This is a genomic window from Clostridium pabulibutyricum, from assembly GCF_058242705.1.
Map to the genome: position 1 here is coordinate 230,687 of NZ_JBZAYZ010000003.1, position 50,390 is coordinate 281,076.

At 35.9% G+C, this 50,390-nt stretch carries 45 protein-coding genes, 1 tRNA gene, 2 rRNA genes, 1 pseudogene and 1 riboswitch (1 of these 50 cut by a window edge); of the genes and pseudogenes, 9 read left to right on the forward strand and 40 right to left on the reverse strand.

The genetic code is table 11. The features are described from left to right. Positions 1-1,354: the 3' portion of a BglG family transcription antiterminator gene (locus tag AC4CVH_RS06215; protein ID WP_490786882.1), read on the forward strand. The gene continues 653 nt to the left of window position 1, outside the view; only the last 1,354 of its 2,007 coding nucleotides appear in the window; its start codon lies off the left edge, out of view; its stop codon occupies positions 1,352-1,354. A 57-nt stretch (positions 1,355-1,411) separates the two neighbouring features. Here AC4CVH_RS06215 and AC4CVH_RS06220 read toward each other — a convergent pair whose 3' ends face one another. The 10 genes from AC4CVH_RS06220 to AC4CVH_RS06265 form a co-directional block, all read right to left on the reverse strand. Continuing rightward, positions 1,412-1,732 (reverse strand): PTS fructose-like transporter subunit IIB, encoded by a 321-nt coding sequence (locus AC4CVH_RS06220; protein ID WP_490786883.1) that lies wholly within the window; start codon positions 1,730-1,732, stop codon positions 1,412-1,414. A gap of 27 nt (positions 1,733-1,759) precedes the next feature. Further along, positions 1,760-2,818 carry a PTS fructose transporter subunit EIIC gene (locus AC4CVH_RS06225; protein ID WP_490786884.1) on the reverse strand — a complete coding sequence of 353 codons (1,059 nt, stop codon included), beginning with the start codon at positions 2,816-2,818 and terminating at the stop codon, positions 1,760-1,762. A gap of 24 nt (positions 2,819-2,842) precedes the next feature. Beyond that, positions 2,843-3,304 (reverse strand): PTS sugar transporter subunit IIA, encoded by a 462-nt coding sequence (locus AC4CVH_RS06230; protein WP_490786885.1) that lies wholly within the window; start codon positions 3,302-3,304, stop codon positions 2,843-2,845. A gap of 194 nt (positions 3,305-3,498) precedes the next feature. Beyond that, positions 3,499-4,431 (reverse strand): 1-phosphofructokinase family hexose kinase, encoded by a 933-nt coding sequence (locus tag AC4CVH_RS06235; protein ID WP_490786886.1) that lies wholly within the window; start codon positions 4,429-4,431, stop codon positions 3,499-3,501. Beyond that, positions 4,428-5,282: a tagatose bisphosphate family class II aldolase gene (locus tag AC4CVH_RS06240; RefSeq protein WP_490786887.1), complete on the reverse strand. Its 855-nt coding sequence runs from the start codon at positions 5,280-5,282 to the stop codon at positions 4,428-4,430. Before AC4CVH_RS06240 ends, AC4CVH_RS06235 begins: the two co-directional genes overlap by 4 nt. 42 nt (positions 5,283-5,324) lie before the next feature. Further along, the gene (gene lacB, locus AC4CVH_RS06245; protein ID WP_490786888.1) at positions 5,325-5,846 is read right to left on the reverse strand and encodes a galactose-6-phosphate isomerase subunit LacB; all 522 of its coding nucleotides are present in this window, start codon (positions 5,844-5,846) and stop codon (positions 5,325-5,327) included. Positions 5,847-5,863: 17 nt separating this feature from the next. Beyond that, the gene (gene lacA, locus AC4CVH_RS06250; protein ID WP_490786889.1) at positions 5,864-6,292 is read right to left on the reverse strand and encodes a galactose-6-phosphate isomerase subunit LacA; all 429 of its coding nucleotides are present in this window, start codon (positions 6,290-6,292) and stop codon (positions 5,864-5,866) included. Positions 6,293-6,627: 335 nt separating this feature from the next. Continuing rightward, positions 6,628-8,055 (reverse strand): 6-phospho-beta-galactosidase, encoded by a 1,428-nt coding sequence (lacG, locus tag AC4CVH_RS06255; protein ID WP_490786890.1) that lies wholly within the window; start codon positions 8,053-8,055, stop codon positions 6,628-6,630. 20 nt (positions 8,056-8,075) lie between these two features. Continuing rightward, positions 8,076-9,776, reverse strand: coding sequence for a lactose-specific PTS transporter subunit EIIC (locus tag AC4CVH_RS06260; RefSeq protein ID WP_490786891.1), 1,701 nt, complete (start codon positions 9,774-9,776; stop codon positions 8,076-8,078). Positions 9,777-9,795: 19 nt separating this feature from the next. Next, positions 9,796-10,113, reverse strand: coding sequence for a PTS lactose/cellobiose transporter subunit IIA (locus AC4CVH_RS06265; protein WP_490786892.1), 318 nt, complete (start codon positions 10,111-10,113; stop codon positions 9,796-9,798). Between the two features lie 307 nt (positions 10,114-10,420). Between AC4CVH_RS06265 and AC4CVH_RS06270 the strand changes: the two genes are divergently transcribed. Then, complete coding sequence (locus tag AC4CVH_RS06270) at positions 10,421-11,497, forward strand: glycoside hydrolase family 53 protein (RefSeq protein ID WP_490786893.1); 1,077 nt, start codon at positions 10,421-10,423, stop codon at positions 11,495-11,497. Positions 11,498-11,568: 71 nt separating this feature from the next. On the opposite strand, the gene AC4CVH_RS06275 is transcribed toward AC4CVH_RS06270, so the two are convergent. From AC4CVH_RS06275 to AC4CVH_RS06290, 4 genes are all read right to left on the reverse strand, one after another. After that, positions 11,569-12,330, reverse strand: coding sequence for a DeoR/GlpR family DNA-binding transcription regulator (locus tag AC4CVH_RS06275; protein WP_490786894.1), 762 nt, complete (start codon positions 12,328-12,330; stop codon positions 11,569-11,571). Between the two features lie 128 nt (positions 12,331-12,458). After that, positions 12,459-13,889 carry a PTS galactitol transporter subunit IIC gene (locus AC4CVH_RS06280; RefSeq protein WP_490786895.1) on the reverse strand — a complete coding sequence of 477 codons (1,431 nt, stop codon included), beginning with the start codon at positions 13,887-13,889 and terminating at the stop codon, positions 12,459-12,461. A gap of 28 nt (positions 13,890-13,917) precedes the next feature. Further along, the gene (locus AC4CVH_RS06285; protein WP_490786896.1) at positions 13,918-14,223 is read right to left on the reverse strand and encodes a PTS sugar transporter subunit IIB; all 306 of its coding nucleotides are present in this window, start codon (positions 14,221-14,223) and stop codon (positions 13,918-13,920) included. A 45-nt stretch (positions 14,224-14,268) separates the two neighbouring features. Beyond that, positions 14,269-14,760, reverse strand: coding sequence for a PTS sugar transporter subunit IIA (locus tag AC4CVH_RS06290; RefSeq protein ID WP_490786897.1), 492 nt, complete (start codon positions 14,758-14,760; stop codon positions 14,269-14,271). A 438-nt stretch (positions 14,761-15,198) separates the two neighbouring features. Between AC4CVH_RS06290 and AC4CVH_RS06295 the strand changes: the two genes are divergently transcribed. After that, a complete protein-coding gene (locus AC4CVH_RS06295) occupies positions 15,199-18,195 on the forward strand; it encodes a vitamin B12-dependent ribonucleotide reductase (protein WP_490786898.1) in 2,997 nt (998 codons plus the stop codon). A gap of 250 nt (positions 18,196-18,445) precedes the next feature. On the opposite strand, the gene AC4CVH_RS06300 is transcribed toward AC4CVH_RS06295, so the two are convergent. The 11 genes and pseudogenes from AC4CVH_RS06300 to AC4CVH_RS06350 form a co-directional block, all read right to left on the reverse strand. Next, positions 18,446-18,799, reverse strand: a complete 354-nt coding sequence (locus AC4CVH_RS06300) for a hypothetical protein (protein WP_490786899.1) — start codon at positions 18,797-18,799, stop codon at positions 18,446-18,448. A gap of 79 nt (positions 18,800-18,878) precedes the next feature. Continuing rightward, entirely contained in the window at positions 18,879-19,325 is a 447-nt protein-coding gene (locus AC4CVH_RS06305; RefSeq protein WP_490786900.1) for a DUF134 domain-containing protein, read from the reverse strand. A 32-nt stretch (positions 19,326-19,357) separates the two neighbouring features. After that, the gene (locus tag AC4CVH_RS06310; RefSeq protein WP_490786901.1) at positions 19,358-19,714 is read right to left on the reverse strand and encodes a C-GCAxxG-C-C family (seleno)protein; all 357 of its coding nucleotides are present in this window, start codon (positions 19,712-19,714) and stop codon (positions 19,358-19,360) included. 45 nt (positions 19,715-19,759) lie between these two features. Continuing rightward, positions 19,760-20,125, reverse strand: coding sequence for a NifB/NifX family molybdenum-iron cluster-binding protein (locus tag AC4CVH_RS06315; protein ID WP_490786902.1), 366 nt, complete (start codon positions 20,123-20,125; stop codon positions 19,760-19,762). Between the two features lie 133 nt (positions 20,126-20,258). Next, on the reverse strand, positions 20,259-21,077 hold the full coding sequence (locus AC4CVH_RS06320; protein WP_490786903.1) for an SDR family oxidoreductase: 819 nt from the start codon (positions 21,075-21,077) through the stop codon (positions 20,259-20,261). Positions 21,078-21,150: 73 nt separating this feature from the next. Next, positions 21,151-21,519 (reverse strand): PTS glucitol/sorbitol transporter subunit IIA, encoded by a 369-nt coding sequence (locus AC4CVH_RS06325; RefSeq protein WP_490786904.1) that lies wholly within the window; start codon positions 21,517-21,519, stop codon positions 21,151-21,153. Between the two features lie 34 nt (positions 21,520-21,553). Next, a pseudogene (gene srlE, locus AC4CVH_RS06330) lies at positions 21,554-22,517 on the reverse strand (PTS glucitol/sorbitol transporter subunit IIB). 26 nt (positions 22,518-22,543) lie between these two features. Continuing rightward, positions 22,544-23,110: a PTS glucitol/sorbitol transporter subunit IIC gene (srlA, locus tag AC4CVH_RS06335; RefSeq protein WP_490786930.1), complete on the reverse strand. Its 567-nt coding sequence runs from the start codon at positions 23,108-23,110 to the stop codon at positions 22,544-22,546. Between the two features lie 67 nt (positions 23,111-23,177). Then, positions 23,178-23,573, reverse strand: a complete 396-nt coding sequence (locus tag AC4CVH_RS06340) for a transcriptional regulator GutM (protein ID WP_490786905.1) — start codon at positions 23,571-23,573, stop codon at positions 23,178-23,180. Continuing rightward, on the reverse strand, positions 23,570-25,483 hold the full coding sequence (locus AC4CVH_RS06345; RefSeq protein WP_490786906.1) for a BglG family transcription antiterminator: 1,914 nt from the start codon (positions 25,481-25,483) through the stop codon (positions 23,570-23,572). Before AC4CVH_RS06345 ends, AC4CVH_RS06340 begins: the two co-directional genes overlap by 4 nt. A 398-nt stretch (positions 25,484-25,881) precedes the next feature. After that, positions 25,882-26,781, reverse strand: a complete 900-nt coding sequence (locus AC4CVH_RS06350) for a DMT family transporter (protein ID WP_490786931.1) — start codon at positions 26,779-26,781, stop codon at positions 25,882-25,884. 300 nt (positions 26,782-27,081) lie between these two features. Here AC4CVH_RS06350 and AC4CVH_RS06355 point away from each other — a divergent pair, with 300 nt between their 5' ends. Both AC4CVH_RS06355 and AC4CVH_RS06360 read left to right on the forward strand, forming a co-directional pair. Beyond that, entirely contained in the window at positions 27,082-27,597 is a 516-nt protein-coding gene (locus tag AC4CVH_RS06355) for an Lrp/AsnC ligand binding domain-containing protein (protein ID WP_490786907.1), read from the forward strand. Positions 27,598-27,675: 78 nt separating this feature from the next. Then, complete coding sequence (locus tag AC4CVH_RS06360; protein WP_490786908.1) at positions 27,676-27,882, forward strand: DUF378 domain-containing protein; 207 nt, start codon at positions 27,676-27,678, stop codon at positions 27,880-27,882. A 66-nt stretch (positions 27,883-27,948) separates the two neighbouring features. Here AC4CVH_RS06360 and argH read toward each other — a convergent pair whose 3' ends face one another. The 4 genes from argH to AC4CVH_RS06380 all read right to left on the reverse strand — a co-directional run bounded on the left by argH (position 27,949) and on the right by AC4CVH_RS06380 (position 32,445). Further along, positions 27,949-29,265, reverse strand: coding sequence for an argininosuccinate lyase (gene argH, locus AC4CVH_RS06365; protein ID WP_490786909.1), 1,317 nt, complete (start codon positions 29,263-29,265; stop codon positions 27,949-27,951). 56 nt (positions 29,266-29,321) lie between these two features. Next, on the reverse strand, positions 29,322-30,527 hold the full coding sequence (locus AC4CVH_RS06370; RefSeq protein WP_490786910.1) for an argininosuccinate synthase: 1,206 nt from the start codon (positions 30,525-30,527) through the stop codon (positions 29,322-29,324). A gap of 278 nt (positions 30,528-30,805) precedes the next feature. Then, complete coding sequence (locus tag AC4CVH_RS06375; protein ID WP_490786911.1) at positions 30,806-31,489, reverse strand: beta/alpha barrel domain-containing protein; 684 nt, start codon at positions 31,487-31,489, stop codon at positions 30,806-30,808. Between the two features lie 77 nt (positions 31,490-31,566). Beyond that, positions 31,567-32,445, reverse strand: coding sequence for a homocysteine S-methyltransferase family protein (locus AC4CVH_RS06380; RefSeq protein WP_490786912.1), 879 nt, complete (start codon positions 32,443-32,445; stop codon positions 31,567-31,569). Positions 32,446-32,561: 116 nt separating this feature from the next. After that, positions 32,562-32,669, forward strand: a riboswitch (SAM riboswitch). A 132-nt stretch (positions 32,670-32,801) separates the two neighbouring features. Here AC4CVH_RS06380 and metA point away from each other — a divergent pair. Continuing rightward, on the forward strand, positions 32,802-33,719 hold the full coding sequence (metA, locus tag AC4CVH_RS06385) for a homoserine O-acetyltransferase MetA (protein WP_490786913.1): 918 nt from the start codon (positions 32,802-32,804) through the stop codon (positions 33,717-33,719). Positions 33,720-33,781: 62 nt separating this feature from the next. Here the strand turns inward: metA and AC4CVH_RS06390 are convergent, their stop codons facing one another. From AC4CVH_RS06390 to AC4CVH_RS06400, 3 genes are all read right to left on the reverse strand, one after another. Then, positions 33,782-34,780, reverse strand: a complete 999-nt coding sequence (locus AC4CVH_RS06390) for an isocitrate/isopropylmalate dehydrogenase family protein (RefSeq protein ID WP_490786914.1) — start codon at positions 34,778-34,780, stop codon at positions 33,782-33,784. Between the two features lie 21 nt (positions 34,781-34,801). After that, on the reverse strand, positions 34,802-36,724 hold the full coding sequence (locus AC4CVH_RS06395; protein WP_490786915.1) for an aconitate hydratase: 1,923 nt from the start codon (positions 36,722-36,724) through the stop codon (positions 34,802-34,804). An 81-nt stretch (positions 36,725-36,805) separates the two neighbouring features. After that, on the reverse strand, positions 36,806-38,155 hold the full coding sequence (locus AC4CVH_RS06400; RefSeq protein WP_490786916.1) for a hydroxymethylglutaryl-CoA lyase-like TIM-barrel protein: 1,350 nt from the start codon (positions 38,153-38,155) through the stop codon (positions 36,806-36,808). A gap of 378 nt (positions 38,156-38,533) precedes the next feature. Between AC4CVH_RS06400 and AC4CVH_RS06405 the strand changes: the two genes are divergently transcribed. Both AC4CVH_RS06405 and AC4CVH_RS06410 read left to right on the forward strand, forming a co-directional pair. Next, positions 38,534-39,256 (forward strand): lysophospholipid acyltransferase family protein, encoded by a 723-nt coding sequence (locus AC4CVH_RS06405; RefSeq protein WP_490786917.1) that lies wholly within the window; start codon positions 38,534-38,536, stop codon positions 39,254-39,256. Between the two features lie 23 nt (positions 39,257-39,279). Further along, entirely contained in the window at positions 39,280-40,137 is an 858-nt protein-coding gene (locus AC4CVH_RS06410; protein WP_490786918.1) for a ComEC/Rec2 family competence protein, read from the forward strand. 87 nt (positions 40,138-40,224) lie between these two features. Here the strand turns inward: AC4CVH_RS06410 and AC4CVH_RS06415 are convergent, their stop codons facing one another. The 5 genes from AC4CVH_RS06415 to AC4CVH_RS06435 form a co-directional block, all read right to left on the reverse strand. Further along, complete coding sequence (locus AC4CVH_RS06415; RefSeq protein WP_490786919.1) at positions 40,225-41,523, reverse strand: CitMHS family transporter; 1,299 nt, start codon at positions 41,521-41,523, stop codon at positions 40,225-40,227. A 96-nt stretch (positions 41,524-41,619) separates the two neighbouring features. After that, the gene (locus AC4CVH_RS06420) at positions 41,620-42,801 is read right to left on the reverse strand and encodes a CaiB/BaiF CoA transferase family protein (RefSeq protein WP_490786920.1); all 1,182 of its coding nucleotides are present in this window, start codon (positions 42,799-42,801) and stop codon (positions 41,620-41,622) included. Positions 42,802-42,823: 22 nt separating this feature from the next. Next, a complete protein-coding gene (locus AC4CVH_RS06425; protein ID WP_490786921.1) occupies positions 42,824-43,141 on the reverse strand; it encodes an AtuA-related protein in 318 nt (105 codons plus the stop codon). A gap of 1 nt (position 43,142) precedes the next feature. Beyond that, on the reverse strand, positions 43,143-44,501 hold the full coding sequence (locus AC4CVH_RS06430; protein WP_490786922.1) for an acyclic terpene utilization AtuA family protein: 1,359 nt from the start codon (positions 44,499-44,501) through the stop codon (positions 43,143-43,145). A 146-nt stretch (positions 44,502-44,647) separates the two neighbouring features. Beyond that, the gene (locus tag AC4CVH_RS06435) at positions 44,648-46,060 is read right to left on the reverse strand and encodes a sigma-54 interaction domain-containing protein (RefSeq protein ID WP_490786923.1); all 1,413 of its coding nucleotides are present in this window, start codon (positions 46,058-46,060) and stop codon (positions 44,648-44,650) included. Positions 46,061-46,203: 143 nt separating this feature from the next. Here AC4CVH_RS06435 and AC4CVH_RS06440 point away from each other — a divergent pair, with 143 nt between their 5' ends. Continuing rightward, on the forward strand, positions 46,204-47,103 hold the full coding sequence (locus AC4CVH_RS06440; RefSeq protein WP_490786924.1) for a DMT family transporter: 900 nt from the start codon (positions 46,204-46,206) through the stop codon (positions 47,101-47,103). 59 nt (positions 47,104-47,162) lie between these two features. Here the strand turns inward: AC4CVH_RS06440 and AC4CVH_RS06445 are convergent. From AC4CVH_RS06445 to AC4CVH_RS06455, 3 genes are all read right to left on the reverse strand, one after another. Beyond that, positions 47,163-47,237 (reverse strand) — tRNA-Asn (locus tag AC4CVH_RS06445). A gap of 7 nt (positions 47,238-47,244) precedes the next feature. Continuing rightward, positions 47,245-47,361, reverse strand: a 5S ribosomal RNA gene (gene rrf / locus AC4CVH_RS06450). 62 nt (positions 47,362-47,423) lie between these two features. Beyond that, positions 47,424-50,311: ribosomal RNA gene (locus AC4CVH_RS06455) — 23S ribosomal RNA — on the reverse strand. Positions 50,312-50,390 lie beyond the last annotated feature (79 nt).

A 50,390-nucleotide genomic window follows, 5' to 3' on the forward strand; every position in this document is an offset into this window, starting at 1 on the left:
ATCCGAGGAAAAGCTTGGATATTACTTTACCGATCAAGCTTTCATAAATTTAATAGTTCACATTGCCATAACACTTGAAAGAGCCAAATTCAACAAAAAGATTGATATAGACCACGATTATCTCAAAAATATAGAGATGAACAAAGAATTTAAAATCGCAGTCCTTGTTGTAAACGAATTAAACAAAACGTTCAAATTAAAAATACCAAAAGAAGAAAGTGCATACATATGCCTTCATATGCTCGGTGCAAAAATACAATACAATGTTTATCCATATACCTTAAGCAACATAATAAACTCCAAGAAAGAATTAAATGTTGAAATAGCAAATAAAATTATAAATCTCGTAAGTGATATTTTAAATATAAATCTGAGAAATGACAAATTGCTTCTTGCAAACCTGTCCATACATTTGAGAACAACAATTATACGACTTAAATACGGACTTCAGCTTAGAAATCCAATTCTAAAAAAGATAAAAGAAGAATATCTAAGTATATTTGGAGCTACTTATTCCTGCAGCATAATATTTGAAAACGAACTTGGAATTTCAATAAATGAAGACGAGATAGGCTATATATCACTTCATATCGCCGCTGCAGTTGAGCGCATGAATTCAAAAATAAAGGTTGTGGTAATCTGTTCCAGTGGAATAGGTACATCACAAATAATCGCAACCAGACTATCCAAAAAGTTTCCACAGATAGATATATCTGCGATTCTTCCATTAAGGTACCTTACAGAAGATATAATAAATTCAACAGACCTGATAATAAGTACAGTACCCGTAAATATAAACACAAAAAAAATCGTATATACAAGTACATTTCTTGATGAAAAAGACGAGACAATAATTAGAAAATATCTTGAAAACATCCACTTGGATGCAAATATTGATGCAAAAAATGAATATTTGGACGATATAATATCCAGTAATTATTGTTTTATAGATGATGGATGCGAGCCTTATCTTGAAATAATAAAAAAGTATGCAAATATAATGGAACAAAGCGGCATTGCAAAATCGGGCTTCTATAAAAATGTCATCCAAAGAGAACAAAATTCATCTACAATAATTGGAAAAGGAATAGCAATTCCCCATTCCAATGAACAATTCATATTGCATCCTAAAATAGGAATTGTAAAACTAAACAATCCTGTTGTATGGAAAAATGAATATATAGATCTTATTTTTATACTTGCATTAAAATTTAAAAATATAAACAGCACAAGAACTTTTTTTAAAAAGTTTTACTCACTTCTGGATAATGAAGAGTTAATAAACAAGATTAAAAAATCTGCAACTAAAAGTGAACTAATCTCATTCTTCTCCAATTTAAACAAATATATATAAGAAAACCTTCTATGATTTTCAACTTATCATAGAAGGTTTTTCTAATTCATTTTTAAACTATTTTCCACTCTGAGCCAAATGTTTTTCAAGCTTTTTAACCATGGCATCAGACTTTTTGATGGCATCTCCAGCTGTAACTCTGACAATTGATTTTCCTTTAAATCTTTCCTCACCTTTTATAGTTACATTTTTTGTAAGTATTACAAAATCTGCTTCTTTTATTTCCTGTTCAGTTAATTTATTCTCTACTCCAATGGATCCCTGTGTCTCAACTTTAACCTTGTGTCCCGCTGCCTTAAATGCTTTTTCTATTGCCTCCGCTGCCATATAAGTATGTGCAACACCTGAAGGGCAGGAAGTACATGCAACTACCTTCATTTAAATCACTCCCATTATTATATATTTTTAATCAAAATCTAAATCTATGTCATCATCATCTTGGTCGTCTTTAGCCAGTACATCAACTTCAGTTACAGGCTTTTTCAATATATTTACCATAAGTGCCGTTACCACAACTCCAACTGCAACTGCAAGCAAATATCCCAATCTGTTATCAACTACAGGCAATACTATAAGTCCACCCCATGGTGCATGGTCTGCAGCACCGATTAGAAGAGACATAACTGAAGAAACTGCACCACCTACCATTATAGACGGTATTACTCTGATTGGATCTGATGCTGCAAATGGAATTGCACCTTCTGTTACTCCTACACAGCCCATGATAAGCGCTGCCTTTCCAGCTTCTCTCTCCTCAACACTAAACTTTTTCTTGAATAGAAGAGATGCAAGACCAAGTCCAAGAGGCGGAGTACAAATTGGAACTGCTGCTGCTGCCATCAATTCAGGATGAGTTGGAACCATCGCAATCGAGAAAAAGAAAGCCGTTTTGTTCAAAGGACCTCCCATATCAAAAGTTATCATTGCACCAATTATAATCCCCAATATAACTTTTGAACTTCCCTGCATTCCCTTTAACCATATATTCAATGCCGCCATCAAATCTGCAATAGGCTGTCCTAAAAATAATACTATTATAATTCCGACTACAAAAGTGCCTATAAGCGGAAGTATAAATATAGGCATTACAGATCTCATGGAATTAGGTACTTTTATTTTCTTCAAGTAGTAAACAATTATACCTGAAAGTATTCCAGCTATCATGCCTCCAAGAAAACCTCCACCTTTAAGGTTTGCAAGATACGCACCAATCATTCCTGGAGCCAGACCCGGTTTATCTGCCATTGAATATGCGATAAATCCTCCAAGTATAGGAACAAACAGTGTCAATCCAGCACTACCTATATCTGACATCGACTTCAAAAATCCCGTTTTTGGAACTGCAGCCTGACCTGACAACATTACGGACAACGCAAGCAAAACTCCTCCAGATACTATAAACGGTATCATATATGAAACGCCAGTCATCAAATGTTTTTTGGTGTCTTTTAATAATTCTAACATAACTTTTACCTCCCTGATAAATTTTTATAATTTAGTTTTTTCAAACATATTTGAAAACATTTTTAGTAGCTCTTCCTTATCATTCATATTGAACAACTTTTCTCTGAAAGCTTCATCGAGCAATTTTCGTGACAATGCAGCCAATATCTTTAAATGTCCATCCGAAGCCGACTCCTCGGGAACTGCAAGTAAGAATACAACTTTAATAGGCGTATCATCCAGTGATTCCCATTCAACTTTATTTTTTAATCTTCCAAATGCAATAGCTGGTACTGAGACAGCGCTGCACTTGCCATGTGGAATCGCTATGCCAAATCCGATCCCAGTTGAAGTCATACTTTCTCTCTTTAAGACCTGAGATACATATCCGTTATAATCATTAAGCCTTTTTTCTTTATCTATCAAATCAGATAAACTTTTTATTACATCCTCTTTTTTTGTACATTGAATATTCAATTCTATAAGATTTTTATTTATAAGGTTCATAAAATTCTCCTTTCATTGCAACAACGTTTTTTGAAATGTTTCTATAATAAAATGTTATCATGTAACCGTTTATTCGTATATACATCAATATATCAAAATGTTTACACAACATTGTGGTAATTTTAAATAAATAAAAAAAGCGTATAAAGACCTGTTGCTTAAAAGTCCAAATACGCTTTTTTCAAACTCAGCTGTTATAATTTTATTCTATTTATACTTACCTCTTTCATTATCCTTCGAACCAGCTCCGGTTCTATGTATCCCGTCTTTTCAAGCATGGCATTGGCTGTTCCACATGCTGTACCTAGGGCTATTATATCATCCATAGAATAATCTCTCTCTATTCCAACAGCAAACCCGCCAACTAACGAGTCTCCCGATCCAACAGGATTAACCGCTTTCACACAAGGTACCGTTACTCTGAACATCTTGCCATCAAAATACACAACAGAGCCCTGTGCCCCAAGCGACACAACAATGCACTTGATGTTTTTTCTGCTTAAATCCATTACACATTTTACAACATCTTTTTCATCTGATATTTTTCTTCCTGTAAGTGTTTCAAGTTCCTCTTTATTAGGTTTTATCATAAAAGGCACTGCATCTATACCCAGCCTTAAGAGCTCACCGCTTGTATCCAGCAGGAACTTTCTACCTTTTTTATTTGCCATATTTATAAGATCAGCATATACGCTTTCAGGTACGTTTTTAGGCACGCTTCCAGATGCCGCAACAATACCAGAATCCTCAAGCATACTTTCATACATTTTCATAAAATAGTCTTGTTCTTCTTCCGTTACATAGGGACCAGGTTCCAAAATTTCAGTTTGGACTTCATCATCGGTCATAAAGGCTAAACACTCCCTTGTCGTGCCTTCAATTTTTACAAACTTGCTTTTTATTCCCTCTGCATCAAGTCTGGCCTGTATAAATTCGCCTGTATTACCGCCAATGTATCCTGTTACTAAAGTGTTCTCCCCCAATATATGTGCTATATTAGCCACATGAATGCCTTTTCCTCCAGCCGTATTTTCAACTGATCTGGCCCTCATTACTTTTCCTTTTACTATATTGTCTATATTATACTTCTTGTCTACAGATGCATTTAAATTTACAATAGTAATCAAGCTTTTCCACTACTCCCACACATAATAATCTTGTCATAAACAACCTGTCTCATTGCCTTTTTTCCTGGAGTCATGTAATTTCTTGGATCATTTGCATCTGGATTCTTTTTAAAATATTCTTTAACTGCACTTGAGAAAGGTATTTTTAGGTCTGTAGCTATATTTACCTTGCATATGCCAAGTTCTATAGCCTTTTTCACCAGATGTTCCGGAACATTTGAAGCTCCATGAAGCACCAATGGTATGGATACTTTTTCTCTTATTTCCTGAAGTCTTTCAAAATCTAGCTTCGGTTCTCCTTTATACAAACCATGTGCAGTTCCTATTGCAACTGCAAGTGAATCTATTCCAGTCTTGTCCACAAATTCTCTCGCAGCATCCGGATTAGTATACATTGCATCCTTGTCATCAACAACTATACTTTCCTCTCTTCCACCAAGCATTCCAAGCTCGGCTTCCACAACAGTGCCATTTAAATGGGCATATTCAACAACTTCCCTTGTAGTTCTGATATTATCTTCAAATGACATCCTAGATGCATCTATCATTGCAGACGTAAAACCTACATCTATGCAGTGCTTAATCCTCTCTACATCCTGAAAATGATCCAAATGCATTGCAATTGGTATCTTAGTATATTTTGCAGCTGCAGATTTGGCAATTGCTATCAGGTAATCCTCGCCGCTGTAATCTATAGTTCCAGGTGTCCCTGCAATTATTACAGGAGACTTTAATTCCGCAGCAGTTTCAACAACAACCCTGAAAGTCTCAAGATTGTGTATATTGAATGCCGGCACTGCATAATTTTCCTTTTGAGCTTTTACAAGCAAACCTTTCGTTGTAATCAACATAATGCGATTTCCTTTCCTCAAATTTATTCAAACTAAAACTATCTACTTTGTCGGATAGTAACCATTTTTCCATTTTTCCATAAATTCATCAAAGAAATGCTCATTGCCAAACTGTTTGCTGTCATCCCCTGCCAAGCCATCAATTTCCTTTATTATCTCTTTGTTTTCGGCAGTAGGCTTATACTTAGTTTCAAGAAATACATCGATTATATTTTCAATAAGTCCTATTCCGGTTATTCTTCCTCCAAATGCTATAACATTTGCATTTAAATATTCTTTTGCGTATCTTGCAGAACTTACATCCCTTACAAGTGCAGCTCTTACTCCTTTTACCTTGTTTGCAGAATTCGATATTCCAACTCCAGTTCCACAAAGAACTATTCCAAGTTCAGCCTCTTTTGATACAACCCTCTCAGCTGTCTTTTTACCGAATATAGGATAATGTGTTCTTACAAAGTCATAAGTACCATTGTCTATAACTTCATGACCCTTCGATTTTAAATACTCTGAAATCTTCATTTTAATATCAGGAACTATATGATCACAACCAAGTGAAATTATCATTATTATTACCTCCCCATTTATAACATTTTATTTAGCATGTCCACTCTTATCTGATGTCTTCCTCCGGCATATTTTTCCTTCAAATAAGCATCCACAATTGCTTCAGCCAGTTTATTTCCAACAATTCCTGAACCAATCGTAATCATGTTTGCGGAATTATGCTGACTTGTCATTTTTGCAGAATGTTCATCTGAAACCTCAGCACATATTATTCCCTTGTGTTTGCATCCAACCATGAATGATCCTGCCCCATACAGATCTATTGCCACTCCCCTTTCAACTTCCCCGTCCAAAATTGACTTTGCAACCAATTTTGATGACTGAACAAGATTAAATCCTTTTTCAGGAGTTTTATCAACAACTTCAAATCCTTTACCAAGTAAATATTTTTTCAAATATTCTTTTAATTCAAAACCATCTGTATCAGATCCAATTGCTATCTTCATAAAATCATACCTCCCTGCAGCTTTCATATTTTTGTTAAAACTTTTATATTATCATCCTCTATGGTATAATTTAATTGGTTTATATAATCTAATCCATAGAAGATTATAATCTTCTATAATTTTTTATTTTTTAATCTCTATTCTGGTGATGCGAGATTATTTTTTTTTGCTAATTTTGTTTACAAATATATATTATCACTTTATTGTATCATTTTCAATGCTATTCATGATTTATTTTATACTTTTTATGTTCGATTTTATTGTCAATCCGAAAATGAATAAAACAAGAAGTGGATACTTCAAAAATATACTGCTTTTGCAGCATCCATCATCCTCTAATATATTACTTCATTTTCATTTACAATTTTCTTGCTTTCAGATACACGTTTTAACCAATATGCACTTTTCTTTGGATACCTCTTCTGGTTCTCAAAATCAACATAAAACAATCCGTAACGCTTATTATAACCATTACTCCACGAAAGCAAATCCATAAGCGACCATGAGAAATACCCTTTTACAATGACACCTTCACTCTTGGCTTTTAAAATGGCTTCAAGATGTTTCTTTATATAATCTATCCTTGGAGTATCATCTATCTTTTCATTTTTAAAATCGTCTTTATATCCCATACCATTTTCGGTGATATATATCTTCTTATAATTAGGATACTCATTTTTTATCTTCACCAGCATGTCATGAAGTCCTTCTGGATAAATCGGCCAATCCCAGTCTGTAGTTGGAACTTCAGGATTATTTACGCGCTGTCCTATACCTTTAAGTGCAAAGATACTTGTGCCTTTTTCACCAGTGCCATTATGATGTATTTTGCTTTCACCTTGATATCCCTTTAAAAAGTGACTTGAATAGTAATTCATGCCTAGAAAATCAATTTTTTCGGACGCAGATTTTAAAATATCCAAATCCCCATCATATATTTTAAGCTTTCCTCCGTTTTTATACATGATTTCATTGACTGTATCAATGGTTCCTTTGGGATATTCCCCTTTAAAACACGCATCCAGCATAAATTTATTCGACAAAGTATAATCCAAATAAGCAGCTCTTTTATCCTCCTCGGAATTGCTTATCGGGTATTTTCCCTCAAGAGTATGTACAATGCCAATTTCACCATCCAAATTCATGCTTTTATATAAACTAACTACTTTTCCATGTGCAACCATCATGTTATGCATTGATTGAACTGCTTTTGGTATATCATATTTTTTATTCGGCGGAAAATTTCCTATTATATACCCATTTTGCGCAACAGCCCAGGCTTCATTAAATGTTATCCACTTTTTAACCCTGTCACCAAATTCATTGAAACAAATTTCTGCAAATCTCACGAAATGATCTATATTGTCCCTGTCCAACCAATCACCATTTTTAAACAGCGAAAGCGGCGTGTCAAAATGATGTAGTGTCACAAATGGCTCTATATTATTTTTTATACATTCATTAATAAGATTATTATAAAATTCAATTCCCTTAGAATTAACCTCTCCTGTTCCATTCGGTATAACTCTTGACCATGCAATAGAAATTCGTATGCCATTTATACCAAATTCCCTGGACAACTTCAAATCTTCTTTGTACTTATGATAAAAATCACTTGCCACATCTCCGTTGAACTTGCTTTCAGGTCTAGAAAGATACTCATCCCATACACATGCTCCCTTCCCGTATTCTTTTGCAGCTCCCTCTACCTGATAAGCCGCTGTTGCACCACCAAAAATAAAATCGTTCTCAAACTGCTCCATAATACCCCTCTCCCTTTCAATTATTCTCTTATCTTATCCAATGCAAATTTCAATGCACCAACAGGATCCCTGGTCAGTTTTACATACTCCTTGCCCGAAGTTGTAGCTGATTTTGTGCCCTTTGATTCACAGTCACTTTTCAATTCTTTATACATTGATGCCATTTGAGGTGCCAATACAATCAAATCATAATCCGGTATTACATCCTTATGCTGTCCGTATGCCATAGCTATTGATTCCAAATTTACACCTTCCTGTTTTGCACCTTTTGTTATTGCATTTGCCAGCATACTGCTTGTAGCACCGCTTGCGCAAAGCACAAGTACAAGCTTTTTCTCAGCTGTATCATCCTTTAAGTTAACCTTTTCATCAAGCTTCTCAGCTTCTTTTTCAATTACTTCTTTAACTGATGCCGGATTCTCTTGAGTTGCTGCTACATTTTCATCTCCAATTCTTACGAGTTCCTCTGCAACTAGTTGTTTATCATAAACTTTAAAAAATGGATAATACATGACAAAGTCTATTATCAATAACAGCGGAGCCAATATAAATGACAATTTGGCAAAGCCTGTACCAAGTATCAATCCTATAGGACCTGGCGCTGTCCATGGTATTATATAGATAAATCCGTTCATCCCCAGATTGTCTACAAAAAACTTGAACAACCAGACATTAACTATGGGAGTACAGATAAACGGTACAAAAAATACAGGATTGAGTACAATAGGCGCTCCAAATAAAACAGGTTCATTTACAGCAAACGATACAGGAATTATCGATGTCCTTCCGACTGCTTTCAGCTGTTTTGACCTGGCCATAAAGGCAAACATTACCGTGAGCATCAAAGTAGCACCGGTACCTCCTAAAGTTGCTACAAAATAGGAAGTTCCATGAGTCAACACATATGATGCATGCTGTCCCGATTGGTAAAGTTTCAAATTTGCCCCTACATTTGCGATATAAATAGCCGTTACTGCAGGTTCTACTATGGAAGGTCCATGAATACCAACAAACCAGAACATGGCCATTGCTCCATATATTATAGCCAACCCTATGTATCCATCCGCAGCTGTAAATAACGGTTTCAATACATCCAAAATCCATTGACTGAACACTTCACCGGCTACATTTCTAAATATCAAATCGAATATCCAAAAAAACAAAATAGATGCTGCAAGTGGAAGTAAATCTTCAAAAGTCTGCGCTACATTTCGCGGCACCTCGTCAGGAAGCTTAATTGTTACATTATTTTTTATGAAAACTTTGTATATGTTAGGAACTATAAAAGCTACTACAAATGCAGACAACAATCCTTTGGTTCCCATATACTCACTTGAAAATCCATCCTTAACCGGTTCCACAGCTACCAGCAAAAAACACGCAATAGAAACAATCATCACAGATATACTATTAATTTGTCTGAGTTTTGGCAGTTTATTATTGATATTATCCGTTAAACTCTTGGCGATTGTTGCCACCATTAATGTTGCCAGAATTCCCATTGAATAGTTATATGCTTTCATAATTATATTATTTATATTATCAGGCCAGTAAAATCCCCATATATTAGGCACACAAGCTACGAGTAAAAAAATACTTGAAAATAAAATAATAGGCATACAGCTTAGAAATCCATCCCTAATCGCCCTTAGATATGGATTATTTGAAACCTTTTCAAAAAACGGTTTCATTCTTTCAATCAAAGCAATTAATTTTTTCATAAAAATCTCCCCTAAATTTTTATCGATTTACTTTTTTATATAAGTTTATCAGGCTGTTTACAAGATCTCTTAAAAGCATAACTGTCATTAAATGATCCTGGGCATGTACAATTAAAAAACCAACTTGTATCTTTTCTCCTGATGCCTCCATTTGGATCATCTTGGTTTGGACATTATGTGCTTCTGTTATAAGCTCGTTTCCTTCATTAATTAAATTTTCAGCCTCCTCATAGTCCCCATTATCAGCGGCATTCAAAGCATTTATATACTTAGACCTTGCATCCCCCGAATATGCCACTATCTCCATGGTTGTCAATTCCAATTCTTCATTAGTCATAACATCTTCCTCCTTTTCAGTAATTTTATACTTCCTTTTTTGAACTATTATGTTTGATTATGTTTGAATTTACATTTATATATATAATATATCTTTTCATATTGCTTGTCAATATTATTTATGTGTTATTATTATTCTATTTATGTTTGATATTTTCTTTATTCTTATTATTTATTAACAATAACCGCTTAAAAACATTACATTTATTTTCTTAAAATCGTTTACTTTGTAATTATTTCCTGATATAATTTGTTTGAAGTGTGTTCCACATTAGAATCTATTTTAAATTTAAGGGGGAGATTAAACTATGTTTAAGAAAATCTTTAGCTTGTTTTTGGTTCTATCTACATTTTTATTAATTGGCGGAGCCTTTCCAAATAAAGTTTCAGCCAAGTCAAATTTCGCAAAAGGAGCTGATATCGGATGGCTAAATCAGTTGGAAAACAAAGGCATACAATGGGAAGACACCAATGGAGTAAAAAATGATGCTCTGCAAATTTTGAAGAATCATGGAGTAAATTCAATAAGATTAAGGGTATTTGTAAATCCGCCATCAAGCTTCGAGTGGACTAAAAAAGACGGTACAAAATGTATCTTGGGCTATTCCGATACAAAAGGGGTATTATACATGGCCCAAAGGGCAAAAAAACTCGGAATGAGAATAATGCTAGATTTTCACTACAGCGATCACTTTGCAGACCCCGCTTATCAGGACAAACCAGCTGCATGGAAGAATGACAACTTCTCACAATTGGAGAGTGATGTGTATAATCATACCCACTACTTAATGTCAGCCCTAAAAAATATCGGCATATCACCTGACTGGGTTCAAATCGGCAACGAAACCAATTCAGGCATGCTGTGGCCTGATGGAAGCTCATACAACTATACAAAATGGGCATCTTTAATCAATGATGGCTATAACGCAGTCAAATCGGTGAATTCATCTTCAAAGGTTATAATTCATTTGTCAAACGGTGCCGACAATACTCTTTACAGAAATATATTTGACGGTCTTACAAAAGCAGGTGCAAAGTTTGATGTAATCGGCATGTCCTACTACCCATATTGGGACAAAGTAAACTACACTCAAAACATTGACGCATTGGGATATAACCTGAATGATATGGCAAAACGCTATAATAAAGAAGTTATGATCTGTGAAACCGGAGGTCTTGAAAACGACCCTTCAAACACTTACAGTATAATCAAAGCTGTAATAAATAAAGTAAAATCTGTTCCAAACAACAAAGGACTTGGTGTATTTTATTGGGAACCAGAAGCCAATTCACACGTTTTACCGGATTCATATCCACTTGGAACCTGCAGCACCGTCTCCAACACAACCTTGAAATTCACTTATGCAATAGACGCATTCAAATAAACAAAGTAAAACCAGACTGCCTGCATCCAGGTAATCTGGTTTTACTTTGTTTTTATGAACTACTTGATACTTCAGTTTATTATATCCACATACTTTTGATATTTTTCTTTTACCTTGTCATCTATATCTCCATCTGTTATTATGCCCGTTACATCGTGCAAATTATAAAAACTGAAGAAATCCTCCTTGCCTATCTTTGTACTGTCACAAATTATATATTTCTGCACTGCATTATCAAGTATTATTTTCTGACATACTCCTTCTTCTTCATTTGAAGTTGTTATATTGTCACCACAAATACCATTTGTACCAACAAAGGCCGTCTTCACCCTAATACTCTTTAAAATTTCATTCGTAAAATTGCCGACAAATACATCAGTATGCAGCCTATACCTTCCACCTACAAGTATAATTTCATAACGTTTGTCCTCCCTGAATTTTAGAAAAACTGGCATGGAGTTAGTTATCACCTTGATATAGGAAACATCTAGATAATCATATATTAACTCATTGGTAGTTCCGGGTCCTATATAAATGATGTCATTTTCATGAACTCTTTCACTAGCAAGTCTGGCAATGTACTTCTTCTGTTCTATATTTATCTTTCTCTTCTCATTACTTGAAAGTTCTTTAAATTTCATCTCATTCGATTTTTCAATCTTTTTAGCTCCGCCATAAATTCTTTTAAGCATTCCTCTTTCTTCAAGAACTTTCAAATCTCTTCTAACAGTTATTTCAGTAACTCCAAGTTCATCATTTATATCGGTTATTTTTATTATATTGTTTTTATCAAGCATATCCAATATTTTTTGGAATCTTTCTTCTTTCAACATACTGTAATCCTCCACAAGCGAGCCAACAAATGAGCTAATAAGAATGCTTAATGATATATTATCATTCTTTTATAATGATTTCAATATTGTTTATGATTTATGATATTATTTTTTTGTACTTTTTTAGTCTATTTGAGGCTTGCCTGTTCTGCTGCATTTTTTCCTACCTCATATTCTTTATTTCGTTTTTTCATCTGTTTTGCATACCATACAAACAAGGCTACATATACCAAAAGTGCCAGTACGACATACAAACCTGTAGTTACACTTCCACCACCAAAGAATTTTCCTATAAGTATTGAAATGAATTTTTCTACTGGTCCCTCGCAAGTTGAATGTGATATCATTGTGGATGCTGCAAGTCCATTTGGAAATGCTCCAACCTGTTTTGCTAAATTTGTTACACAAGGTGCCATGGCAGTTCCTGCCCACAAAAATATTGGTATTTCAAGTATTCCTATCAATATCATTCTTATCATTTTACCTCTGGTAACTACAAGAAGTGCAGGTGTTACACCCATTGCTATTATTCCACCAAGTGGCAATATTCTATTTCCTGGAAGGAACAACGAAATTGCAAGTAGTATTGGAGCCAGTATATTTGCTACAGCCCATATTTCAGCTCTGCCTGCTACAAACGGCCAATCAATTCCTATGTTAAATTTTCTATTTGACATTCTTTTACTTAGAAAATTAGTTATACCTTGAGATAACGGTTCCACCGCAGCTATAAACCATGAACCTATTACAGAAAATAATTCCAAACATGTTGCACCTATAAATGCCAATGTAAATATCTTTACAGCACTTTGATGGCCCAATATTCCTACAAACACTCCAAGATAAGCGCCTATTGCAAATTTACTTCCCCAGAATCCTATCTTGTTATTCAACTGTGCTGCATCAAAATCGTACTTGTCAAGAAACGGTAAAAACTTGTCTATCAATTTATCAAATACCATAATTATAGGATTCATCATATAATTAAGATGAGTTGTTGTCGTTGGATTGCTGTCTGGCATATCCAACAAATCATTAAATGTCGGCTTCATAAGATCAGAGTTAATTATTTTCAAGATTCCTATAAATACAACAAATATCGTTGCAACAAGTAAATTTTTTGAGTAGAACATTATAAGAATTCCGCAAAATGCAGGATGCCATACATCAAATATATCAACATCAAGTGTGTTTGTCTTGTTAAGTACAAGCATTACAATGTTGACAATTACAAGTATAAACAGAAAGAAAAGTGTGTACATTGACCCCCATGTTATAGTCGCCACCGGTGCCCATCCTAAATCAGTTATTGAAAGATTTATGCCAGTAGACTTTACAAACGCCTGCAAAGCATCTGAAAAGTTGGTTGTCAAAAGTGAAATTATCTGACCTATTGCTGTTAGTGCAATTGCAAGCTTAAGTCCTCCTTCTATGGCTTTGCTAACCTTTACACGCATTAAAATTGCCAATAAAGTTAAAACTATAAACATCATTGGCGCTGCTCCCAAATTTATCAAAGGTTTAAAAATTGCATTGGCAAACTGAATAATGCCTCCCATATTAATACATCTCCCTTATGTTATAGTATCATTTTGTCTCAAGTTTTTTTATTATATCTTCAAGCTGGTCAAAAACTGGCTGTGCCATCGCAGGAATTCTATATAATATAGGTCCGGCTTCAACTACAGGTATATTGATTTTAAAACCAACTTCAACTTTGGTTATAGGCGTAAAGATATCATACTTTGATATTAATTCTTCAGTTATGTCCTTTACCATGACTGCATCTGCCACAACCTGATGTCCTCTGTTTTTCATTTCCTGTTCTACTGCATCTTTGATTTGATGACTGGAATTTACACCAGCACCACAAGCAGCTAAAATTTTTATCATTTAAATCATCTCCACTTTATTTATTTTTTATTTAAAGGCAGCAATTCAATTATTGCCCACCTTTATTCCAGTTATAAAATCATATAATTCTCCCTCATCATTTATTTTCTCCAGCATGTCCATATTATTTTTATTAGTTATAAAATCCATAATATTTGATAATATATTCGTTTGAGCTTCGTTTTCATTGTTGACAATAATAAATAAATACTTTACTTTCAATTCTTGATCCGGAGATATCATATTTTTAAAACCTATCTCGTTTTTAATCTTCACAAAAACTATACACTTGTCACGGCAGTATTCTATTTCTGTATGCGGTATTGCAACATTATATTTTTGACCTTCAACCACACTCAAATCTATTCCTGTTGGATAATTTTTTTCTCTTTCTATAATTGCATCAACAAAGTTATCCTTTACAATCCTTTTCTGAATCAATTCTTTACCAATTATCTTAAAAAGCATTGTACTGTCCTCTGCATCCTTTATATAGATCAAATCTTTTCTGAACAAACCGGATATTTTATTAATCATCGTACATTACTCCTTTATACATTTATGTAGCATTTATGTTTACATTTATTTCATCTATATCTATATATTATATCCTTTATGTACATTTGTCAATATTTTATGTAATATTTATGTTTAAAATTGTATCATTTATGTTTGCTTATGGTTTATTACATATATTTATATCGATTTGTAATTTATTACATTTTATGATAGATTTACTTAAGAATACAATCTCTAAAACTTTATCAAATTCCAAATAAACCAACTATAACTGCAATTTTTACAGAATATCATACTTAATGTCATCTCCTGCAAATAATTTATATTTGAACAATGCTTATTTATAATTTATAATTAAGAAGTCTTGAAAATTATCAATATATAGTACATACATGTGTGTTCTGAATACTACATATTGTTCGGCTTAAATATTCAAAGATATAAGGAGGAAATCAATTGAACTCTATAAATGATATATTCAAAAGATATTACACAAAAGAGCTTGATAAAGATAAAGGCAAGACAGTGTATGATCTTTTCAAATGGAAAAAAGTTGATGTATTTTTGAAGGATTATAAAACAAACAGAGTACTTGTTGATATGAAGAATCTTGAATTTCCAGAGCACTATTCACAAAATGCCTGTGACATAATAGCCTCAAAATACTTCAGAAAAGCAGGAATTCCTGAAAAGCCCGGTTATGAAAACAGCATGAAGTCTGTTGCAAACAGACTGGTAAACTTCTGGTGCCAGGCTCTAAAAGATGAGGGACTTATAAAATCAGAAGATGCCGCTCAGATTTTCTATGATGAATCAGTATACGCTCTCCTTAAACAAATGTATGCGCCAAATTCGCCTCAATGGTTCAATACAGGACTTAAGCTCTCCTACGGCATAGGCGGTGCAAAACAGGGAACTTATTACTTTGACGAAATCAAAAACAAGGTCGTGGAATGCAGCGATAACTATACAAGAACCCAAGCTTCTGCATGTTTTATATTATCAATAGAAGACAAACTGCTTGGTGAGCATTCCATATCCGACCAATTCGTCACAGAAACAAAGCTCTTCAAGGGAGGTTCCGGTACGGGCAGCAATTTTTCATCCATACGAGCAAAAGGAGAAAAACTATCTGGCGGTGGAGCCTCCTCGGGACTTATGAGCTTTCTTAAAGCACTTGACAGAAATGCTGGTGCCATAAAATCAGGAGGAACAACAAGAAGAGCTGCAAAAATGGTATGTCTTGATGTCGACCATCCCGAAATAATGGATTTCATAATGTGGAAATCAAAAGAAGAAGACAAGGTGAGAGCACTTGGTAAAATGGGATACGACATGGATATGGACGGAGAAGCTTACGAAACTGTTTCAGGGCAAAACAGCAACAATTCAGTGAGATTTTCAGATGCTTTCATGAAAAAAGTCGACAACCTTAATACAAAACCAGATGAAAAAATAGAACTCAAAGGCAGGATCGATCCAAAAATCACAAATACGGAAAATGTAATGGAGATATGGAAAGCTTTCAATACCTCTGCATGGAAATGCGCCGATCCAGCACCACAGTTCTCAGATACCTTCAACGCCTGGCATACTTGCCCTGCTGGAGAAGACGGAAAGCTTGGTGCAGGCTACAATAAAATAAATTCCACAAACCCCTGCGGAGAATATGCCTTTTTAGATGATACCTCCTGCAATCTTGCTTCAATAAATATATACAAATTCTACAATTCGGATACAGGCCATTTTGACCTTGACGGCTATCTTCACATAATACACCTTGTACAGCTTATACTTGAAGCATCTATCCACTGGGGACAATTTCCTACAAAGGACATAGCAAGAAAAACATACTTGTTTAGAACCACCGGCCTCGGAATTTCAAATATAGCTTCTCTTTTAATGATTATGGGATACCCATATGATTCAAAAGAAGCAAGAACACTTGCAGCATCTCTTGTTGGAATACTTACAGGTGAATCCTACTATGTATCATCACTTATGTCAAAGGAGATAGGCCCTTTCAAAAAATTTGAGATGAATAAGCCTTATATGATGCGAGTAATGCGAAACCATCTTCGAGCTGCAGGTATCAATATCGAAAAGCTTACACAGGATGACAAGATCAATTATTCAAATGACTTTGAGAATCTAAACTATACTCCTGTAAAAGTAAACCACAAAATCCTAGCCGGAGAAAATCTCGAATATATAAGCATCCAGCTTAAAAAAAGTTTTTCAAACGCATTAAAAAGCGGAAACCAGTTCGGTTTCAGAAATGCACAAGTTTCAGTGCTTGCACCAACCGGAACAATATCTTTTGCAATGGACTGTGGGGCTACATCAATTGAACCTTTTTTCAGTCACACAGTATACAAGAAACTCTCCGGAGGAGGATTCATGACAATAACAAATCCAGTCATATCCGCCGCCTTGAAAAAACTTGGATACACAAAAGAACAAATAAACGACATAATGGACTATATACTGGAAAAAGAAAATGTAACGGAAGACGGATTTGCCTATGAAAAAATACTTGATGGTAAAATAGAAGGAGCTCCCCATTTAAAAGACAGGGATCTTGCAATATTTGATACATCAAACAAATGCGGAAGCGGAGAAAGATATATAGCACCAATGGGACATGTAAAGATGGTTGCTGCACTGACACCTCTTATATCCGGTGCAATATCAAAAACGGTAAATCTTCCTAAAGACGCCTCAGTAGAAGACTTCAAGAATGTTATCCTCTCATCCTGGAAACTCGGAGTAAAAGGCATAACTTTATATCGTGATTCTTCAAAAGCAGCACAGCCTTTGAACACAAGTCTTTCAGACACAGATAATATAAAACTTGAAGATCTCACTTACAAGCAGCTGTTAGACAAAGTATACAAACTTAAAAAAGGTGTAAAGTACTCAAAAAGAGAAAAACCGCTTGGAATACGCAGAGGAACTACACATCCTGCACAAATAGACGATGTTAAAATCTATACTACTGTAAACAGACGTCCAAATGGTGAAATATCAGAAATATATATAACTACGGACAGAGAAGGCACAATAATAACAGGACTCCTGAATTCACTTTCGAAATCAATCTCCGTAATGCTTCAATATCATGTTCCGCCACAGGATATTTCGAGAATGCTCAGAGGGCAAAAATATGAACCTTATGGATTTGTACAAAAACATCCTTATATAAAATATGTATCTTCAATTTCCGATCTTATAAGCAAAGTAATTGATATAGAACTTGGCGATTTTTCAAGATGCCAGGTAAAACCGGAAAACTACGATAAAAACACCATATCGAATTCTGAACAAAAAAACAAATCAGAAGGCGAAAGAATTTATGGTTCTACATGCCCTACATGCTCAAGTACTAGAATGATAAGAAACGGCACCTGCATGGTTTGCCTTGACTGCGGTTCCACTACAGGATGCAGCTAAAACACGAAAAAGACCATTTTCCAATCTGAAAATGGTCTTTTTTCATAACTTATTGTAAAAAAAAGCCTACATGGGGGAGCATGCGGCCAAATAGGGGATATTATTTAATGAAACTCTGTCTCATTACTAAATCAGAATAACATCAATTCATAAATATGTCAATATGAATTATTAAAAATAATGTTATTTTGCATACAATTTTGTCATATGGCATATAAAATTATATGTTTTTGTGACACAAAAGTAATAATTATTTTTTATTTTTCCTAGCTCTATTAGGTTTTGCCTTAGGTCTTATTTTTATGTCTTTTTTTGCTTTTCTTCCATCATACATATTATCATTATGAAGATCAAGGAACCATAAAAATAAAATAATGAAAATGGCAGTGCCCGTATACTGCAGTACATAAAAACCTATACCTTTCTGCAGTTTAAGTGCCTCACTTGTGACACTCGGCAGGAAAAACGCAATTACGGAAAGTGCAAGAATTATCTTTCTATTTGGATGTAATTTCGAAAGAACTCTTTTTTTAAGAAATCCATATACAAATATAAATATAACTCCTATGAAAATCAACTGAAATATTAAAGTCTTCCAGAACACTAAGATTCCCCCTCAAAAATTATAATTTTACCATTATAATTTTATCCCATTAGTAAAGATTATTCAAATCCAATGCACACTATATGTTTTTCTCCAATTTACACCACTTTCCACAAAGTCCCGCTTTTTTGTTGCAGACAACCCTTGCAGATCCACAATTAGGACATGTTTGTCTGTCCTTTTCTTTCTTTATTTCATATATACTTCCACAATCAAAACACCTGAACTTACAAAATACAGGCCTGTAATTTCCCCCGCTTATCCTTATAGAATTTCCTTCCATCAAAGCAAAAGCTACTTTTTTTCTTGCTGTATCTATGATGTTCTGAAACGTCTGTCTTGAGACCTGCATTTTTCGAGCACATTGTTCCTGGCTCAGGTCTTCTATATCCTTCAATCTCATTGCCTCAAGTTCCTCAAGCTTTAAACCAGTTTCACTCATTTCGCATTTAGGTTTTCCCAAAGGAACAAAACAAGTGTACCTTGGAAAAAATTCCACTCTTCTAAACTTCACCGGTCTGGACACTTTAAATTCCTCCATGTATTCATATAACAAGATTATAAAAATTCTTTTAACATATTGTAACTGTACTCTATTATTTCATTACAAGATACATCTTTTCTCTTAAGCTCCATACATTGAAAAGTTTCATACTTTTCCCTGACTTTATCCATTAGTTCCCTGGTGACTTGTTTAGTGCCATTTACATTTTCGCTGGATTCTCTTCCTTTCAATGCACCTATAGCCATAAGTGCACCTGTAACAGCTCCACAGGTTGATCCAACTGTCATCCCTGATCCAAAAGGACTTGCCATAGAAACTGGAATATCCAGACCCTTTTCCTCATTTAAAGCCTTCAGAATAGATTCTGCACAATTGTATCCTTCTTTATGAAATTCCACTGCTCTGTTCATTTTATATCCACCTCAAACTTTATTTATCATAATAACTCTATTATATCACTTATTGTGACATCCATGTTCATGCTGGTGGCAACACTCACCTGAATCTACAAGATTACCTGCAATCCATTTTTCTGCCACATCTTTTACATCTCCAGAGCACCCTCTAAGAACCTCTATCCCTGAATTATTAAGTACTTGAACTGCACCTTCACCCATATTCCCTGCAAGCATAACCTTCACACCTTTGTCAGCAAGGACGGAGGCAATATTGGACTTACAGCCGCAGCCCTCCGGTGATGCAACAGTTTCCGAGCTAAATATCTTTCCCTCTTTTGAATCCACCTCAAATAAAGTAAAATATTCACAGTTTCCAAAATGATCATCAATTTTATTATTACGTGACGGTAATGCAATCTTCATAAAAAGACCTCCTACAATTCAAATAAAGTAGCATATGTGAAAAATAGTTATTAGCATATGCCCCATATATAATATAATACATATAAATGGCATATGTCAATAACTATTGCATTAATTTAAATTTTTATACTTTCTAGCCTCTTGTTTTTCCACCAGCTATATTATACGTTACACCATGTATATAACTTGCTCTGTCGGATGCCAGATAGCATACAAGATCTGCCACTTCTGAAAGTTTTCCTGATCTTCCAAGTGGTGTAGTTGAAGTTTTGCTATACCCTGCTCTGAGATCTTCTACTGTAATTCCTCTAGTATATGAAAGTGCAGTTTCATATTGTATCGTCCTCAAACCAGTTGCCTCAAGAATACCAGGCGCAACTCCAACAACTCTTATTCCCTTTTTGCCGAGTTCTTTTGACCAGGATCTTGTAAATGAATTTACTGCATTTTTTGTAGCCGCATAAATACTCTGTCCTTCAGAGCCTTCAAGCCCGCTCTCTGAAGACATGTTTATTATAACTCCAGAGCCTGCCTTTAGCATTTCACGTGCAGCTTCCTGTGCGCACAAAAATACGCCTTTTTCATTTACACCGACTACTTTCTCAAAAACAGCCTCATCCAGTTCATACTGGCCATTGGGTTCAGCTGGATCAACCAATAATCTTGGAATGTTGATTCCTGCATTATTAATCAGAATATCTATTTTTCCAAAAGAACTTTTGGCTTTCTGTACCATCTGCTTTACACTTTTCGAACTCGTTACGTCAGTTTGAACATATAATACTTTTCCATTATTGCCTTCAATTTTGAACGCAGGTGTTTTATCACTTACATCTGCGACAACAACATTACTTCCATTCCTTAAAAATTCCTCGCATACAGCCTTTCCTATTCCTGAAGCTCCCCCTGTAACAATTACAGTTTTCCCTTCAAGTTCAAGCCATGACTTCATACTCTTCTGCCTCCAATACAATAATTATAATTGACCATATTTTTGTTTAAGGTTATACTTTTACTATACAAATTTAATTTCTAATTATTTTTATATTTGTGCCTTTTTCAATAGGCACTATTTTTTTATCTTCTAAGAATAATGTTCCCGGAATAGTTGCCTCACAAGCTCCGTTAAACTTAAAAGTTATATGTCCAAGCTGCTTCAGATTCTGACCTACAAGACTTCCCACAGCAGTTACCTTATATGAAGTATTATCTATATATAATACATCTCCTGGTTTTATATCATCTGTCAAATTATTTTCACTATGAACATAGCAGTAATCCGCAAGTTCCAAAGGTACATTTTCTTTAAATACTATAAACATATTATTTTCTAAAAAATCATTTGCTCTACTTCCTATACTAGTTATCTGCGTATTATATACTACTTTCATCATTAAAAATCCTCTCTATTTCCCCTGTATATGCTAACTATTTATTGTAAAGACCAAAACTTGCAAGCCATGCAATAACTACAGTAGGTGCTCCTGTTAAAAATCTTGAATAAAGTACGGATGGCACTCCAACCTGCACCGTTTCCGGCTCTGCTTCCGCAAGTCCAAGTCCTACAGGTATAAAATCGCAGGCTGCCTGGGAATTAATTGCAAATACAGCTGGCAAAGCAAGACTTGGAGCTATATTTCCTTTTCCTATTTCCACTCCTATAAGAACACCGACTATTTGTGCTATTACCGCACCAGGTCCTAAAAATGGCGAAATAAGTGGAAAAGAACATATAAGAGACAATATTACAAGTCCGAATATATTACCTGCAAGTGGTGACAATAGATGTGCAAACCAGTTTCCTATGCCTGATGCATTTATAATTCCTATTAATGCTGCAACAAACGCCATAAAAGGAAGTATTGTATGGATAACTGTATCTATTGTATCTCTTCCTGCTTGGAAAAACATTGATGTTATCTTTCCAATAGCTATTCCAACTTTCGCAAGGATACCTCCACTCTGTTGACTTATTTTCTTATTAACATCATAACCCATTTTACTTTCCCCCATAAATATTGTATTATATCTTTTTTACATTTTTAGATTTAACATCTGATACATATATATCTTCTTTCATAAACTGTGCAAGCGGACCACTCTTGCCCGTTGACATTATATTGACTGTAGGTATTTTCTTTTGAGGATAAATACCACATCTCAGAGTACCTCCACAATTTATAACTACACAGGCAGTTTCACTGTCTCTTACTCCATGGGTAAACCCGTCTATCAATTCACAACCTGTAAGCTTTGCAATTGTTTCAGCCACTTCAGGTTTTGCACCGCCTGTAACATATACTACTTTATTTTTAACATCGTCAGGTGAAACTATTACAGGACCTCCCCATCCCCCTGAACCTCTCGTTATTTTTACTTTGCTATAACTCATTTCCATTACCTCCCAATAATTTAATTCTACATTTCTGCAGCATGATTTATATCAAGTTCTCTTTTAAGCTGTACTCCCTGCTGTTTTTCCACAATTGATGTCGTAAAGTCAGTAATCCATCCTCTAAAAAAGTTTGTAATCAAACCCACTAAAAAGTATCTAACTGCAAGATCCCCTGTTGACAGGCCTAATTTTGTAATTCCATTTGCAATTCCCAAGAACACAAAAAGCTCTGATGGATCGACATGTGGGAAAAGGCCATTCATCGTATGACACGAAAAACTTGCAGCTGCATAATAACTAGGTTTATATTTTTCAGGTAAAAATTTACCCAAAGACAGTGTCATAGGATTTGTGAATATAAACGTACCCACAAACGGTAGTACAAGATATCTCAGAAATGCATTTGAAGAAGACTTTTTTGCAAATCTTTCAACTCTCTCAGTTCCAATAAGCTTTATAATAGCATTCATTACAACCAGTAGTGCTACAAGTAATGGTACTATTCCTGTAACAAAACTTACAAATTGATTTCCTCCAGCTTTAAACAATTCCATAAACCTGTTTGCTAAATCAGAAACAACATTTAAAATCTCCAATTAATAAAACCCTCCATTCAAAATTTTCTTAATTAATATAATATTAAGTCAATTATTTCTATTAAACACCCTCTTTCGCATCACCACCTTTAAATGTATTGTAATTATTAACAGCATCTAAAATTGCATATCTTATATACTTGTTGTAATCTCCTAGAATGTTTTGGGTTATGTCACCTAGATTGATACCTTCAAGTCCATTAAAGCTCTTGAATCTGGCGAATACCGATACCCCGTGCATTTTTACTGAATGGAGTATATTTCCTCTATCATCTATCAAAAACATAACCACCGTTCCTGCCTGTAAATATCCACGTTTCTTTCCTATTGCAACTCTTCCTTTTCTCCGAAGTCTAGAATAATTTTTATTGAAATCTTTAATTTGTATCATTCCAAATATAAAATTAAGTATCCACATTATAATACCGAGAACTATAAGCAATATTACTTCATTCATAAATTTACCTCCTCCAACAAAATTTTTTTGAAGTCTTCATAACTTTTTGACATTGATAGTTTGTCTACTATTTTCCTGTTTTGACCTATTCTTAAAATCTCCTCATAAGCTTTGATCAAAATATCGGAATCTACTTTATCCTTCGGTGGAATTATCAGAAGTATGATTATCTTGACTTTTCTTTTATCATATAAAATAGGCTTATTTAAAACTCCCACAGCCATATATAGTCTGCTTGCCTTCTTATCAACTGCATGAGGCATAGCAATGTAATTTCCTAAAATTGTAGGCGATTTCAATTCTCTCATTATGACAAGTTCCTTGAAACTTTCATCTATATCCGGTGCCTGAGAAATCCCTGTCAGCATGCTGCTCAGACATTCAAAGTAATCGGTATCGTATAGAAGGAAAAAAAATTGCGGTTGTATTATTATGCTTAATATTGACATACTATTCTCAACATATTTAACATTACATTTTTTTAAATTTATTATTTTCTTGAGTTCCTTTTTTAAAATATTCTCGTTAAAAACTGCATTCACTTTTATTACAGGACACCTCGTCACAACATTCAAATTAACAGTTGTGAATATCACATCATAGCTTTCAAGTACACTGTCATTTATATCCGAATCAGAAAATGTATCTATAACTATACTTTTATCAGAAAACATCTTATTTAATTTTATTTTTAGAAGTTGCGCTGTTCCAAGCCCTGTCCCGCAAACAAGTGCAACCTTTTCAATATCACCTGAACTGTTTTCTTTCTGCTCTATATAGCTTTGAAAATACAGAGCTATATAAGCCATTTCATTTTGATCCGCAGTAAGATTGTAATTTTGTTTTATGATCTTTGCAGACAACTTTGCCATCTCATACGAAAGAGGATAATTTCTTTTTATGTCATCCAAAAGTACATTTTTTATTCCTATATTGAAGGTGAGCCTATTCAGCATAAAATTAAGATGGTATTCAAAGTTTTTTACTATTTCGTTTTCAATATCCATATGAAGTCCAAAATTATCATTTACCTCGTATATTATCTGTGATACAAGCTCCTTTATGTTGGATGCCACCTTTAAATTTGTTATATCCACAGGTGCCTCTCTTCCAAGCAAAGGCAAAGTTAGAAAAACAGTTTCATAGGTATTCATCTTATATTGGGAAACTTCCTCGACCACATTGCTAATCTTCTCTGCTATCTTGTATTCTCTACTATTTAGAATATCAAAATACTTTCTATCCACATTATCTATGAATTTGCCCTGACTTATCCTGTAAATAGAAACCAAAACATACATCATACTCTTGTTTACAGTCTCATCTGTAACATTAAAGTGATTTTCATTGAAGATGGAAATTAGTTTATTTTGAATTTCATTATAAAATTCATCGTCATAATTGCTGCAATAACTTTTAATCAAATGGTTCAAAATGAGAAACCTTATGTTTAACTCACTTCCCACAAGCTTTATACCACTATTCTGCCTACCCATTATCTTTATGCTATAAGTCTTCAATATTGATTTTAATTTCTTTAAGTCATTTACAAGAGTTGTTCTGCCTATCCTGATTTTATATGCAATTTCATCTATAGTTATAAAATCCTCACATTTCAAGAGAAATTCCATGATATACAAAATACGATCCTCTGAAGTATTCAGCATTGAAAATTTATAATTTTCTTTTCTATAATTTTTCATAAGACTTTCAAACTGTAACTTGTCTTTAATAATCAGATGATAACCTGCTTTCTTTACTTTTACAATTTCGGCAATATCACCTCCAATTATTTCATTTATACTCTTGACATAATTCTGTATAGTCCTTGTACTTACATTCATAAAACCAGCAAGTTCTTCAATATTACTAAACAATTTTTCATCAAGCCTTGACAAAAGTTTAAACAATCGACTATCAATAGGCGCTAAACACATTTTAAACTCAACTCACTTATCCTCGTTGTTTTTATTATATTATATAATCCCTTATAAATTAATGCATACTTTTTCGCAGACCTTGTGAAAAAATGTGTACTAATAATTCATATAAAAAAAAAGACACCCTATCAAAATGCCTACACATGAAACGCCGAAGGCACAAAAATCTTCCACATTCCATTCTGTCCAGTTATCTGAATTATAGGAAACATACTACTTTTTGTTTTGAATTGTGCCAACATGTAAAAACCTTCAATACTTAATAAACTTAAATTGTATATTTAGTTTTCAGGAAGGAATTTATATTCTTTTTATAATAACTTGTCAATGTATAAAAGCAGAGTATTTCAAACTCTGCTTAAGCATATTCAAGAACCCAGAACTGTTTTTCTGCCATTCCTGCCTTTGAAAATATCAAGTTGTGATAAAATTGCACCTGAAAGCATAAGAAAACATCCCAAAAACTGCTTTGCCCCCATACTTTCTCCAAGTATCAAAAATCCTCCTAATGCTGCAAACACAGTTTCCATGCTCATTATGATAGAAGCACAGGATGGATCTGCATTTTTCTGACCAAGTATCTGAAATGTATAGGCAACACCAACAGACATTACTCCACCATACAATATAGGACCCCATGCAGAAAATATGCTTGAAATATGTATTGTTTCCAGCGGCAAAGCTACTGCAAAGCTAAATCCCGAACATACAACAAACTGATAAAATGCAAGCTTTATAGGATCTACTTTCTTTGAGAAATAATCTATCAAAAGTATCTGAACTGCAAACAAAAATGCAGATACAAGTTCAAGAAAATCACTATGGGAAATGCCTGTCCCACTTTTTACACACAGAAGGTATAATCCAATCAAAGCTGTTACTGCCCCAATCCATGAATTTATTTTTATGCGTCTTCCCATAAATAATCCGAATATGGGAACAATAACTATATACAATCCTGTTATAAATGCAGCTTTTCCAGCTGTAGTTCCCTGAAGCCCAATCTGCTGAAAAGATGATGCAAGAAAAAGAAAAATTCCACATATGAATCCCGGCATAAAAGCTCCCTTTACTCTCATGTCGTTTCCATTCTTTCTAAGTACAAAAATAACAGGCAGAAGTGAAACCCCTCCAAGTATAAATCTCACTGCATTAAAGGTGAATGGTCCAACAAACTCCATTCCAACTACCTGGGCTATAAATGCAAATCCCCATATTGCTGCACAAACTATCAAAAAAATATTGGATCTTGTTGTTTTCAATTGTATTCCTCCCAAGAGATATTATATGCTGTCATATTTACATTATCTATTTTATCATGAATAAAATATGTATATTTTTTAAACTTAAAAAATATTTTCTACAATAACGTTTTTTATTGCCGATTTAATTAATCTTTTTGTTATAATATATAATAATGGTTTAAGTATATATTAAAATACGTTAAAATATAAGTAAGTTTATCGTAATAAATTTTTATTGTATTCCTTTTTTAAGGAAATTACTGCTAAATCAGCTAAAAAAAGTAGTCTTGATCGATTTATATTACATATAAGGAGTGTTTTCATATGAATTCAAATTTAAAAATTAATGGACTTGATGATCTAGATATTCAAATTCTGGATATAATGATTAAGGACTCAAGAACTCCTTTTCTTGAAATAGCCCGACAATGCCACGTAAGTGGAGGAACTATACATGTCAGAATGAAAAAAATGGCTGACATGAACATAATAAAAGGAACAAAACTTATAATAGACAATTCAAAACTAGGATACGATGTATGCTGCTTTGTAGGGATTTATCTTGACAGAGCAAGAGACTTCAACGAAGTTCTAGAAGAAATGAAAGCAATAAGAGAAATTGTTGAGCTTCATTATACCACTGGAGAATATTCGATATTTGTAAAAGTATTATGTAAAAACATTGCAGATCTTCAAAATCTTCTAATGAATAAAATACAGGCAATAGACGGAATTGAAAGAACAAATACCTTCATATCATTATATCAGCCAATAGACAGAAGCATCCAGATAGATCTTGGAGATAAACGAAAAGGCAAGGACTCCGCAAAATCAAAATAAATTAACAACTTTGGATTTATAATTCACCCTCATATTACACATACTATATTTAACAAATAAAAAAGGAGATGCAGCTTAATGAAAACATTGGATGCTACAGCCTTGATATTGGTTATCATAGGTGCAATAAATTGGGGGCTTATTGGGTTCTTCAGATATGACCTGATAGCTTCACTATTCGGTACCATGTCTGTTGTAACCAGAGTTTTATATGCACTTGTCGGAATTTGCGGAATATATGCAATATCATTTTTAGGCAAGAACAGGGAAACTTCTGAAGAATAAGCATAAAAACTTATAAAAAATTACAGGAAGTCCAGCAGGATTCTCCTGTAATTTTTATTTTGGATATCATTTCAAATTTTTCTTTATCCCTCTATCAAGCGAATTTTTATAATCTATAAAATCATATACGTCATCTTCAAACAAATCGCTGAACTTTTTCAATTCTTCAACTGAAAGATCCTCTATAGGTTTTACTTTCTGTTCACAATAAAGAACTATTTCACCTATAATCCTATGAGCATCCCTAAATGCCATACCTTTTCCTACAAGATAATCTGCGGCCTCGGTTGCATTTAAAAACCCGGTTTTAACGGCATTCAGCATTTTATCTTTATTTACTTTCAAAGTTTCAAGCATGCCTCCCATTATCTTGGCACAGCTTAACACCGTTTCTGAAGCATCAAAGAACCTTTCCTTGTCTTCCTGCATATCTTTGTTATATGCAAGTGGTATACCTTTCATTATGGTAAGAATAGCAGTAAGGTCACCATAAACTCTTCCTGTTTTTCCCCTTATAAGTTCAGCCGCATCCGGATTTTTCTTTTGCGGCATTATACTGCTTCCTGTTGAAAATTCATCGTCTATTGTCACAAATCCGAATTCCTTGCTGCTCCACAATATAAGCTCTTCGCTCAATCTGCTGAAATGCATCATCACTATTGAAAAACACGATATAAGTTCAATTACATAGTCCCTGTCACTCACGCCATCCAAAAAGTTTTCAACAGGTTTTTTAAAGCCAAGCTCCTCTGCAGTAAAGTTTCTGTCTATATCATAAGTCGTTCCTGCAAGTGCACAACAGCCAAGGGGGCTTTCATCAAGTATTTCCCGGGCATTTTGTATTCTTTTTCCATCCCTTTCAAACATGTTCCAATAAGCCATCATATGATGCTTGAAGGTCACAACCTGCGCTCTCTGAAGATGAGTATATCCCGGCATTATAAAATTATTTTCCTCTGCAAGTTTTTTTACCACAGCCTGAAGTTTTTTAATTTCTGACTCAATCTCACCGGACATTTTCTTTGAGTAAAGCCTGAAATCCAACGCAACCTGATCATTTCTGCTTCTTGCCGTATGCAGCTTTTTACCAACTTGCCCAACCCTCTCTATAAGGTTGCTCTCTACAAAACTGTGTATGTCTTCATAATCGCCTTCAATTCGAAGCTTGCCACTCTCAATATCTGAAAGTATAGATTCCAATCCAGAAAGTATGTCATCTCTTTCAGGCTTTGAAAGTATACTGCATTCGGCAAGCATTTTTACATGTGCCATGCTTCCTTCTATATCTTCCCTGTACAATACCTTGTCAAAGCTCAAGGAACTATTGAAATCCTCCATTAACTTGTTTTCAGATTTTTTGAATCTTCCACCCCATAACTTCATACAATTTCTTCCCTTTCCAAATATTACTCCACCTTAAAAGGTGGAGTAATGTTTTCTTATTTTCCAGATTCTTTATCCGCCATTGCCTTTATTTTGCTTGGAAGACTGAATACTTTTATAAATCCGCCTGCATCCTTGTGGCTGTAAAGCTCACTTGCACCAAAAGATGATACATCTTCATCATACAATGCGCTTTCAGCTTCTATTCCTGCATTTATTAAACTTCCCTTGTATATCTTAAGTTTAACACTACCTGTAACATTCTTCTGTGTCACATCTACAAAAGCATCCAGTGCCTCCCTAAGCGGACTGAACCAAAGCCCGTCATATACAAGTTCAGCATACTTGTTGGATACAAGCTGCTTATAATGATATGTGTTTTTATCGATAGTAAGTCTTTCAAGGCATCTATGTGCTGCATAAAGTATAGTTCCACCAGGTGTTTCATATACACCCCTTGATTTCATTCCAACAAGTCTGTTTTCAACTATATCAATTACACCTACTCCATTTCTTCCACCTATTTTGTTAAGTTCACTCAAAAGATCCAAAGGCGACATTTCTTTGCCGTTTATCTTTTGTGGAACCCCTTTATTAAAATATATTTCAACATATTCAGCCTTATCTTGTGCCTTTTCCATAGGTGTAATCATGGAATACATTTCTCTTTTATGTTCATTCTTAGGATCTTCAAGATCCCCTCCCTCATGGCTTACGTGCCATATATTCTTATCTTCGGAATATATTTTCTTCTTTGTAGCAGTAACTTCAACACCTTTTTCATGTGCGTAATCTATTGCATCTTCCCTTGATTTTATATCCCATATTCTCCAAGGTGCAATTATTTCTATGGAAGGATCAAAACATGCTATCCCCACTTCGAAACGCACCTGGTCATTTCCTTTTCCTGTACAGCCGTGTGCTATATATTTTGCTCCTTCTTTATGTGCAATCTCTACAAGTTTCTTAGACATAAGAGGTCTAGCAAGAGATGTTCCAAGCATATATTCATCTTCATAGAGAAGGTGTGCTTTTACAGCCTTGAATATATAATCTTTTACAAATTCATCTTTTAAGTCTTCTACATATGCTTTGGATGCTCCTGTTCTTAAAGCCTTCTCTTTTATGGCATTAAAATCATCTTCCTGTCCAACGTCCATACAAACAGCTACAACATCCAAATCGTAGTTTTCTTTAAGCCAGGGAATTATAATTGAAGTATCCAATCCTCCTGAATATGCTAGTACAACTTTATCTTTCATAAACCAAGACCCCCATCTGAGTATTTTATATAAATATTTTTTGTTTTCAAAAATAAACTATATTATAATTATACATACATTATTATAATTATGCAATATTTTTTTCTGTATTGGTAGAAATAATTTTATGTATTCTTCTTCAAAATCGTTTTCATACGGTGTATAAACACTGTTTTTTTAATATTGAGCTTTAAAGTATCATTTTGATATTTTATGCATAATTATAAACCAGTAGATATTCTCCACCGGTTCAAGATAAAAAATTTTAAAATTAAAATTTACATATTTCTATACTTAAACATAGTTTCTTTGAACAACTCAGCTGTAGAGGGCGGTGTATATGAAATTGCATTTGCACCGGATTTTATAGTTTCAATTATACTCTCGTCACTTCTGCCTCCAGTAGCCATTATAGGAAAATTTGGAAACTTATTTCTTATATTCTTTACAAGCGAAGTCGTTTTTGATCCTGCAGATACATTTAAAATAGACGTTCCCGCCTCTATCCTGCTCTTTATATCGTCTTTCTCCGAAACTACAGTTACAATGACAGGTATGTCTATAGTGCTGCTTATAGCTTCAACAACATCATTTGGAGTCGGACTATTTACAACTACACCCATGGCCCCTGTAAATTCAGCGTTAAGCGCTAAGTTTATCACTCTTTTTCCCGTAGTGAGTCCACCTCCGACGCCGCAAAAGATAGGAACATCGGATGCTGCAACAAGAGCCTCTGTTATAACAGATTGTGGAGTAAAAGGGTACACCGCAAAAACCGCATCTGCATCTATATTTTTAATTACTGCAATGTCCGTTGTAAATGCAAAGGACTTTATCCTCTTTCCAAAAACTTTAATTCCAGTTGCCTCTCTTATCACACTTGGAACGTGTATCATGTGACCCCTAAGCGTTCCATTTATCTGAGGTATGTACTTATTTAACTTTCCATTAACTCTTTCCATGATTTTTTCTCCTAAAGACAATCAAAATTATTTTCTAACTATATTCTATATTAATTGATTGAATTATTCCATACAAATCAAAAAGAATTTTCTATTTCGGCCCGCATGGTCTTGATAAATTTCGGATTTGTACCACAGCAGCCTCCCAGCATTTTCACACCACTTTGGGCCATAATTTTCATATAACGTGAAAACTCGTGTGGGCAAATGTCATAATAAGCTCTATTTCCATCATATCTTGGAAGCCCGGCATTAGGCTGTACCATTACCGGTGTAGATGAATATTTCAAGATTTCATCTACTATTTTTTTAATCTTTTTTGGGCCTGAACAACAATTTACACCAATAACATCAGCCCCAAGACTTTCAAGCGTAAACACCATGGTTTGAGGATCCGTTCCAGAACGTGTAATTCCATCTTCTTGAAAAGTCATTGTACAAAATACCGGAATAGAACTGTTTTCTCTGGCTGCAAGTACCGCTGCCTTCATCTCGCATATGTCCATCATAGTTTCAATCAGTATAAAATCTACGCCTTCCCTTTCTCCAACAAGAACCTGTTTTTTAAACAAGTTGTATGCAGTTTCAAAGCTCAAATCTCCAAAAGGTTCCATAGCCTCTCCTATAGGTCCGATATCAAGTGCCACAAACTTGTCATCCTTTCCACTGACCGCAGACATGGCAATCTCTATGCCTTTTTCAAGAACTTCCTCTTGAGAATATCCAAGATATCTGCATCTTAATTCACTTGTTCCAAATGTATTTGTGGTTATTATATCCGCTCCTGCCTCAAGATATGCCTCATGTATCTTTTTTATCTTCTCTCCACTGGTTATATTCAAGATCTCCGGAGGTTCTCCCTTCTTCAATCCATATTTTTGAAGCATGGTTCCCATAGCTCCATCAAAGAAAATAAATCTGTCCTTAAATTTATCCATAAACTCCTCAAAAATCATTCAATCCACCCTCTTTTAGAAAAATATCCGGCCCGTATTAAAACTTGAAATCCTGCTCAACGCCTCTCCTTGACAATAATAATATTATAGTATATCATATTTATTAATTAAATATAGTCTTATCAAGAGTGGCAGAGGGACTGGCCCAATGATGCCCGACAACCAGCATTTTTCATTTGAATGCACGGTGTTAATTCCTACAGATTATTTCTGAAAGATAAGAAAAATAGTTTTAACCGAAAGTTGTTTTTCTTATAGAAGGACAGCCTTTTATTTTTTTATGACTATTTTCCATACTCGTAGCTTGAAATAAGACTCTTATTTGATAATGCTATTATTTGTAAAGGATGAGTTTGATGCCAATAAATATACCCAATGACTTACCAGCCAGTAAAACATTGAAGTCTGAAAACATATTTGTAATGAACGAAGATCGTGCAACAAGACAAGACATAAGACCTCTCAACATAGTAATATTAAATCTTATGCCGGTTAAAACCGTCACTGAAACACAAATTTTACGGCTCCTTGGAAATTCACCTCTTCAGGTTGACATAACTTTGATGTATCCAAGATCCCACAGTCCAAAAAACACTTCGGAAGAATATTTATTTAAATACTACGAAACTTTTGATGAAGTAAAGTACAGAAAATTTGACGGTATGATAATAACCGGAGCCCCTGTGGAAAAGCTTGATTTTGAAGATGTAGACTATTGGGATGAACTTGCCAAAATCATGGACTGGTCCTTGATGAATGCATACTCTACACTTCACATATGCTGGGGTGCACAGGCAGGATTATACCATCATTTTGGCATTCCAAAATATCCGCTGGATAAAAAGATATTTGGTGTTTTTGAACATACCATAAATAAAAAAAATATAAGACTTCTAAGAGGATTTGACGACATATTCTGGGCACCGCATTCAAGGCATACCTACAACAAACGCGAGGATGTCGAAAAAATTCCGGAACTTCAGATATTATCCGAATCCAAAGAAGCCGGAATGTATATAATAGCTACAAAGGGCGGACGCCAGATATTCGTTACAGGTCATTCAGAGTATGACACAATGACTTTAAAATCAGAATACGACAGAGATCTAAATTCAAACCTCAAAGTAGACATTCCAAAACACTATTTTCCTAATGATGACATGTCGAAAACCCCATTGTCAAGATGGAAAGGTCATGCAAACCTTCTGTTTTTAAACTGGCTAAACTACTATGTATATCAAGAAACACCTTATGATTTGAACAAACTTATGTAAATATAAAGAAACCACAGGTTCCAATAAAAATTGAAGCTCTGCGGTTTCTTTCATATTATAATTTACAGTTTTGAAATTATTTCATCGGTAAACTCGGAAGTACTTGCATCTCCTCCAAGATCACATGTCAAAATTTTTCCTTCCTTCAAAACCGACTCAACTGCACTCTCTATCCTGGCTGCAGCTTCATTTTCACCAATATGTTTAAGCATCATTACAGATGAAAGAATTACAGCCGTAGGATTTGCCTTCCCCGTGCCTGCGATATCAGGTGCAGAACCATGAGCAGCTTCAAAAACCGCAGCATTTTCTCCTACATTGGCACCAGGTACAAGTCCAAGTCCGCCTATGAGACCGGAAGCCATATCAGAGAGAATGTCTCCGTATAAGTTCGGCATAACAAGTACATCATAATTTTCAGGATTCATAACAAGCTTCATGCTCATTGCATCTACTATAACATCTTCAAATTCGATATTTTTATATTCCTCTGCAATATCACGGGCAGTTCTTAAAAACAATCCATCTGAAAGTTTCATTATATTTGCTTTGTGAACTGCAGTAACTTTCCTTCTTCCATTTTTAACCGCATACTCAAATGCAGCTCTCACTATTCTCTCGCTGGCTTTTTTCGATATAATCTTTACACTCTGAGCTGTATCAGGATTTACCATAAACTCTATTCCTGCATATAAGTCTTCAGTATTTTCCCTGAATATCACAAGATTTACATTGTCATATCTTGTCTTTACACCATCATAGGTTTTTATAGGTCTTATATTAGCATACAAATTCAGACTTTTCCTGAGTGTAACATTTACACTTCTGAAACCCTTCCCTACAGGAGTTGTTACCGGTCCTTTAAGAGCAACCTTGTTTTTCTTTATATTTTCTATTATATGATCCGGTATTGGAGTACCATATTTGTCGAGCACTGCCGCTCCTGCCTCAAATATGTCCCATTCTATACAAGCTCCGCTTTCATCAACAACCTTCTTTGCAGCCATGCATACTTCCGGACCTATCCCATCACCTTTAATAAGAGTAATCCTATGTTTCATTTAAATGCCTCCAAACAATTTTTATCTGTAATGTTTCATCATATTCAAGAGTCCGCCGAATTTTATCATTTCCCTCTGTCTGTCTGTAACATCAAATATCATTTGATATTCCTCATTCTTTTTCTTGTCCTTTACAATTATTACATCTTTCTTTATCTGATCAAGTGCATTTTCCACAACAAGCTCATCCATTACATCTATCCTGTCATAATCGGATTCATTTTTAAAAACAAGTGCCATTATGCCGTTGTTTATCAAATTTGCCTTGTGAATCCTTGCAAAAGACTTTGCAAGTACCGCTTTTACTCCAAGATAAAGAGGTGCAAGAGCAGCATGTTCTCTGCTGGAACCCTGTCCGTAATTTATACCTCCAACAATAAATCCACCGCCATTTTCCTTTGCTTTCTTTGGAAAATCCTCATCACATGGTGTCAGGCAGTATTCCGCAAGATGAGGTATATTGGATCTGTATGGAAGCAGCTTTGCATTTGACGGCATTATATGGTCAGTAGTTATATTATCTGAAACCTTGGTAAGAACTTTTCCAGACACAATTTCCCCGCATGGTTTTGCCTTTGGAAAAGGCTTTATATTAGGTCCTCTTACAACTTCCACATTTTCTCCTCCATCACATGGAGCAACAATCATATTGTCCTTTACAAGAAAACTTTTAGGAAATTCTACACAAATCGGGTCTCCAATATCCCTTGGATCAGCAATATAGCCTTTAAGTGCTGAAGCTGCTGCGATTTCAGGACTTACGAGATATATCATTGCGGATTTCGTTCCGGATCTTCCCTCAAAATTCCTGTTGAATGTCCTCAAAGATACTGCATCTGTTGCTGGAGACTGTCCCATTCCTATACATGGTCCACAGGCACTTTCAAGAATTCTCGCACCTGCCTCCACCATTGAAGACAGAGCGCCGTTTTTGGCAATCATGTTAAGCACCTGCTTAGAACCTGGTGAGATTGTAAGTGATACATTCTCATTTACAGTCTTTCCATCAAGTATTTGTGCAACCTTCATCATATCCACATATGAGGAATTCGTACAGCTTCCAATACATACCTGATTCACCTTTATATCCTTAAGTTCTGAAACAGGCACTACCTTGTCAGGGCTATGTGGACAGGCAACCATAGGCTCAAGCTTAGATAAATCCATTTCCATCTCTTCATCATACACAGCATCGGAGTCAGGTTTTATATACGAAAAATCATCTTCTCTTCCCTGAGCTTTAAGAAAATCCCGAACTACATCATCACTTGGAAATATTGAAGTTGTGGCTCCAAGTTCAGCTCCCATATTTGTAATTGTAGCCCTTTCAGGCACTGAAAGTGTTTTTACTCCGTCACCGACATACTCGAATATCTTTCCAACTCCACCTTTTACAGTAAGCCTTCTAAGCATTTCTAGAATTATGTCTTTGGCAGTTACCCACGGTCCAAGCTTGCCCTTTAAATTTACCTTCACAATCTTCGGCATATTTATATAGTATTCTCCGCCTCCCATTGCAACAGCAACATCAAGTCCACCTGCACCTATTGCAAGCATTCCTATTCCTCCGCCTGTAGGAGTATGGCTGTCTGAACCGAGAAGGGTATCTCCCGGAACCGAAAATCTTTCAAGATTTACCTGATGACATATTCCATTTCCAGGTCTTGAAAAATAAATTCCATGCTTTTTGGCAACAGTTTGTATATACAAGTGATCATCTGCATTTTCAGGTCCCGATTGAAGTATATTGTGGTCTATATACGCCACCGACCTCTTTGTTTTTACCTTGTCTATCCCAAGAGCCTCAAATTGCAGATAGGCCATTGTACCCGTTGAATCCTGAGTCAAAGTCCTGTCTATCTTTATTGCTATTTCTTCCCCTGGTATCATTTTTCCTTTAACCAGATGGTTCTTTATTATCTTTTGTGCTGCATTCAATCCCATCTATATTCAATCCTCCATTATTTTAAAATACAAAATTTGCTTTAAGATTACATTAATTATATCAATTTATCCCTAACAGGTTCAACATGCTTTCTCTTCCTTTTTTTCAAGTACTTCCGGCATCAATTTCTTTACAAGAAGCTCCATTTCACTATTTCTTATTATGGTTGTCCTTCCCATCTTGTACTGGTCATCAACCCACTTTTTTATCGCAAGGACTCCTTCATCCCTTTTATCTATCTTATTTTCGCCCTTCAATTTATAATATTTATTTATCCATGCAGCAATACCTGCAAGACCCGAATATTGATTAACCTCTATTACAACTGGCCTCGACAATATCTTTTCAGTATTGAAAGCATTGTATATCTCCTCATCCTTAAGCATTCCGTCTGCATGAATTCCTGCTTTCGTCACATTGAACTGACTGCCTACAAAAGGCATCTTCGGATTTATATCATACCCTATAGTATTTTTGAAATAACCTGCCAGCTCGGTAATTACATGAAGATTCATGTTCTTTATGCCGCCTTTTATCTGCGCATACTGAAAAATCATAGCTTCCATAGGACAATTTCCCGTTCTCTCGCCAATTCCAAACAAAGTCGTATTTATAGACGATACCCCATACAACCAAGCCATCGTAGAGTTGTCCACAGCAGCATAAAAGTCATTGTGACCATGCCATTCCATGCATTCTTTTGGAACATTGCATATTGTTCTAAGTCCATGTACAAGTCCCTGCACACTTCTTGGTACTTCCGTCTGACCGTATGGAACACCTAATCCCAGGGTATCACACAACCTCACCTTTATCTTGATTCCCGACTGTCTTGATATTTCCATAAGCTTGTTTACCAGTGGAACAACAAATCCATAAAAATCAGCTCTTGTTATATCCTCAAGATGACATCTTGGCACTATTCCATTTTCAATTGCTTCCTGAGCTACGGAAATATACATATTCAAGGCTTCTTCCCTGGACATTTTAAGTTTTTTGAATATATGGTAGTCCGAACATGACATAAGCATTCCAGTCTCTTTTATCCCCATATCTTTTACAAGCTTGAAGTCCTTCTTGTTTGCCCTTATCCATGAGGTTATCTCTGGAAACCGATATCCTTTTTCCATACATTTTTCAACGGCCTTCCTGTCTTTCTCACTGTACAGAAAAAACTCGCTCTGTCTTATTATCCCCGAGTTATTGTCAAGTTCGTGAAGATAATCATATATTTTAACCATCTCTTCCAGAGTAAATGGCTCCATGGACTGCTGTCCATCCCTAAAAGTCGTATCAGTTATAAAAATGTCCTCTGGTACATCCATAGGAAGTTGTACACCATTAAACACTATCTTAGGAATTTCATCATATGGAAATATTTCTTTATATAAATTCGGCTCCTGTATATTCTCCAGTTTATAGTCATACATATGCTCCATCTCCTCCTCAATATTGGCACTATAAAAAATAATATAATTTTGCATTAAATTACACCCAATTATTCAATTTATGAATTTTATCTTTTTTCGTGCAATCATAAATTATTTGTATCAAAGCCCGTAAGTCCTTATCTTATATAGTATATTCAAGGCCTCTTAAAAATATCATGCTACCATTGTAACATTTTTAACATTTATAATCAAACAAAAAATTTTCTTATTTTTGATTGATTTTTATTAAAACTTTCATTTGCTTGTGTTAAATGATTTCAATTAAATATATTGGACTCTTGAGGCTCAATTTTATAGTATTGAATACATATATGATATAATAGGATAGTTAATAAAATCATTTTAGGAGGAATTACTATGTTAAGGAGTATATTTCTTTATTTTCTTCTCGTACTGTACATGTTTTATTCACTGTTTAAAAAAATAAAGCTTGAAAGATTAAAACGCAGTGGAACAGAGGAGGAAATTGAATCATATATATATAATTCTGTAAAAAGCTGGTCAAATTTCGTTATAAAAGCAATAGGTGCTGATATAACTGTAAGCGGATTGGAGAATATTCCAAAGGAGCCATGTCTGTTTGTATCCAACCATCAGGGATTTTTAGACATACCAATTATAATTTCAGTTATAAACAGAACCGTTGGTTTTATTGCAAAAAAAGAAATACAGAAGGTCAAGATAATAAGCTACTGGATGAAACAAATCAACTGCATATTTATCGACAGAAGCAACATACGTGCCTCTGTAAAATCAATAAACGAAGGTGCCAAAACAATCAAAGATGGTCACAGCATGATAATATTTCCAGAAGGTACAAGGAGCCGTGGACCTAAAATGGGTAATTTCAAAAAAGGCAGTCTAAAACTCGCACTTAAATCAATGTCTCCAATCGTACCTATTGCACTGGATGGAAGCTATAAATTAAGAGAAGGAAATCCTCACGGCAATTTAAAATCCGGAAGCGTCAAAGTAACGATATGCAATCCCATATATCCAAAAGATTTGTCAAAAGAGGAAAAGGATGCCCTTTCTCAAACAATACACGATAAAATAGAAGAATCACTGCAAAAGATATAAAACAAACAGGTGGTGACATATAAATGAAACATTTTAAAAAGCTGTCATGTACATTTCTAATTGCACTGTTTCTTGCATTTCCGCTTTCTTCATGCAGCAATACTGAAACTGCAACAAAAAATGTACCCAGTTCCGGACTCAAAGTGAGCTTTATAGATGTGGGACAGGGAGACAGTGAACTTATACAGGTAAACGGTAAAAATATTCTTATAGATTCAGGTCCCAACGACGGCAGGCAAAAACTTCTGAACTACCTTGAAGAACAAAACATAAAAAAATTAAACTATGTAATTGCAACCCATCCTGACGAGGATCACATAGGTAACATGGACGATGTAATAGACAAATATGATATAGAAACATTTATAGCTCCAAAGAAAGTATCAAATACACGCGCCTTCGAAAGTATGGCAGATTCACTCAAGAAAAAAAATATGAAAATAGATGTTCCAAAACCAACAGACGAACTTGACCTTGGAAAACAAACGAAAGCTGAGATTATTGCACCAAACAGCGAAAGTTATGCTGACACAAACAATTATTCTGTAGTTTTGAAAATAACCTATGGTGATACGCGTTTTCTATTTACAGGTGATGCTGAAAAGGAAAGCGAGTCTGAAATGCTTGAAAATGGATATGACTTGAAATCAGATGTACTTAAGGTAGGACATCACGGAAGCTCGACTTCCACCAGCGAAAAATTTCTAGACAAAGTTAATCCTGAAATAGCTGTAATAAGCTGTGGACGAGATAACAAATATGGTCATCCAAATAAAAAAACAGTAAACAGATTAAATAAAAAGAATATTAGAATATACCGTACCGACGTTGACGGCACAATAGTTTTGACAAGCAACGGGACTAAAATAAGCAGGCAATAATAATTCAATTTAACTAAAAATACGAAATTCTCCAATCCTCTGCGAGAAGGAGAATTTCGCCTTTTTTAGTTGTTTTTATAATTCAATTTATATATGAACAACTCCAATTATTACTGAGGTTATAAGCATTACAATAGTCACAGCAAAAGCATATGGAATTGTCTTTTTCTGATGTTCCCCAAGTTCGATTCCCGCAAGTGATATCAATAAAAATGTACCTCCTGTTAGCGGACTTACTGGAAATCCCATATTCATTTCTCCAAGGAATGCCGCCCTTGCAACTTCCACAGTTGGCACTCCAAAACTCTTTCCTGCTTCTGCAATTACAGGCAAAACTCCAAAATAAAATGAAGATGGATCAAATAGCAAACTTGCCGGCATTCCTATTATTCCTGTAATAACCGCTATATGCTGTCCAAGCGCATTTGGGATTACACTGACAAGCACATTTGCCATTGCCTTTATCATTCCAGTACCTGTCATAACTCCAACAAGAGCCCCCGTCGCAAATACTATTCCTGACATTAAAAGCGCTTCTTTTGCATGTGCATTTATTCTTTCTTTCTGATCTTTTGCATTAGGATAATTTATAATCAAAACTACAGCAAGAGCTACCATAAACGCAATAGCCGGTGTAATTTTACCTGATATTAAGACACCTATTGTTAAAAGTACGATTAAAACATTTACAATGAAAAGCTTTGGTCTTTCCACCCTGCTATCCCCGCTATCAAACTCCATATTCAAATCATCTATATTTGACAAACCAAGTTCACCAATTCTCTTTTTCTCTTTTAATGCAAGTCTGTAGTCTATAAACAATATAAATATCGCACCTACTATGAAAGGTATGATAAGAGGTGTCCAAAGTTCTCCCGTAGTCAATTTAAGCGCAACGGTACATCTTTGCGCCGTTCCCGCCCATGGTTCAGTATTCATGAGTCCCGCACTCAATGCAACTACAGTGGCCAGTGTAGTCCTTTTCATTCCAACTGCATCGAACAATGGCATCATGGCTGGAATTGCTATTAAAAAAGTAACTGCACCATTTCCATCAAGATGCACCATCATTGCCAGTATTCCGGTACCCATTACTATTTTTACAGGATCTTTTCCGACTATTTTGAAAATTTTCCTGATTATAGGCTTCAAGGTTCCTGTATCAATTATAATTCCAAAGAAAAGGGTTGCAAAAATAAACATTGTTCCCATAGGAGCCACATCCAGAATACCATCAACTATAAACTTGCTGGTTTTTCCACCAAATCCAGACAATATACACGTGATAACCGGAATTATTATAAGTGCAGGTATAGGATCCATTTTATTCTTCATTATCAATATAACCGCAGAACCTACAGTTATAAAACCAAGTAAAGCTATCATTAGCAACTCTCCTTTATCTATTTATGCAAAATTCGATTGTAATAGGCACAAAAGAAGTACCTATTACAGCAAATTTCATTTTTTAACTACCTGAATCTATTTCTGATTATTAAAATAATTTATATCTTCCTCATTCATGCAAAGAAGCTTACCAAGTACCTCATCATTGTCTCTGCCAAGGATTGGAGCCTTTTTGTAATCCATATGATCGGACTCCATGAATTTAATCGGGCATCCTGTTATTTTCATTTTTCCTTCTATAGGATGTTCTATTTCGCATATCATTTCTCTTTCTTTTACATTCTTGTCGTTTACTACCCTGTCAATAGTATTTATAGGCGCACACGGAACTTTATAGGATTGAAGAATTTCTATTATTTCGTCTATTTTATGGAGTTTTGTCCAATCTGTAACAATCTTGTTTAATTCCTCATGTCCCTTTACCCTGTCTTTATTCAACTTGAACCTTTCAATCTCAAGGAGATCTTCTCTTCCCACTCCCCTGCAAAATTTCTGCCATATAGAATCATTCCCAACGGCAATAACAACCCATCCGTCTTTTGCCTTAAAAGAATCATATGGATATATAAATTCGTAACGATTTCCAATGGGCTTCGGTATCCTGTTTTCAACCATGTATATTTCAGTTATAGTTTCCATCGCACTTACAGAACAATCAACCAGTCCCACATCAACCCTGTCACCTTCGTTATGAAAATTCTTTTTCTGAAGCCCCGCAAGAATACCTATGCAGCAGTTGAGTCCGGCAAGAACATCACCTATTGCAGTACCTGTTCTTGTAGGTGGAGAATCAGGCCATCCTGTAACACTCATCATCCCACTCATCGCTTGTGCTATAACGTCATATCCAGGAAGCTTTCTATAAGGACCTGTCTGTCCAAATCCTGAAATTGATGCATAAATTATCTTTGGATTTACTTCCTTTACAGCTTTATATGAAAATCCAAGCTTATCCATGGTACCAGGTTTAAAATTTTCAACTACTACGTCTGATATTTTCAACAATTCAAATAATACTTTCTTTGCCTTTGGATCTTTCAAGTTTAAAGATATACTTTTCTTATTTCTGTTCAAATTTGCAAAATATGCACTTATTCCTTTTTGGAAAGGAGGGTATGTCCTACTATCATCACCTTTTTCAGGTTGTTCTATCTTTATAACCTCGGCACCCATATCAGCCAGAAGCATGGTGCAATATGGTCCCGATAAAACACGAGTTAAATCAACAACACGTATGCCATTAAGCGGTTTCGTCATATAAAATCATTCCCTTTCTATTTTATTCGTCAAGATTGATTTCAAATCTGAGCAATGCAGCCTCCATGCATTTTCCAAGTGTATCAAGTCTTAAAGAACGAGTTGCTCCTCCGTCAAGTGCATGATGAAGAACAAAGTTAAATCCATAGAGCTGAGGAATATCATATCTTATTACATCCCCCTTTACAATTCCGCTGTAATGTTTCTTTACAGCTTCGGGAGTTAGCTGCTTTTTCATAGCATCATAATATTTAGGATCTCTTGCAAATATACAAACATTTTCTGTATCACTTTTATCTCCTGATCTTCCATGGGCTATATCCTTTAATTTAACTATCATACTATTTTACCTCCTCTACATGAGCTTCAAGTTTAACTGCATCCCTTGGGATAAGTGTAGGCCAAAGTGCAAATACCTCTGCCGGTCTTGTCCTTCCTCCAAAAAAGCAGGATGCTGGTGGTCCATTTAAAATAAAAGGTGCAATTTCAGGTGTCAATTTACTTGCTTCTTCCTTCGTTTTTGTCTTTATTGCAATCCTCAGTACAACCTCGTTTAATTCCTGTTTTATTTCATCTGCAAGAGGTCCGTGAAGCGAATTCAAACCTACAAACTCAACTCTCTTCTCTATAGCATCAAGCTTTTTATTCGCAAGCCTGTCACCCAATATTTTTGCCGCCCTCTTTGCCTTGTCAAGAGCATCCGGCCAGCTAAAAGGAAGATATGCAACATTTCTGTATCCTTCTGTATATCCGACACAAAGCTTCAATGTATCAGGCCTCTCATGACCTTTCACACCTTCAACCAAAACTCTGTCCTTGCCGATCTGTTTTAAATTTATTTCACTGAAATCGGCTACAACGTCAGGTGTAAGATACTTTTTAGGATCGTGTATTTCATAGAAAAGCTGCTCTTCTATCGACTCAACAGTTACAAGTCCTCCTGTGTCCTTTGTTTTCGTCATTATTATCTTTCCAGGCTCACTTACCTCCGCTATAGGATAACCTAGATCCTCTGGATTAGGTACTCCTCTCCAGTCATAATCATAATTTCCTCCTGTTGCCTGAGCTCCACACTCTGAAAGATGTCCTGTCAAAATTCCTGTTGCCAGAGAATCCCACTGACCTTTTTTCCATCCAAATTCATGTTCCAGAGGTCCAAGAAACAAAGCAGTATCTGTAGAGCGTCCTACTATTACTATATCAGCACCGCCTTCAAGGCACTCCACTATCGGTTCAGATCCATAATATACATTTGCATTTACCATATGAGGCAATATTGAATCTATACACTCTCCAGTGTCCATATTACTCATGGATATTCCCTGTTTTCTGAGTTCAGGTATTATATCCATTACATCATCGCCCAAAACATAACCCACTTTCAAATCATATCCGGATTCCTTGATTATATGTTTTGCAGCCTCCACTGCAGCCTTTACATTCATACCTCCTGCATTCGTTAAGACCTTTATTCCCTTTTCCTTGATCATAGGAAGCATTTCTTTTAACGCCTTTATAAAATCCCTGGCATATCCTGCTTCCGGATGACGTTCCTTCTGTCTCTGCATTATTGATAAAGTAAGCTCGGCCAAATAATCACATGCAATATAATCTACATTGTCCTTTTTTGCCATTTCTATCGGAGCATCATTGAGGTCACCCCAAAAACCCTGTGCCCCTCCAATTCTTACTGTTTTCATGTATTCACCCTCTTCGTAAAATATGTGATCTATCCATCACTTAAACAATCAGCAAATTGCATGCCAAAAAAACAATGCCCTCTCAGGGGCACAATAGGGTGAATAAGTTGTATACGTTGTATATAGTTATATACAACGTATACATATTATCTAGTATACATATTGGGATTTATATTATATATCTTTAATTTTTTATAAAAAGTTCTTCTGCACATGCCAAGCTTTCTCATCGCGTCACTTCTATTCCCCTTAGATTTTCTCAGCTGATTCGTTATTTCCTGTCTTTCCACATTTGATATCTTGTATTTCAAATTGCCTTCATTATGTATACAATCTTTTTTACTTTCTTTGGATTTTCTTATATCCTCAGGAAAATCACAAGGCTCTATAAGACTTTTTTGACAAATTATTACGCAATATTCAATACAGCTTTGGAGCTGTCTGACATTTCCCTTCCACTCATTATCAAGCAGTATCTTCAAGGCGTCTTTCGATATTGCAAGTTTCTTGTTGTATTTTTTTCCATATAGTTCTGTAAAATATTCTGCAAGAATAATTATATCCCTGCCTCTTTCTCTAAGGGGAGGAATCTTTATTTTGAATGTATTCAATCTAAAATATAAATCTTCCCTGAACTTTCCGTCTTTTACCATGGATTTCAGATCCCTGTTCGTAGCAGCTATTATCCTAACATCAACAAATTTTACATTGTTGGAACCAATTTTTTGAATTTCACCTGATTGAAGAACCCTTAAAAGTTTAGCCTGCATGAAAAGCGGCATCTCACCTATTTCATCGAGAAATATTGTACCTTTGTTCGCCATTTCAAACTTTCCTATCTTTCCACCTTTCTGTGCACCCGTAAATGAGCCCTCCACATATCCAAACAATTCACTTTCAAACAAATTTTCCGGAATCGCAGAACAATTAATACTTACAAAAGGCACATTTCTTTTATTATTGGCTTTTACTACTGCATTTACTATAACTTCCTTTCCCACACCGCTTTCACCTTCTATCAAAACAGTTGCATCAGTTGGTGCAACTATCGATGCCAACTTGAGGCAATCCATAAACTTGGGACTGTTTCCTATAATATGTGAAAAACTCTTTGGAAAATTCTTATGAGGTTTAATACTGTCATTATATATAATCCCGGTTAACTTCCTTACATCCTTCAGCTCCTTATTCAATGTGGATATTTCAGTAATATCTTTAAAAACCGATATTGCACCAAGAAGCTGACCGTCTATAATTATAGGATTTATATTGACCACAATTTCTTTTCCTATACTTCTAACCTTTGCAAGAGTATTTATCTTCGATTTTTTTTCCTTTAAACTTTTTAAAATTACAGCTCCCGGCTCTATTTCACTAACAAACTTGTCCAGTACCTTGTCTTTAGAAACATTTAAAATTTTAGAATACGCTTCATTCACATATATTATTTTAGAATTCTTATCTACTATCACAATACCATCATGAATGTGTTCTATAGCCATCAAAAACATATACATGTTTTTCTTATTCTTGATGATTTTCATTATATCTGATTCCAAATAAACACCCCCATAACAAGTAACTACATACTATTATAATGACATTTTTATAACAATTTTTCAAGAAAACCATTTAAACGTCAAAAATCAACTGCTATAATATTATCTGTATAAATACCAAACAGAATAGCGAGGACAGACATATGAATAATCAAATAGCAGTAAGACCAAGGATGAAAGGCATATATTTGGTTGCAACTTCTTCAATGCTATGGGGTATATCCGGCCCTACGGCACAATACCTTTTCCAGAATCAAATGATAAACACAGAATGGCTCACAGATACAAGACTGCTCATGTCAGGAATAATATTTCTTATTATTTTGTATATTAAAAAGGGCCCGGATATCTTTAATATATGGAAATCCAAGCTTGGAAGACGAGACCTTGTACTTTTCAGCACACTTGGGCTTATAGGAACACAGTATGGATATTTTGCCACAGTAAAATACGGAAATGCCGCCACTGCAACAATACTCCAGTATTTAAATCCAGTAATAATACTAATTTATTTTTCAATTCATTCAAAAAAATTTCCAACTTTAAAAGAATGCATTTCAATAGGACTTGCTCTTATTGGTACATTTTTTATAATAAGCAATGGAAACCTTCATTCTCTTGCAATATCAAAATATGCTTTATTCTGGGGAATACTTTCAGCTTTTTCAGCTGCATTTTATATAGTACAACCAGAACATATAATCAAGGAATGGGGGTGTGACATAGTCCTTGGATGGGGGATGTTCCTCGGAGGACTGTTTTTCAGTTTTGTACATCCTGTATGGAAAATAGAAGGCAACTACAACTTGGCCTCTATTACAGCCATTTCATTTGTAATTATATTTGGTACTTTACTTTCCTTCTACTGGTATTTGTCAAGTACAAAATATATAGCGGCTTATGAAACAGGAATATTATCATGCATTGAACCACTTTCAGCCACCATTATATCAATAGTATGCCTGAATATACCTTTTGGAACATTTGACATAATGGGAGGAATTTGTATCATAAGCACAGTACTTATACTTGCAAAAAAATAAATTAGAGCAGACTATTTAAGTCTGCTCTGTAATTTCTTTATAAGTTCAAAAAATAAAAATGGCTCCGTGGAGAGGGCTCGAACCTCCAACCCTTCGGTTAACAGCCGAATGCTCAACCATTGAGCTACCACGGAACAACTTACCTGGCGGTTACCTATCCTCCCACAAGGCCTCCCCTGCAGTACTTTCGGCACTATGAAGCTTAACCTGCCTGTTCGGAATGGGAAAGGGTGTTGCCTTCACGTCATTGCCGCCAGATTATGTAGTTTTCAAGGGATCATTCTATTCCCTGAAAATTGCACAGCAGTATCATAATTTATTTGGTCAAGCCCTCGACCTATTAGTATCAGTCAGCTTAACATGTCACCATGCTTACACCTCTGACCTATCAACCTCGTGTTCTTCAAGGGGTCTTACCAGCTTACGCTGTGGGAAATCTAATCTTGAGGTGGGCTTCACACTTAGATGCTTTCAGCGTTTATCCCTTCCCGACATAGCTACCCAGCTGTGCTCCTGGCGGAGCAACTGGTGCACCAGAGGTCAGTCCATCCCGGTCCTCTCGTACTAAGGACAGCTCCTCTCAAATTTCCTGCGCCCGCGACGGATAGGGACCGAACTGTCTCACGACGTTCTGAACCCAGCTCGCGTGCCGCTTTAATGGGCGAACAGCCCAACCCTTGGGACCTACTTCAGCCCCAGGATGCGACGAGCCGACATCGAGGTGCCAAACCTCCCCGTCGATGTGGACTCTTGGGGGAGATCAGCCTGTTATCCCCGAGGTAGCTTTTATCCGTTGAGCGATGGCCCTCCCACGAGGTACCACCGGATCACTAAGCCCGACTTTCGTCCCTGCTCCACCTGTATGTGTCGCAGTCAGGCTCCCTTATGCCTTTGCGCTCTTCGAAGGATTTCCGACCCTTCTGAGGGAACCTTTGGGCGCCTCCGTTACTCTTTTGGAGGCGACCGCCCCAGTCAAACTGCCTGCCTAACAATGTCCCGTGACCAGGTGATGGCCGCCGGTTAGAATTCCAGTACTGTCAGGGTGGTATCCCAAGGATGGCTCCGCCAAGGCTAGCGCCCTGGTTTCCATGCCTCCCACCTATCCTGTACAGACAATACCGAAACTCAATGCTAAACTGCAGTAAAGCTCTACGGGGTCTTTCCGTCCAATCGCGGGTAGCAAGCATCTTCACTTGCACTACAATTTCGCCGGATTTGTTGTCGAGACAGTGCTCAAATCATTACGCCATTCGTGCGGGTCGGAACTTACCCGACAAGGAATTTCGCTACCTTAGGACCGTTATAGTTACGGCCGCCGTTTACTGGGGCTTAAGTTCATACCTTCGCCTTGCGGCTTAGTATTCCCCTTAACCTTCCAGCACCGGGCAGGCGTCAGCCCCTATACTTCAGCTTTCGCTTTAGCAGAGACCTGTGTTTTTGATAAACAGTTGCTTGAGCCTATTCTCTGCGGCCCCTTTCGGGGCACTCCTTATCCCTAAGTTACGGAGTTAATTTGCCTAGTTCCTTAACAACAATTCTTCCGATGGTCTTAGGATTCTCTCCTCACCTACCTGTGTCGGTTTGCGGTACGGGCGCAGCCCTGCTCCATAGAGACTTTTCTTGGCAGCGTGAAATCGGATACTTCTCCAAAATTGGATCCCTGTAACACCCCAGCATTGATAGAGCGGATTTTCCAGCTCTACCTGCCTCAGTGCTTAGACACACATCCAACAGTGTGCACATCCTATCCTTCTGCGTCATCCCATCTGTCAAACGCATGACTGCGGTATCGGAATATCAACCGATTGTCCATCGCCTACGCCTTTCGGCCTCGGCTTAGGTCCCGACTAACCCTGGGCGGACGAACCTTCCCCAGGAAACCTTAGGTCTTCGACCAATAAGATTCTCACTTATTTCTCGCTACTTATGCCAGCATACTCTCTCCTGTACAGTCCACAACTCCTTCCGGTGCTGCTTCAATCCGTACAGGATGCTCCTCTACCACCCTTTCGGGTCCATAGCTTCGGTGGTAAGTTTTAGCCCCGGACATTTTCGGCGCAGGACCTCTTGACTAGTGAGCTGTTACGCACTCTTTAAATGAGTGGCTGCTTCTGAGCCAACATCCTAGTTGTCTTAGAAATCCCACATCCTTTTCCACTTAACTTACACTTTGGGACCTTAGCTGATGATCTGGGCTGTTTCCCTTTTGACTACGGACCTTATCATTCGCAGTCTGACTGCCGTGATTCAAGTATATGGCATTCGGAGTTTGATAGGGTTCGGTAACTGTTGTCAGCCCCTATCCCATTCAGTGCTCTACCTCCACTACTCATTCACGACGCTAGCCCTAAAGCTATTTCGAGGAGAACCAGCTATCTCCGAGTTCGATTGGAATTTCTCCGCTATCCACAGCTCATCCCATGGTTTTTCAACACCAACGTGGTTCGGTCCTCCACGGAATTTTACTTCCGCTTCAACCTGGCCATGGATAGGTCACTCGGTTTCGGGTCTACAGCATGCAACTTCCCGCCCTATTAAGACTCGGTTTCCCTCCGGCTCCGCACCTTAAGTGCTTAACCTTGCTGCATACCGTAACTCGCTGGCTCGTTCTACAAAAAGCACATCGTCGCACGTTAAAGTGCTTCGATCGGTTGTGGACACACGGTTTCAGGTTCTATTTCACTCCCCTTCCGGGGTTCTTTTCACCTTTCCCTCACGGTACTGCTTCACTATCGGTCACCAGGTAGTATTTAGCCTTAGGAGGTGGTCCTCCCTCATTCCCACAAGGTTTCTCGTGTCTCGTGGTACTCTGGTACGGACTCGGATTTTTCGGCTTTCGCCTACAGGGCTTTTACCTTCTTTGGCGGAGCCTTCCAGCTCTCTTCAACTTTCCTATTATCCGGTTATGTCCGCCCGAACCCCAGGAACAAGTTCCTGGTTTGGGCTCTTTCCCTTTCGCTCGCCGCTACTTAGAAAATCGATTTTTCTTTCTCTTCCTCCGGGTACTTAGATGTTTCAGTTCCCCGGGTTTACCTCTCTCATACTATTTATTCATATGACAGTGCAGTGCTCCCACTGCGGGTTTCCCCATTCGGAAATCTTCGGTTCACAGACTATTTGCGTCTACCCGAAGCTTATCGCAGCTTATCACGTCCTTCGTCGGCTCCTGGTGCCAAGGCATTCACCATGTGCCCTTTGTAGCTTGACCTTTTCATCTATCTACAAAGGTTATTTTATAACCTTAGCTTGTATCTAGTATATATAAGCCTACGGCTTAACTATACATA

Coding starts and splice junctions, on each gene's coding strand:
- AC4CVH_RS06310 (WP_490786901.1), bottom strand. CDS start 19,714: ATGAACAGAGCAGTGGAATTTCATAAAGAAGGATACAATTGTGCAGAA.
- argH (WP_490786909.1), bottom strand. CDS start 29,265: ATGAAGTTATGGGGTGGAAGATTCAAAAAATCTGAAAACAAGTTAATG.
- AC4CVH_RS06320 (WP_490786903.1), bottom strand. CDS start 21,077: ATGAAGTCATGGCTTGAACTTGAAGGGAAAACTGTAATTGTTACAGGG.
- AC4CVH_RS06280 (WP_490786895.1), bottom strand. CDS start 13,889: ATGGGAGGCATTATTCAGTTTGCCAATGCAATTTTTAAACCTTTGATA.
- AC4CVH_RS06420 (WP_490786920.1), bottom strand. CDS start 42,801: ATGACGAAACCGCTTAATGGCATACGTGTTGTTGATTTAACTCGTGTT.
- AC4CVH_RS06440 (WP_490786924.1), top strand. CDS start 46,204: ATGAATAATCAAATAGCAGTAAGACCAAGGATGAAAGGCATATATTTG.
- AC4CVH_RS06270 (WP_490786893.1), top strand. CDS start 10,421: ATGTTTAAGAAAATCTTTAGCTTGTTTTTGGTTCTATCTACATTTTTA.
- AC4CVH_RS06375 (WP_490786911.1), bottom strand. CDS start 31,489: ATGGAAAGAGTTAATGGAAAGTTAAATAAGTACATACCTCAGATAAAT.
- AC4CVH_RS06380 (WP_490786912.1), bottom strand. CDS start 32,445: ATGATTTTTGAGGAGTTTATGGATAAATTTAAGGACAGATTTATTTTC.
- AC4CVH_RS06355 (WP_490786907.1), top strand. CDS start 27,082: ATGAATTCAAATTTAAAAATTAATGGACTTGATGATCTAGATATTCAA.
- lacG (WP_490786890.1), bottom strand. CDS start 8,055: ATGGAGCAGTTTGAGAACGATTTTATTTTTGGTGGTGCAACAGCGGCT.
- lacA (WP_490786889.1), bottom strand. CDS start 6,292: ATGAAGATAGCAATTGGATCTGATACAGATGGTTTTGAATTAAAAGAA.
- AC4CVH_RS06230 (WP_490786885.1), bottom strand. CDS start 3,304: ATGAACCTTATAAATAAAAATCTTATAGAATTGAATATTCAATGTACA.
- AC4CVH_RS06325 (WP_490786904.1), bottom strand. CDS start 21,519: ATGATGAAAGTAGTATATAATACGCAGATAACTAGTATAGGAAGTAGA.
- AC4CVH_RS06400 (WP_490786916.1), bottom strand. CDS start 38,155: ATGTATGACTATAAACTGGAGAATATACAGGAGCCGAATTTATATAAA.
- lacB (WP_490786888.1), bottom strand. CDS start 5,846: ATGATAATTTCACTTGGTTGTGATCATATAGTTCCTGATATTAAAATG.
- AC4CVH_RS06410 (WP_490786918.1), top strand. CDS start 39,280: ATGAAACATTTTAAAAAGCTGTCATGTACATTTCTAATTGCACTGTTT.
- AC4CVH_RS06430 (WP_490786922.1), bottom strand. CDS start 44,501: ATGAAAACAGTAAGAATTGGAGGGGCACAGGGTTTTTGGGGTGACCTC.
- AC4CVH_RS06425 (WP_490786921.1), bottom strand. CDS start 43,141: ATGATAGTTAAATTAAAGGATATAGCCCATGGAAGATCAGGAGATAAA.
- AC4CVH_RS06285 (WP_490786896.1), bottom strand. CDS start 14,223: ATGATAAAAATTTTAGCTGCTTGTGGTGCTGGTGTAAATTCCAGTCAT.
- AC4CVH_RS06225 (WP_490786884.1), bottom strand. CDS start 2,818: ATGTTAGAATTATTAAAAGACACCAAAAAACATTTGATGACTGGCGTT.
- AC4CVH_RS06240 (WP_490786887.1), bottom strand. CDS start 5,282: ATGTTGATTACAACGAAAGGTTTGCTTGTAAAAGCTCAAAAGGAAAAT.
- AC4CVH_RS06395 (WP_490786915.1), bottom strand. CDS start 36,724: ATGGGATTGAATGCAGCACAAAAGATAATAAAGAACCATCTGGTTAAA.
- metA (WP_490786913.1), top strand. CDS start 32,802: ATGCCAATAAATATACCCAATGACTTACCAGCCAGTAAAACATTGAAG.
- AC4CVH_RS06390 (WP_490786914.1), bottom strand. CDS start 34,780: ATGAAACATAGGATTACTCTTATTAAAGGTGATGGGATAGGTCCGGAA.
- AC4CVH_RS06260 (WP_490786891.1), bottom strand. CDS start 9,776: ATGAAAAAATTAATTGCTTTGATTGAAAGAATGAAACCGTTTTTTGAA.
- AC4CVH_RS06415 (WP_490786919.1), bottom strand. CDS start 41,523: ATGATAGCTTTACTTGGTTTTATAACTGTAGGTTCTGCGGTTATATTG.
- AC4CVH_RS06370 (WP_490786910.1), bottom strand. CDS start 30,527: ATGAAAGATAAAGTTGTACTAGCATATTCAGGAGGATTGGATACTTCA.
- AC4CVH_RS06265 (WP_490786892.1), bottom strand. CDS start 10,113: ATGACTAATGAAGAATTGGAATTGACAACCATGGAGATAGTGGCATAT.
- AC4CVH_RS06290 (WP_490786897.1), bottom strand. CDS start 14,760: ATGATTAATAAAATATCCGGTTTGTTCAGAAAAGATTTGATCTATATA.
- AC4CVH_RS06340 (WP_490786905.1), bottom strand. CDS start 23,573: ATGAATGAAGTAATATTGCTTATAGTTCTCGGTATTATAATGTGGATA.
- AC4CVH_RS06275 (WP_490786894.1), bottom strand. CDS start 12,330: ATGTTGAAAGAAGAAAGATTCCAAAAAATATTGGATATGCTTGATAAA.
- AC4CVH_RS06315 (WP_490786902.1), bottom strand. CDS start 20,125: ATGAAGATTGCATTACCGTCACGTAATAATAAAATTGATGATCATTTT.
- AC4CVH_RS06220 (WP_490786883.1), bottom strand. CDS start 1,732: ATGAAGGTAGTTGCATGTACTTCCTGCCCTTCAGGTGTTGCACATACT.
- AC4CVH_RS06405 (WP_490786917.1), top strand. CDS start 38,534: ATGTTAAGGAGTATATTTCTTTATTTTCTTCTCGTACTGTACATGTTT.
- AC4CVH_RS06360 (WP_490786908.1), top strand. CDS start 27,676: ATGAAAACATTGGATGCTACAGCCTTGATATTGGTTATCATAGGTGCA.